The organism is Marinobacterium zhoushanense, from assembly GCF_014641945.1.
Lineage (GTDB): Bacteria > Pseudomonadota > Gammaproteobacteria > Pseudomonadales > Balneatricaceae > Marinobacterium_D > Marinobacterium_D zhoushanense.
The window spans coordinates 597928-655598 of sequence record NZ_BMIJ01000001.1; the positions used below are offsets into that span (position 1 = coordinate 597928).

Consider the following 57671-nt stretch of genomic DNA (forward strand, 5'->3'; position numbering starts at 1 on the left):
TAGGAGTTGATGTTGGGACAGAGGATGGCGAAGTACTGATCCAGCGTCTCCAGCAACCCGCCCAGGGCCCAGCGCAGCATATCGTTGGCATTTTCGTCGTCATCGACGGCAAAGATGTTGCGCCCCTCTCGATCCACCAGACTGATATGCAGGTGCATCCCGTTACCGGCCTGATCGGCATAGGGCTTGGCCATGAAGGTGGTGTCCAACTCGTGGTCATAGGCCACGTTCTTGATCACCCGGCGCAGCAGCGTGGCGTTGTCGCAGGAGCGGACCGGATCGTCCACATGCATCAGGTTGATCTCGAACTGGCCCGGCGCCGACTCGGCGACGATGGTGTCCGCCGGCAGCCCCTGGGAGCGGGCGGTGGAGATAATATCCATCAGCAGATCGGTGTACTCATCCAGCTCGTCGATGGAGTAAACCTGAACACTCTCCGGACGCTTGCCGGAGATGGGGGAGCGTGGCGGCTGGGGACGACCGGACAGGTTCTCCTGGTCGATCAGATAGAACTCCAGTTCGAAGGCGGTGACCGGCGTCAGCCCCAGCTCCTTAAACCGGCGCACGATACTTTTCAGAATCATGCGCGGGTCGGCAAAAAACGGCGTATCCCGATCCTCGTACATCGACATCAGGCATTGGGCGATGGGACGCTTCTGCCAGGGCTCCATCGCCAGGGTGCCCGGTATCGGGTAGCAGATCCTGTCCGCATCCCCTATCTCCAGGCCCAGCCCGGTTTCCTCCACCGTGGTGCCCTGAATGTTAAGACCGTACAACGACGCCGGCAGGGCGATACCCTTGCCATAGGCCTTGGTCAGCGCCGACCTATCGACTCTCTTGCCCCTGACGATGCCGTTCATATCGGCGATCAGGAGGTCTACAAACTGCAGGTCCGGATGTTCTTTCAGGAAAGTTTCAGCCTCATTAAGACTGGGAACATCGACATCTTCTGAGCTTACGTAACTCATGCTACACCCGTTTTTATGTAAAGTATTTCAATCAAATAGCATTGTTTTTTGGCATCAATTCAAATCCAAAATCTTGAGCCACATCAATAAATTACGCACCGTTTTCGCTCACCTGCTCGATTAGGGTGCATACCATCGATGCCATACCATTCTGATTTGAAAGTATTTTCCGGAAAATACCACCCGGGGGGTATTGTTGGGCTTGGCTCGGTAACGCGATGATCTGTCCACAGACTGTCGTGAAATAAATCGAACACCCAGTTGAACGACAGCAGCGGCTCCGCCAGCAGGCGGAGTCAGTAGCAAGGGTGTCGTAGCCTTAAAAACAACCGAGTATTCAACATGGAAGCGGACCTAGAACGCTGGCTGAAAGAACAGAAGATTACCGAAGTGGAGTGCGTGGTCAGTGACCTGACCGGCATCGCCCGCGGCAAGATCTCCCCGGTGGATAAGTTCATCGCCGAAAAGGGGATGCGATTACCGGAGAGTGTGCTGCTGCAGACCGTCACCGGTGATTACGTAGAGGACGAGATCTACTACTCCCTACTCGACCCGGCCGATATCGACTTCATCTGCAAACCCGATCCCCGCGCCGCCTACCAGCTCCCCTGGACGATCGAAAAAACCGCCCTGGTTATCCACGACACCTATGACCGCAACGCCAACCCCGTCCCGCTTTCGCCGCGTAACGTATTAAAGAAGGTACTCGGCCTGTATGCCGAGAAGGGTTGGAAGCCGGTAGTCGCACCGGAGATGGAGTTCTACCTCACCGAACGCAACCCGGACCACGACCTGCCGCTGAAACCGCCCACCGGCCGCTCCGGCCGACCGGAAACCGGCCGCCAGTCCTTCTCAATAGAAGCCGCCAACGAGTACGACCCGCTGTTCGAGGATATGTACGACTGGTGCGAGATGCAGGGGCTGGAGATCGATACCCTGATCCACGAAGAGGGTACGGCGCAGATGGAGATCAACTTCCTCCATGGCGATCCGCTCGAGCTGGCCGATCAGGTGTTCGTGTTCAAGCGCACGTTGCGCGAAGCGGCACTGAAGCACAACGTGGTCGCCACTTTCATGGCCAAACCGGTGACCAACGAGCCCGGCAGTGCAATGCACCTGCATCAGAGCGTGCTCGATCTCCGCACCGGCAAGAATGTGTTCAGCACCGAAGGGGGCGAGAAGAGCGAGCTGTTCCTGAGCCATATCGCCGGGCTACAGACCTATATCCCCAGCCTGATCCCGATGCTGGCCCCTAACGTCAACTCCTTCCGCCGCTTCCTGCCGGATACCTCGGCACCGGTCAACGTGGAGTGGGGCGAGGAGAACCGTACCTGCGGCTTGCGCGTGCCGGTGTCCTCGGCGCAGAACCGCCGGGTCGAGAACCGCCTGCCGGGCGCCGATGCCAACGTTTACCTGGCGATCGCCGCCAGCCTGCTGTGCGGCTATATCGGCATGGTCGAGGGGTTGTCCCCCAGTGCGCCGGTCGAAGGGCGTGCCTACGAGCGGCGCAACCTGCGCCTGCCGCTGACACTGGAAGCGGCCAACGAGCAGATGGAGCAATGCCCGGTGATCCGTCGCTACCTCGGCGACCTGTTCGTCGAAGGCTACGTCGCCACCCGGCGGGCCGAGATGGAAAATTTCAAACGTGTGATCAGTTCATGGGAGCGCGAGTTCCTGCTGCTGTCCGTGTAAACCAAAAAAAAAATACAGATCAATAACCAGAAACTCAGCGATCCGAACCATAAAAGTAACAAGAAGGATGCAGACATGAGTCAATTAGCCAGTTCCCCTCAACCGCCACCGACCGGCGGACAGTACAACCTCCGGCACGGCAATTCGTCCTGCCGCAGCCGAATCACTGAAAACCATTGGACCTGTACACTTGAGGAGAGATCATGAAACCCTTTATCCACAAGACCCTGCTGGCAATGACTCTTGGCGCCGCCATGTGTGGTACCGCCCAGGCCGAACAGAAAACGCTGCACGTCTACAACTGGTCTGACTATATCGCAGAAGACACCCTGGCCAACTTCGAAGCCGCCACCGGCATCAAGGTGATCTACGACGTGTTCGACAGCAACGAGGTGCTGGAAGCAAAACTGCTCTCCGGTCACTCCGGTTACGATATCGTCGTGCCCTCCAACAGCTTCCTGGCCAAACAGATCCGCGCCGGCATCTTTATGGAACTGGACCGCGGCAAGCTGCCGAACTGGAGCAACCTGGATCCCTCGCTGATGAAAACCTTGGAGCAGGCCGATCCGGGTAACCAGCACTCCTTCCCCTACCTCTGGGGTACCACCGGCATCGGCTACAACGTCGACAAGATCAAGGCCGCACTGGGTGTCGACGAGATCACCTCCTGGGACGTGATCTTCAAGCCGGAAAACATCGCCAAGCTGAAGGATTGCGGTGTTTCTCTGCTCGATGCGCCGAGCGAGATCTTCCCGGCCACGCTGAACTACCTGGGTGAAGACCCCAACCCGACCAGCGCCGACGCTATCGCCAAGGCGGAAAAGACGCTGCTGGAGATCCGCCCCTATGTGCGCTACTTCCACTCCTCCAAGTACATCACCGACCTGGCCAACGGCGATATTTGCCTGGCGGTAGGTTGGTCCGGCGATATCCTCCAGGCCAAGGACCGCGCCATCGAGGCGGACAACGGCGTCAATGTGGCCTACAGTATTCCGCAGGAGGGTGCCGGCACCTTTTTCGACATGGTCGCAATGCCGGCCGATGCCAAGAATGTGGATGAAGCCTACGCCTTCCTCAACTACCTGCTCGAACCGAAGGTGATCGCGGCGGTGTCCGACTACGTCGCCTACCCGAACGGCAACGCTGCCGCAACCCAGTATGTCGATGAGGCGATCCGCAACGATCCGGGCATCTACCCGAGCAAGGAGACCAGCGAGAAGCTGTACACCTTTGCCGATCTGAGTCCGAAGGTGATCCGGGCCATGACCCGCAGCTGGACCCGTATCAAGTCCGGCCAGTAAAGGGTATGCAGCCGGTCGCGCCTTATGAGGGCGACCGGCGTTGCCCAGGCAACTATCCAGTATTCAGGCTTTACCTCCGTACCAAACGCAACGGAGTGCTTTTCCAGTTTTGGAGAGACAGCATGACAGCTTCCTTGGCTATCAACGAAAAGATGAACGCTACTGCACAGGACGAGATCCTGCGTATCGACAGCGTCAGCAAACTGTTTGAAGACGTGCGCGCGGTCGACAACGTCTCACTCACGATCAACCGGGGCGAAATCTTTGCCCTGCTCGGCGGCTCCGGCTCGGGTAAATCGACCCTGCTGCGTATGCTCGCCGGCTTTGAAAAACCCTCCCAAGGACGCATCTTTCTCGATGGACAGGATATTACCGACCTGCCCCCCTACGAGCGTCCGATCAACATGATGTTCCAGTCCTACGCCCTGTTCCCGCACATGACCGTGGCACAGAATATCGCCTTCGGCCTGAAACGGGACAAACTGCCGAAGGCGGAGGTAGAAGCACGCGTACAGGAGATGCTGTCGCTGGTACACATGGAGAAGTACGCCAAGCGCAAGCCGCACCAGCTCTCCGGCGGTCAGCGCCAGCGCGTTGCCCTGGCCCGATCACTGGCCAAACGGCCCAAGCTTCTGCTGCTCGACGAGCCGATGGGCGCGCTGGACAAGAAGCTGCGTACCCGTATGCAGCTGGAGGTGGTCGAGATCCTCGAGCGCGTTGGCGTTACCTGCGTTATGGTGACCCACGATCAGGAGGAGGCGATGACCATGGCCGGTCGCATCGCCATCATGGACGAGGGCTGGATCGCCCAGATCGGCACCCCGACCGATATCTACGAGAGCCCCAACAGCCGCATGATCGCCGAGTTTATCGGCTCGGTGAATCTGTTTGAGGGCGATATCGTCGCCGACGAACACGACCATGCCATCATAGAATCACCCGCCACACCACAGCAGCTCTACGTCAGCCACGGCGTCTCCACCAACGTGCAAAACAAACATGTCTGGCTGGCGGTGCGCCCGGAGAAAACCCTGATCACCCGGGACAAGCCGGACGCCGAGTACAACTGGGCCCAGGGCCGGGTCCATGATATCGCCTACCTTGGCGGATTCTCGGTGTTCTATGTCGAGCTGCCGAGCGGGCAGATCGTGCAATCCGTGCTTGCCAACAAGGAGCGCCGCGCCGACTACCCGCAGTGGAACGAGGCGGTTTATATCAGCTGGGAGGCCACCAGCGGGGTGGTGCTGCGATCATGAAAACTCTCAGCCTGAAACCGACCCTGAAACTGCCCAACGGCCGCATCTGGACCCTCGGTGTCCCCTACTTCTGGCTGTTGCTGTTCTTTGCCCTGCCCTTCCTGATCGTGCTGAAGATCAGCCTGTCGAGCATGGCGATCGCGATTCCCCCTTATGAGTCCCTGTTCAGCTTCACCGACGAGGTGATGGAGATCTCGCTCAACCTGGGCAACTTCCTGCTGTTGCTGGATGACTCCCTCTATGTTTCGGCCTATCTAAACTCGCTCCAGGTGGCATTCTTCTCCACCCTCGGCTGTCTGCTGATCGGTTATCCGATGGCCTATGCCATGGCACGCTCCACGCCACGGCAGCAGACCATCCTGCTGCTGTTGATCATGCTGCCCTCCTGGACCTCGTTCCTTATCCGCGTCTACGCCTGGATGGGTCTGCTCAGCGATACCGGGCTGATCAACAACTTCCTGCTCTGGCTGGGACTGATCGACTCGCCGCTGCGGATGATGAACACCAACTTCGCGGTTTATATCGGCATCATCTATGGCTACCTGCCGTTCATGGTGCTGCCGCTCTACGCCAACCTGGTCAAGCTCGATCCGAGTCTGCTGGAGGCGGCGTCAGACCTGGGTTCGCGCAGCCTGCACACCTTCTGGACCGTGACCCTGCCGCTGTCCAAGGGCGGCATCATCGCCGGCTCCATGCTGGTGTTCATCCCGACCGTGGGCGAGTTCGTGATACCGGAGCTGCTGGGCGGGCCCAACTCGTTGATGATCGGCAAGATCCTCTGGCAGGAGTTCTTCAACAACCGCGACTGGCCGGTGGCCTCGGCGCTGGCTATCGTGATGCTGGTGCTGCTGATCATCCCGATCGCCCTGTTCCACCGTTATCAATCCCGGCAGATGGAGGCCGAGTCATGAAGAAGCTTGCTTCACGGGGGCTGAAGCTCTCATTCTCCAAAGTCATGCTCTGGGCCGGCCTGGCGTTTCTCTACGTGCCGATGCTTATCCTGGTGATCTACTCCTTCAACGCCTCGAAACTGGTCACGGTCTGGGGCGGCTGGTCCACCAAATGGTACGGTACGCTACTGGAAAACGAGCAGATACTGGGTGCGGTATCCACCAGCCTGAAGATCGCGTTTTTCAGCGCCAGCATGTCGCTGATCCTGGGTACCATGGCAGCCTTCGTCATGGCGCGTTTCCGCCACTCCTGGGGCAAGATGACACTGTCCAACATGATCTCGGCGCCGCTGGTCATGCCGGACGTAATTATCGGCCTTTCGCTACTGCTGCTGTTTGTGCACATGGCCGACCTGATCGGCTGGCCGACCGATCGCGGTATGACCACTGTGTGGATTGCCCACTCCACCTTCTGCTCGGCCTATGTCGCCGTGGTCGTCTCCTCCCGCCTGCGCGAGATGGACCGCTCCATCGAAGAGGCCGCGCTGGATCTGGGTGCCACGCCACTGCAGTCGTTCTTCCTGGTCACCGTACCGGTGATCGCACCGTCGCTGATCGCCGGTTGGTTGCTGGCGTTCAGCCTGTCCCTGGACGACCTGGTGATCGCCAGCTTTACCTCCGGCCCCGGCGCCACCACGCTGCCGATGGTAGTGTTCTCCTCCGTCCGCCTGGGGGTCTCGCCACAGATCAACGCCCTGGCAACGCTGATCATTTTTGCCGTATCCACCACCGCCCTGCTCGCCTGGTACCTCGCTCGACGCTCGGAGAAGCGGCAGAAACAGCAGATGCGGCAAGCGGATCTGCAGATGGCGCCGGCATAATCGGCTTGTACTCAAGAAAAAGGCCCTTACCTTGGTAAGGGCCTTTTGGTATCTCGACTACCGCCAGCGTCACTCCAAATAGTGTCAGCTGACGGCACAGAGCAACGGCCAATCCTCCTATCGGAAAGATTCCACTTAGCGCACTCAGCGGACGTTGCAGCGATCGGTCCCGGTCGTCACTTTCGACCCATCCAAACATTTGAACCGATTGATCTAGGTAACATTCGAACAGGTCCCTCAGCTTGTCCATCCGGCCCAGGAACTTCTCTTTGCGTGTTTGGCGGCGCTAGTTACTGAACTCGCTATCGCCGCATGTGAGTTGTTGATCCATCTCTGCGTCCTTGATCATGTGCAGCGCGCATCGTCGCATTTACCGGACTTGATCACATCGCCCCTACCCACTTTGTATATGAACTCCTACGGTGAGATATTAATCCTCCTGACCCTATACCCTTATTACTCAGATAAAGACGTTAAAGCTCTCTTGAGTAGGTACGACATTCGGCAATGCAAGCAAGGATTCGTGGATCACGCTCACGATTTGCCAGACACACCATTGAGATGTTCTGACGTATGTCCCCCATCCCTTTCAATGGCAGCAGGCGAATCTTATTCTCAAATACTGATTCAACACGGCGCGGCAGCAACGCATAGCCCACACCGGCACTGACCATACTGATCAACGAGAAAATATCGCTAACCTCCATGACCACGTTCGGCTCAAATCCCGCACGGTCAAACGCTCGGTAGCTGTCCCTGAAGGTGGCAAAGCCTTTCTTTAGCGTAACGAAGGTCTGCTCGCGGAAGTCCGATAGGTCCAAGGGGCTGGCATCGCTGAGATCGGAGTCGGCAGGCACCGCCAGCAGCACCTCATCATTGAACAGTGGCAGGCAGGTGAAGTCATCGTCACGGAACCCTGGCTCCAAAGAGACCAATATCGCATCCAGCTCCACCGATTTGAGTTTGCGAAACAGCACCTCATTGGAATCAAGTGTCAGCTCGATATTTAGATCACCTTTGCGCAGTTTCATCCCGGCAATCAATCTCGGTACCGTATTCAGTGTCAGTGAATAGAGCGCACCAAGCTTGAATTTATTGGAGTAGATACCGGCCGTTTCGCGCGTCACTTTGACCGCATCATCCAGCGAAGCGACGATGCTCAGCACTCTTTCTTCAAGCACCAATGCGCTCGGCAGCGGTACTAATAGCCGCCCCTCCTGGCGAAAAAGAGCACACTTAAGTCCCTCCTCCAACGAGTGGATTGCACGGTGAACACTGACCGTGCTCATGCCCAGATTCTCCGCCGTATCGGCCAGTGTTCCGGCCTTCATAAAAGCCAGAAATATCTCAAGCTTCTTTAACGTAAACGTGTCGTCGAGCACATTTTTATCCTTCTTGGTGTCTGGGCTGATCTGCTCATAACAATCATTACTCTCAGGGTAATGATCCGTCAATGAACTTAATTGAAGGAACTCTCAAGCCCTTTTAAGGTGGGTAACAACAATAACAATGCAAGCTGAGGATATCCCATGAACGCTCCCGCGGAACCCTCGATCAACTGGCAGAGACGCCGCCAGGAAAAGCAGAGCCGCATGGCCAGCCTCGAAGGAATAGCCGACGGTCCGGTCATCCCCACCGATTCCATTCAGGCTGCGCTTGAGCGCCTGTTGAGATCCGGTGACAAGGTGGTTCTCGAAGGCAACAACCAGAAACAGGCAGACTTTCTCTCCCGTTCTCTGGGTGCCCTGAATCCGGACGTGATCAACAACCTACATATGGTAATGCCAAGCGTGGGCCGCCCCGAACACCTGGATCTGTTCGAGAACGGCATCGCTCGAAAACTGGATTTCTCCTTCTCCGGTCCACAGAGCCTGCGAATCGGTCAGCTTATGGAAGATGGTCTGCTTGAGGTGGGCGCGATTCACACCTATATCGAGCTCTACGCCCGTCTGTTCGTTGACCTCAATCCCAAGGTTGCTCTGCTAGCAGGTTTTAAAGCGGACCGTGAAGGCAACATCTATACCGGGCCGAGCACAGAAGACACCCCGGTGCTGGCCGAAGCCGCCGCCTTCCGCGACGGTATCGTTGTATTCCAAGTCAATGAAATTGTCGATGATGTATCCGACCTGCCCCGCGTCGATATTCCCGCCTCCTGGGTCGATTACATCGTCGAGGCTGACCGGCCGTTCTTTATCGAGCCGCTGTTCACCCGCGACCCGCGCCTGATCACCGATGTGCATGTGTTGATGGGGATGATGGCAATCCGCGGTATCTATGAGCGCCACCAGGTGCAGTCGCTTAACCACGGTATAGGCTTCAACACCGCGGCCATCGAACTGCTGCTGCCGACCTACGGTGAATCGCTCGGCCTCAAGGGCAAGATCTGCCGCCACTGGGCATTGAACCCGCATCCGACACTGATCCCGGCCATCGAAAGCGGCTGGGTGGAAAGCGTGCACTGCTTCGGTACCGAACTGGGTATGGAGAACTACGTGGCTGCACGCCCGGATGTGTTCTTCACTGGCAAGGATGGTTCGCTGCGCTCCAACCGAGCTTTCTGCCAGCTTGCAGGCCAGTACGCAGTAGACATGTTTATCGGCTCCACCCTGCAGGTGGATGGCGATGGCAACTCCTCTACCGTCACCCGCGGTCGACTCGCCGGCTTCGGTGGTGCTCCCAACATGGGTCACGACTGCGGCGGTCGTCGCCACTCGTCGCCAGCCTGGCTCGACATGAAACCGGACGACTCTTTGCTCAGCAAGGGTCGCAAGCTGGTGGTGCAGATGGTCGAAACCTTCCAGGACAGTGCCAAACCGACACTGGTCGAAGAGCTGGATGCCCTGGCCATGGCTCGCGATTACCAGATGCCGCTGGCCCCGGTGATGATCTACGCCAGCGATGTAACCCATGTCCTGACCGAAGAAGGGATCGCCTACCTCTATAAGGCCCAGTCGCTGGAACAGCGTCGCGCCATGATCGCCGCCGTAGCCGGTGTGACTCCAATCGGCCTGAACCGCGATCCGGCCGTTACCGCCCAGCTGCGCGCCGAAGGGCTGGTGGCCTATCCAGAAGACCTGGGGATCCGCCGCAGCGACGCCAGCCGAGACCTACTGGCCGCTCGCAGTATCGGTGACCTGGAACGCTGGTCCGGTGGACTCTATGAGCCGCCCGCCAAATTCAGGAGCTGGTAAGCCATGAGCCTCATAGAGAAGCGCTATAACTACGCTCCTACAGCCTGGTCACCCCATGCGGCCTATCTTGGTGAGCTGGCGACCTGGGCACTGGAGCAGGAAGCCAGACTCAGTCCGAAACCGGCGCTGGTCGACAGCCGCGGTGACGGGGCGCACAGCGATATGAACCTGGCACTGATGCTCAGCTCCGCCCGCTGTCTGGAGCCCTGGTTCGCCCGTATGGCGGAAGCCGCGCTGACGATAAGCTCCGATGCAGAACTACGTGAGTGCATCGGACGCCTGGGGCGGGAAGCCGAAGCCGAAATGCTGTCCGTCACCGACGGCATTAACACTCACCGCGGCGCCATCTGGGCACTGGGCCTGATCGTTACCGCCGCCGCCACAGTCGGTGACAGCGAATCGGATCTCTTCAATCGCACCGCACAGCTGGCCCGTCTGCCCGACCCATCGGCTCCAGCGGCAAAGACGGTAAGCAACGGCGAAAAGGTAGCCCGCGAGTTTCGCTTGCCCGGCGCCCGCGAACAGGCGCAACAGGGCTTTCCACACCTGCACCAGATGAGCCTGCCAACCCTGCGCAAAAGCCGTGCAAACGGCGACGTGGAGTCGGTAGCCCAGCTCAACGCACTACTCTCGATCATGACCGCCCTGACTGATACCTGCGTACTTTCCAGGGCAGGCCTTGCCGGGCTGTCTGCGATGCAACAAGGCGCTGCTGCGGTGCTGAAAGCAGGTGGTTGCGGCAGCTTCGCCGGTCGTCGCGCGCTGGCACAGCTGGAATCTCAGCTGTTGAGCCTCAACGCCTCCGCGGGCGGAGCCGCCGATCTGCTGGCCGCCACCTTGCTGGTGGACCGCCTCTTTCCCGACGCCATCCGATAACAAGGAGAACAATGATGGAAACCCTGCACTTTACACGCCCAGCCCGCGCAGCCGAGATCCAGCCAGCGCTAGTCGGCTATGTGGGCTCTGGCGATCTCGAAGTGATGATCGAGCCTCTCCAAGGCTCTCAGACCGAGATCCATATCCAGACCTCATCACCGGGCAGCGAGATCCGCTGGCGCCAGGTGATCGAACAGATTGAGGCACGCATCTCCCTGCCCGCTATGCGCATGGACATTCACGATTTTGCCGCTACGCCCGGCGTCATTCGGCTGCGTATCGAACAGGCGATCGAACTGGCATCGGCGGTGGAGGCTTCGGCATGACTGAACTAACGAATACCGCACTGAATCGGACCGAGCAGCTTGGGTTTATTGACCTGAGCGCCCGCAAACGTATCGAGTCGCTGCTGGATAGCGGCAGCATGCGTGAGCTGCTCACACCCTTTGACCGTCTCACCTCACCCTGGCTCGAAAAGCAGGGCATCGTGCCGCAGTTTGACGACGGCGTGGTTATCGCCCGCGGCAAGCTGGACGATAAACCGGTCGTCGCTGCCGCGATCGAAGGTGGCTTTCAGGGCGGTAGCTTGGGCGAAGTGGGCGGCGCCAAAATCGCCGGGATACTGGAGCTGGCGATTGAAGAAAACCGCAAGGGCAACCCCACTGCCGCGGTGCTGATGCTGGAAACCGGTGGTGTGCGCCTGCAGGAAGCCAATCTGGGCCTGGCCGCCATCGCCGAGATCCAGTCCGCCATCGTCGAACTGCGTCAATACCAGCCAGTCATCGCCGTGGTCACAGGTCCCGTGGGCTGCTTCGGCGGCATGTCGATCACCGCCGGGTTGTGCAGCTATCTGATCATCACCCGCGAAGGCCGCCTGGGCCTGAACGGCCCTCAGGTCATTGAGCAAGAAGCCGGCGTCGAGGAGTATGACTCCCGTGACCGCGGCCTGATCTGGGGCCTGACCGGCGGCATCCAGCGTTTTGCAACCGGCTTGGTCGATGCCTTTGTCGATGACGATGTCAGTGCACTCGCCACCAGCGTTCGTGATTGTCTGGCCGCAGGCGTACCGACCCTCCACCGAAGCGACGATATAGCCTCTCCATTGAAGCGCCTGCAGCAGTTTGATACCCGCGAACAGATCGACGCTCAACGCGCCCGCTTCACACTGACACAGGGGAAAACAGCATGACAGCACAGAGCAAACCAATCAGTAAGCGTGGCGGCCATTGGTTCGACGGGCTGACCGCTGGCATGGTTACCCAACAGGCCGCCGTGCCCTCCCTGCGGATTGCCGATGGTGAGGTGGCTGGACACGCCTGTCGCGTGCTGCTGGTTCAGCCGGACCCCGACAGCCACTTCCCCCGCGCATCCCGCGGTGAAGTCGGACTGCTTGAAGGTTACGGGCTGGCTGCTGCTATTGATGACGCCATCAAAACCGATGCGGACAACCCGCAAAAACGTGCCCTTATCGCTATCGTGGATGTCCCCAGCCAGGCCTATGGTCGTCGTGAAGAGGCATTGGGTCTCCATCAAGCACTAGCCGCCGCGGTCAGCGCCTATGCCCGGGCAAGACTGGCGGGCCATCCAGTGATTTCCCTGTTGGTTGGCAAAGCGATGTCCGGAGCTTTCCTCGCGCACGGCTACCAGGCCAACCGTATCTTTGCATTAGCCGACAGCGGCGTGCAGGTCCATGCCATGGGCAAAGCTGCAGCCGCGCGCGTGACTCTGCGTACCGAAGAAGAGCTAGACAAATTGGCCGCCGATATCCCACCCATGGCCTATGACCTGGAAAGCTATGCGTCTCTCGGGCTGCTGGAACCTCTGGTCGAGGTAGAATCTGCCGAGTCGCCTAGCACCAACGATCTCGGCAAGGTCCGTTCAGTGCTGGTAGATGCGCTCAACGATATTCAGCCCGGCGATACCGGTCTGGAGCGTCGTCTCAACGGCGTTAACCGCGGGGCATCCCGCCTGGTGCGCGAACAGCTGCGTACTCAGTGGGAGGCATGATGAATTGCCGTGCGCACGACCTCATCTGGATAGACCGCGGGCAACTGCGCGCGCCTGTTCCCGATACCGAACTACCCGACTGGGTGGTAAACGGTAGCGGACCAGTGGTCGTGCGCAGGGCTCCCGTCGATTCTGGATGGATACCGGTCGGCGTGCGCGGTGAAAGCAAGGCTCAGCGTCAACCCGCTTTCGCCCCACTGAAGGCTATCAGCAAGCATCTCGATCCCTACACGCTCACCGCTACCAAGCCCTGGCTGGCACACTGTGAACGCAACAGGCATCCGGTGTTGATTGCGCTCTGCAAGCTGGCTCCGTTGCTGAACACCCTGCCGCTGCGCTGGGGCGTTACCGGCAGCCTTGGCTACGAGTTTGCCACCGGCGAACGTCAGCTTCGGCCCGAAAGCGATCTTGATCTGGTTATCGATGCTACGGCCCCTATCTGCCGAGAGCAGGCCGCAGAACTCATAGGCTTGTTCGGAACTGCGAGCTGTCGTGTCGATATCCAGCTGGACACACCTATGGGTGCCATAGCCTTGGCGGAATGGGCCGGTTCTTCAGAGCAGGTTCTGCAAAAGACCGATACTGGACCGCGTCTGACAAAAACGCCCTGGGCCGGTGAAAAGGATGAAGGAGTTAAGCCATGCTGACCGCTTTCACCTTCCCCGGCCAGGGAGCGCAGCGTGCTGGAATGTTAGCGCAGCTTCCACACACTGAAGTCGCTGAAGCGAGGGTCCACGAAGCAGAAAAGGTGCTGGGACAGGCCGTTCGCACACTCGACACCGCTGAGGCGTTGACAGATACCCGCAACGTGCAACTGTCGCTGCTGATCAGCGGCGTAATCTGGGGCGAACATTTTCAACAGCAGTCCGGTAAACCGGACTTTGTACTCGGCCTGTCGATCGGCGCATATCCCGCAGCGGTCGTCGCCGGAATACTGGAATTCAGTGATGCACTGCAACTGGTGGCGCTTCGTGGACAGTTGATGCAGCAGGCTTACCCCAGTGGCTATGGCATGCTGGCCCTGATCGGCGCTTCCCGCTACGCGATCGAAACCGTTGTAAATGCACAAAGGGCACAGGGCCGGGACGTGTTTCTCGCCAACCTCAATGCGGAACAGCAGTTTGTCCTGGCCGGCGAGCGCAGCGCCCTACGGGAATCGGTAGAGCTACTGAAGGCCAGCGTCCCCTGTGCCGGACAGATGCTGGATGTGCCCGTTCCCTCCCATTGCGAACTGTTGAGTGAACAGGCCGAAATTCTCGCGGGGGCGTTTGCAGAGGTTGAGATACGCAGTTCCAACTGCCGCTATGTCAGCGCTACCCGCGCACGCGTATTGCACAAACAGGAGGATATACGGCGAGACCTGGCGCAAAACATGTCTTTGCAGATGCACTGGCATGACAGCTGCCAGATGCTGGTAGAACGCGGCTTAGAACGGGTTATCGAAATGCCGCCGGGAAACTCCCTGACCGGACTGTTCCGGCGGGTATTACCGAGTGGGATCTGCAAGGCACTGCAGTCAGATATACAAACCTGACCTTATTCATTTAACTCGAATGACAACATACTAGAGCGAAGGAGCAATAATAATCCACTGAAATTAATGCCTTTGTACCCTTTGAAATCAAAAGATCGTACACGCGCTACAACCAGGAAAAATACGAATAAATAATCTGGAGAACCCATTATGATCATCTACGGAGTCACACTTCTGGCAGTGTGCACGCTGACCGGCATCACCGCTGGCAAAATCCTCGGCACTCTGATCGGCGTACCCGCCAACGTCGGAGGGGTCGGCATCGCTATGATCCTGCTGATCCTCGCAGGCAGCTACCTCAACAAGCGCGGTCTGATCGACGTAAAGACCGAACAAGGCGTCGAATTCTGGAGCGCAATCTATATTCCCGTTGTAGTCGCCATGGCGGCCAAACAGAACGTAATGGGCGCACTGACCGGCGGACCGATGGCGATCACCGCGGGTATAACTGCTGTCATATGCGGCTTTGCACTGGTTCCGATGTTAGCTCGCATCGGTCAGAACAAAGCGGAAGAAACCGAAAAAACCGCCTCTCGGGCAACCAGCGCTTAAGGTGACAGCATGTACGATTCACTACTCCACGTTACTGACAAATATAATCTGGTCACTGCTTTCGCCTTTATTGGCGTCACCATGTGGTTCTCCTACTGGCTCTCCGGGCGTTTTACCAAGGGCCGCATTCATGGCTCAGCGATAGCAATTCTCCTGGGTCTGATCATGGCCTACTTTAGCGGCGTCTTTACCGGGGGCCAGAAAGGTCTGGTCGATATTCCGCTGCTGTCGGGGATTGGACTGCTGGGCGGCTCAATGCTGCGTGACTTCGCCATCGTCGCCACCGGCTTCGGGGTAAATATCGAAGAGCTGAAACGGGCCGGTATAAGCGGGATCATAGCTCTGGCGATGGGGATATTCTCCTCCTTTTTTGCCGGCGTCACCGTCGCCATGGCGTTTGGTTATACCGATGCAGTAAGCCTGACCACCATCGGTGCAGGCGCCGTGACCTACATCGTCGGCCCGGTCACCGGTGCCGCGCTGGGCGCTAGCTCAGAGGTAATGGCTCTTTCCATCGCTGCAGGCCTGGTAAAGTCGATCCTGGTTATGATCGCCACACCGTTTGTCGCACCGATGATTGGCCTGAATTCCCCACGAACCGCTGTTATCTTCGGCGGGCTGATGGGCACCTCAAGCGGTGTCGCTGCAGGCTTGGCCGCCACCGATCCAAAACTGGTCCCCTACGGCTGTCTGACTGCCGCGTTCTATACTGCACTGGGCTGCCTGCTTGGCCCGTCACTCCTATTTATAATAATGCGCGCTATCGCAGGCTAAACACTGAAAACACAGATTTCTTTTGGCACTTTCCTCACCCGTTAGCGGGTGGGGATTTTTTGCGTCGCCCAAAGCTCCAATTACTTACGGAAACACCCCTCGATATGCTATAACGCCACCAGCTCACCTACACGTCGAGACACGCGCTAAGCATATTCACACAATGGATAACGCCGTTCCTCAAAGCGGAAAATGGCCTGCTCAGGTGGAAGTTTATCCAGCAAATCAGACAGCGACACCGTATCCTCCAGCGTTACTGCCCTCCCGCCCCCTTAAAGGGAGTCCATGCATGGGCCGCATCTCCGATTAGCAGTACACGTCCTCGATGCCCGGCTAACGGCAAACGTATTTCCTCTACGCCTGTAAATAACACCTCTGACTCAGACTCTGGCTATCAGTAAATGGGCCGGGCGGGCCTTAAAATTCTGCGAAGCGCTCTTGTATCACCTCTGGCCACTTTTCGGTCGGATAGTACGCGCCTTCAGACTCTGCCAATGTGCCAAGGAGATAGAAAACCGCACATTGGTACGGCACACTTAATGTCCGCAGAGGGCCATTTCCTGCGAATCTGCTTGGCGCACAGAGCGGGCGTAGCGGGGGGCGGAGTTTGCCGGTAGCTATGACCCGAAACGGCTTCGGTATGCCTCTCGACGCAACTGGCTATCAAGCCTAGGAAGGTTTCCTTCTGCGTGTGACATTGAGGTGGGTGCAGATCTCTTTACGCTTATCATCCAGATCAACGTCAGTGACATACCTGGGGGATGAAAGCCCGAGAAACCGTTCTAAGAGTACGGTGCTGCTCTATTCACATATTCAAAGGCAACTGATTAATGAGCCAATAATGCAGTAAAAAGGGGTAGAGAAATAGGGGTGGAGATGCAGGTCAACCCGCCACACGAGTTGAAGGGCGCTGGATACAAAGGACCAACAGCTGATCAGGATGTCAGCTGTCTCACGTCAGGCCATATTCCCAGGCAATAAAAAACGGACCACAAGGGCCCGTTTTTAATCGGTTACTGAACCCGAGGTTCAGATCGCGGAGATGTTTTCAGCCTGAGGACCTTTCTGGCCCTGAGTAACAGAGAACTGAACTTCTTGGCCTTCAGTAAGTGTTTTGAAGCCTGAACCCGAAATCGCACTGAAATGGGCGAAAACGTCCGGACCACCGTTCTTCTGTTCGATAAATCCGAAGCCTTTAGTTTCGTTGAACCATTTAACGGTGCCAGTAGTAGTAGACATAATAGTATTCTCGTTCAAAATAATGTTTTAACACTGCAGCTAAGATGCTGAAGATGTTCGGATAATGCTTTAGATAATACAAGGACTTATGAAAACAGAACGAGGTACATACGATTAGGCAGGACATCGAAAAGGTGCATAAATGCAGGCTTACTCTCAAGCCAGTTCATAGTACGCTTATTATTAGCTTGGTGATAGCTTTATTTAATTTATTTTAATAAAAGGCTGTAGCCATATATAAACCACAGCCTTTTCAACTGATTAGGGATCCTACGAACAAGTCTCTCAGCATGAGACACTTCGCGCTTTGCTGTGCTTGGGCCCCATGGGTTACCAACTCTCCTTCGGTGGCGACTGTACCACCTAAATCGGTGTCCGGGATCATTGAACCACTACACTGGGCGGCAAGTGAATTAGCATCGACGACCTCAATTAAGCCGAACTTCGGGCCAGTGCGCCGGAAATTGCTCCATGGTAAGGCCGGACGGGCTTGGGCGTAGAAGTCGAGCAAGAGGTTACGAGGTACATTCGTCGTAAACTCGGCCAGTCCTATCAAGACCCAGGTTCGCTCAAGCTGTTTGAGCAATGGTAATCAAGAATCGCTGATAATCCTGACTTCACTCTCTTCAACAGTTCTTCCTTGCTGTCTCCAGCCCTGGCCCGTATTGCAATGTGTTGAAGAAGGCCTTGGGTCAACGTTGCCAAGGCCTGGACGTCAGACTCGGCCCGAATCAGGTTGGCATGCTGGGCGTTCTGGAAATATTCACTCAAGGCTGCGTCCAATTTCTCGATGACAGCGTGTAGCGCATTCTGGAATTCTGGATGGTTGCCGGTTTCCGCGACCGTGGTGCAGAAAACGAAACAGCCAACGGCGGAGTCTTCGTCAAAGTAGATATCCATGATGGCGTGAAAAAAGTTCACCAGCGCCACATCAGGGGATTCTGATACGTCCAGTGCCGCACTGGTGGCAGTGGCCATACGCTGAACGAATCCGGCAAATGCCTGCTGATACATGTCTGCCTTGCTTCCAAAGGCCTGGTAGAGGCTCGGGCGACTCATCGATGTGGCGGCGGATATGTCATCCAGTGAGGTCGCACTGAAGCCGTGTCGCCAGAACAATGAGGTGATGGCCTTGAGTGCAGCAGCCCTGTTGTAGGCTCGAGGACGGCCGCGCGCCCTTTTTGTACTGTCTTGCATATAAATTGATTTTGAATTAACCTTCGAATCAGTACATAAATATAGTTCCAGTGTATAACGCTTGTTCGGAATGCACAAAGCGGAGTATCTCGATGAATCAGCCATCTGCAATTGCCCTCACCACATCCAAGCCTGATCCGGGCTTGTGTTTTCTGATTCGGCAGTTCGCTGCCGGCGATATACGGGAGCTCGTCCGGAAGACCTCGGCCCGATTGTCCGGCCGTCGACCACCCTATGTCGCGCCGGCCGATTACCATGTGCCGGATTCCGCAGCCTGCAAAAAAGCCATATCGCTGGTGCGAGAAGCCAGCCCGGATTTTCTGTTCGGTCACTGCATGCGCACCCATGCCTTTGCCGTTGCTATGGGGCATAAGGTCAGCAAGCCGGTTGACCGTGAAGTTCTGTTTCTCGGCTGCATCATGCATGACCTCGGTCTGACAGCAGCCCACGATCACGGCGGCACGTTTGAACTGGATGGCGCCAAGGCAGCACATCATGTCTGCGTGAGTAAGGGGCTGAGTCCTGACAGAGCCGACCTGGTCCACGAAATGGTCGCCTTGCACAACTCTGTTGGCGTGGCTGAATACCGCCAGCCAGAAGTCGCACTTGTGCATTACGGGGCTGGCGCTGATGTCATCGGCATGTGGGTTCATGACATCGACCCGAAAACACTGCACGAAATTCTTGAGCAGCAGCCGCGCGATGGGTTCGGCGAGGGGATGGCGCGGCTGATCGAAGATCAGGTCACGCGCAAACCGGACAGCTACATGGCCTCGATGGTTCGTATGGGTTTTTTGAAGAAACTGCGGTCTGCAAACCTGGGCTGATGACGATGACACAGATAAAAGCCGTTTCGCCGAGCGTTCTGGCCAGCCCTTTCTGAGTTTGGTGGTTTCCGATAACAGCGCTGAGCATCTTTGCTTTGGCTAGGTCCAAAGGCAAAAGATATTTACGACCTGTACTGCGAGTGTTCATTCTCGGTGCTTCATACGTACCATACAGACTTGTATGGGATATATATACCAATTATGGAGTTGGCCGAGGCCGGTATGTGATGATCACTAACAAAACGTTGAATATCGTTCGCTTTGCATACCGAGGCCTAAAAAGCTCTGCTTTTTCGGCCCTTTAACGCGGCGCTAGGCGAGCGCAGCCACCAAAAATCGTGGAGATAAAACATGAGCAATGAACTTTATTGGCTTACGTGGACAATCGCACTGACAGCGTTTTTTTGGGTTCCATACATTGGCAATCGTATAAAAGAGCTTGGTCCTCCTCCAATGCATTGGTTTCCACTACCTGATCCGCCGCCGAAAGCGAAGTGGGCAGAGAGAGCGATGAGAGCCCATGCAAATGCTGTAGAGAACCTTGTTTTGTTTGCACCTTTGGTACTTCTGGTACATATGGCGGGTGCGTATAGCCGCGCAACTGAACTTGCATGCATGGTTTATTTTTTTGCGCGTGTTGGCCACTATGCGATAAGCATCTTCGGTTTTCCCGTTCCTTTAAGAACATTAGCTTTTTTGACCGGCGTTGGTTGTCAGGTGGTTTTATTGGCTTCGCTGCTGTCTTGATCCAGGTTATGCGCATAACCAGACGTTGCAACGGATGCCCTACACTCCGCTCCTTCTTACCCAATTCGCTACGTTCATTATATTAAGCATGATGGGGCTCGGTTCCGGCCACCACTGAACTTAGCGTCATATGTAAAAAGTGAAGGTCAAGGAAAGTGATGAAATGTCCTAATTGTGGAGCTCGGGTTCCCTTATTCTCAAAGGCAGAGATAGTCTGTCCAGAGTGTAGTGCGAATCGTAATAACAATGGTGCGGATTGTTTTTTTCACTTGGAATACTTGCTTATCTTCCCATCAAGATGTTATTAGGGCATTACGCATCCGTGACATTTCGGCATATCTGCTCGCACTTGCAATTGTTTTTATTCTCTACTTTTTGACTTGGCTGTTACTTGTTAACTGCAAGGAAGTTAAAAATGACCAGAGCATATAACAAGTGACTGTGGTGTCCAGTCATAATATTCAGGCCGTTTTTTCACACCAGCGCTCCTCGTTTTTCAGGAGCGTATTGAGCACGATAATGAGCTGCGCATGCAGGCGATGATGGCTACTTTGGGTAGCTTCCCCTGGGCCTTCAGGTGCTCGTAGACGCGTTTAAAAACGGGGTTACATTGGATGGACGAGAGCATCGCCATGAACATCACGGTGCGGATGCGATGGCGGCCTCCACGGATGCGTCGTTTGCCATTGTAGGATCCACTTTCCCGGTTCATAGCAGTGAAATCACGCTCCAGGTGATTCCGAATGCCTGCTGGGCGTAAGGAAGGTCTGCGCATGCCCCGTCGTTTCTTCCTCGGCCAACCCTGGAGGCCATTCGCTGACATCAACCGGGCAACCCGATTCAGGCTGACAGATTGCCCTTCAGCGACCAGGTCCTCTTGCATCCGTGGTGCGCCAATTACGCCGCCACTATCCGCGTGGATCTCGCGATGCGAGCTAATAGGCGCTGATTCGCTTTATCCCTGTCTGAAGTAGGGTTCGACGCCCAAGCGTAATAACCACTGGCTGACACCTTCAGGCATCGACACATTAATCGTATTGGGAAGTCATTGCGACAGTGCCGGATTGCCTGATACTTCAGGACGACTCTTTGGCGAAGAACACTGCCGCTTCGCGCAAAAAATCGCGCTCCTTTTTAACCCGCGCCAGTTCCCGTTTCAGGCGAGCTAGTTCCTCATCCCTAGGGGAATCTGATCCCTTAAAAGCCTTGTCGGTTGACTCATCAGCTTCACGCCGCCAGCGAGACAACACGTTAGGGTTCACCCCGATCTCTATGGCTACCTGGCGACAGCTCACACCGGGCTGACGGGTCAAGGCAATCGCCTCACGCTTCAACTCGGCGCTGTATTTTCTGCGTTTGGTCATGAACACTCCTTTGGCACATTGTGCCTCTTTTCAGAAGTGTCCGCAGTAACGGGGTAGAACCCCATTGATATTGATAATCCATAGAGCACAGAGTCAGCTCAGGGCCAAAACCAGTCTATGCGGTAGCTCTTTCCACCACGTCAGCTCCGGGTCGCTAGCTGACTTTTGCGTGATAAACCCACTTTAACTCAGCGCCGAACACACCCTATTCCGCCCCTGCTGCTTGGCTCTATATAGGCACTTGTCCGCCAGAGCGGTAAGCGAAGCCGGAGCATCATCACTTGTGGGTATCTCCACGGCCAAGCCGATGCTGATGGTGACATGTGGCGATGCGCTTGAGTGCTCATGGGGGATATCGAGGGCGGCGATCGCCAGTCGGATCGATTCGGCCTTGGCGTTAGCGGCATCCAGATCGCATTTTGGCACCAGGCAGACGAACTCCTCGCCACCATACCGTGCGACAAGATCACCGCCGCGGCTTAACTCCTGGCTAATGGTGTTGGCGATCAATTTAAGGCTGTCATCGCCCCGCAGATGGCCGTAGTGATCGTTAAAATCCTTAAAGTGATCGATGTCTATCATCATCAGTGCCAGCGGCGCCTGCTCACGTTCACAGCGCCGCCACTCCTTGTCGATCACGTCATCAAAATGCCTGCGGTTCGCGATACCGGTTAACCCGTCCATCAGCGCGAGAGAGCGCAGGCTCTCATTGAGTGTTTCAAGCTCGCTGTTTTTCTTGTTTATCGCCGACGTCGCCGCGGCCGCATTGCGCTCCTTCTCACGTTGAATGCGCTGGAGCCTCATCAATGAGACGACGGATACGAATAACAGCATCGCAAATAGCGTGATGTGCAGGGTCGTCTCCCAGCGCCACTCTTGGAAAATCTTGTTACTGTCGCGCCCAACGGCAATGACCAGCGGCTTATCCATTTTGAGTTCAGCCGGTTGAATGGTGCGCAGGGCCATGGTGCGGTGTTCACCAGTCGAATACACCTTGCCGCTTAATACGTTCTCGGTATTGTGACTCTCCACGTGGCGGGTGAAAAAGGAGCCAGGCTGAGCCAGATTCATTCCGGCCTGACCGGCTCGATCCGGCTCCATGATGAACTGCAGACCATCACCATGGGCGATGGCTGACCACATATCATCCGCATAATTGACCGCGTTCATCGAGGCGCGAAACCGGTCCTGATCGAGCGACGCTATCACTAGACCGGTGAACTCGCCTTCGTCGGAGAGCACCGTCATCGACAACAGAATCACCCAGTTGCCTGTCACGGCCGTAAATGGAGGGCTGATATGCAGAATACCGGGATTGCGTTCCGCACTGGCCAATTGAAAATATTCTCGATCCTGAACCTCGTGATTGATCAGTGACGGGAGATTAGAGGCAATTATGAAGCCAGTGGCATCGACAATGGACAGGCTCCTGACGCCGGTAAGCGCACTGGTAAACGCCGAAAGGCGCTCGTTGGCCAAGCTCATGCCTCGCTGTTGATTCTGCCAGATTGGGAACCGCTCGCGCACTTCGGTCAACACGTGGCGGATAGCGCTGAGCTGCTGGGAGATGTGAATGTCGATCACGCGTGCCTGGACCGATAGTCGATCCTGTTCGCGCTGCTCAACCTCATATTTCTGATCTACTGTCGACCACAGGATATACACACCCAGCATAACCAGGCTGACAAGCAGGGTTATCCATTCCAATCCAGTTCGATTCTGCGACATCTGGACACCTATGGTCGGGCGGACAGCTCAATATCATACAATTCTAATGTATTTTAAGTGTTTCCTGACACAAACACTTATCCGAGAGACCTCCTCACCCTGGTTTTGGTAGATCGGAGCTGGGGTAATCCGCCTTACGCCTGGGCCGAACTCGTAGTAACTGTTCACTCATGCGTATTCTGTTGCAGCTGCCACATGCGGGCATAGCGGCCGTTCTGGGCCAGTAGCTGCTGGTGCGTCCCCCGCTCCATTATCTCGCCCTGCTCCATCACCAGGATCTGGTCGGCATCGATCACCGTCGACAGGCGGTGGGCGATCACCAGGCTGGTGTGGTTTTTCGCCAGTTTGTTCAGCGCCGCCAGGATGGCGCGTTCGGTGGCGCTGTCCAGCGCCGAGGTAGCTTCGTCGAACAGCAAGATCGGCGGTTTTTTCAGGATTACGCGGGCGATGGCGATACGCTGCTTTTCACCGCCGGAGACCTTGAGCCCACGCTCGCCGACCCGTGTCTTATCCCCCTCGGGCAGGGCCCGAATAAAGTGGTCCAGGTTGGCCAGGTGGATCGCTTCGTGTACCTCTTCGGCCGCCGCTTCGGGGCGGCCATAGGCCACGTTGCTGAAGATGGTGTCGTTGAACAGCACGGTATCCTGGGGCACGACGCCGATCGCCCTGCGCAGGCTGAGCTGGGTGACGTCGCGGATCGGCTGGCCGTCGATCAGGATCTCGCCGCCATCCAGATCGTAGAAGCGGAACAGCAGCCGCGCCAGGGTGGACTTGCCGGAGCCGCTGGGTCCGACAATGGCGACCTTCTGGCCGGGCTCCACGCGGAAGCTGAGGTTGCGGATAATCGGGCGCTCGACGTGGTAGGCGAAGCTCACATTGCGAAACTCCACACTACCCTCACTGACCTCCAGCGGTTTGGCATCGGGCGCATCCTTGACGCTGGGCGTTTTTTTCAGCAGCGCGAACATGTTTTCGATATCGGTCAGCGCCCGGCGCACCTCGCGGTAGACCATGCCGAGGAAGTTCAACGGCAGGAACAGCTGTAGAATGTAGGCATTGATCATCACCAGCGAGCCCAGGGTCATCTCGCCGTTGACCACATCGCCTGCCGCCAGCCAGAGCAGCGCGACCATGCCGGAGGCGATGATCAGCGCCTGGCCGCTGTTCAACAGCATCAGCGTCATCCGGGTCTTGAGCCTGGCCGACTCCCAGCGCGCCAGGTTACGGTCATACTGCTCTGACTCATACTCCTCGTTGTTGAAGTATTTGACCGTCTCGTAGTTGAGCAGGCTGTCGATGGCGCGGGTGTTGGTCTCTGAATCGAGCTGGTTCATCTCGCGCACGAAGCGGTTGCGCCACTCGGTGGTAACCACGGTGAAGTAGATGTAGATACCGACGCAGATCAGGATGATCAGCGCATACCAGGCGCTGAAGTTGATCAGCAGGATACCGGCCACCAGTGCCAGCTCGATCAGCGTCGGCACGATATTGAACACCAGCATCCGCATCAGGAAACCGAAGCCGTTGCCGCCCCGGTCGATATCTCGGGAGATACCACCGGTCTGGCGCGACAGGTGAAACTCCAGTTCCAGCGCATGCAGGTGGCGGAACACGCGCAGCACCATGCGCCGCATGGCACGCTCGGTAATGCGGCTGAATACCGCATCACGCGCCTCGGCGAAAAACACCGAACCGAAGCGCAACAGACCGTAGAACGCCAGCATCAACAGAGGTACAACAAGCACTTGGTGCTGAGACCTGTCCAGGCCATCGACGATGTTTTTCAGTGCCCAGGGCATGGTCACGGTCGCCACCTTCGCCGCCACCAGCAGCACAAAGGCGGCGCCCATGCGAGTGCGGAACTCCCATAGGTAGGGCCAGATCGTCTTGAACACCTCCCAGGTGGCGGCCGCGCTCACCGGCTCTCGGCTGGGGGACACGTGGTGGTGACTGCGGCTTGAACCTCGAACCATGAGCTATACACCGGTCATGAATACGTTAAGCAACCTGTGAACAACACCCTGTCAGGCCGCATCGAACAATACTGCATACTGTAGCACCGGTGTGATAAACCCGAGGCGTTCTTACCTTGCTATGCCGACCGGCAGGCCGCCTGATGCTACCCCGGCTGATACTCCAGCGGCGGTTCACTGACCCGGTTGCGTCCGCCACCTTTCGACGCCAGCAGTGCATGATCGGCGCGCAGGATCAGTTCATCCGGAGCATCCTGCTCACTGAGTTCAGCGATGCCTAGACTTAATGTTACCCCGACCAGGTCATTGCTCACTCGCAGCCGATGCTGCTCGACGGCATCACGCAGCTTTTCGGCCAGTTGACCGGCTTGTTGCCGGTCGCAGTTGGGCAGCAGGAACAGGAACTCATCGCCGCCCCAACGGCAGACCAGGTCGGCCCCTCGCGTCATCGATGTGAACAGCTCGGCGATTGAGTTGATCATCTGGTCACCGACCGGATGGCCGTAGGTGTCATTAACCTGCTTGAAGCCATCCAGATCGCCGATCATGCAGCTCAGCGGTTCACCCCGCCGACGCGCTTGGGCTATCTGCTGCGGTAGTACCCGGTCCAATACCTGGCGGTTGGCCAGTCCGGTCAGCTTGTCAGTCTGGGCCAGTGCTTCCAGGCGGCGCTGGAACTTGTTGATCGTGAGCCAGGCCAGCAACAGCACAATCAGGGTGACGATAACCGAGCCGATCAGGTTCAGGATCAGGGTGTGATAGATCCTCTCGGAGGCCGGACTGTTGGCCTGCTGCACGATCAGGTACCAGTTGAACTCCGGTACCAGACGGCTGTTGACGTAGATGGTTTGTCCTGCGGACTGATAGCTGAATGCGCTGCTGGGCGAGGTCAGAATCCGAGTCGCGTAGACACTGAGTTCGGGACTGTTGCGGATCTGATCGGCACCGGTATAGCTATCGCTATGTATCATCACCTTACCGAAACGGTTGATGAAGAATATCTCCCGATTGAATCGCTGTTGATAGTCCTCGATCAGCTGTTTGACCACCGAGGTGGACAGGCCAACACCGGCAGCGCCGATGAAATTGCCGTTGTAATCGTAGACCTTGTAGTTGATGAAAACCGTTATGCGGCTGGGGTCGGCCGTGTCCCGGTCGATATTGATTTCGTAGGGCGCAAGGTCGCTTTTGAAGCGGAAATACCAGGCATCCTGCGGATCGGTCTTGCTCACCTGCTTGATCGCGCCTTTGGGGTGATAGTACCAACGGGTCTTGTCCGACACGAAGAAGCTGGTCTCGGTTTCATAACGCGCCTGAATCTCTTTCAGATAGCGGGTAATCGCTTCAGTGTCCTGTTCGCCGGCAATCACCCAGTCGCGGACAAAGGTATCGTGCGACATCAGCGAGGAGATAAAGATCGGGCGCAGCAGATCGCGCTGGATTTCGGAGTAGATGTTGTCGCCGGTCAGCGGCAGGGTGCTCTCCTCGATCTCCCGTTCCAGGCTGTCGCGTGCGGTGAAATAACTGATCAGGCTGGTGCTGATAAACCCGGTGAACAAGAGGAGGCTGAGAATAATCAGAATCTGGTATTTCTTGGTCAAGAGTAAACGCTCCATGGTCCCGGAGATCGCGAAATCAGCGCTGAGGCCTACTGTCCTCAAACATCGACACAAAATACCATAATTGCGTTTGCTAAGGATTTGAAGTTGGAGGGATGAACAGGAATATTCCAGGATCTGCTGATCTGGGCAGCATGCCTGGTCAGGTGGGCGGTTACCGCTATTTTTTAGGGTTTTCTGTTGCGTGAGTGACCCGGTGTGAACACACCGGGTATCGCAGGGAATCGCCCGACCCCGAGTCCGGCGTTAGTCGGGCTGAGCCTCTAGTGAGTCCATTCGTTATCAGCCCCGTGCCAGAAAGCGCGCCATCCACTTGGCTACCCTTGCCGAGTCCACTTGCGCTTCAGCGGTCAGCGTCGCCAACCCCTTATCGGCCACTTCGTCGGGCACCACTACGCCCTTGCGCGCCAGCACCAGATCGCGTTCGTAATCCTTGTTGAACTCCGGGTGCGCCTGCAGGGTCAGGATGCGGTTGCCGTACACCAGACCGGCATAACGGCAGAACTCGGAGGTGGCGAACAGCTGTGCATGCTGCGGCAGCTCCAGCACCTGGTCCTGGTGCATGGCGCTGATGGTGAAGCTGCGCTCGCCGCCATCGAGGAAGCTGTGCTCACCCTCGATGGCATAAGTGTGCAGGCCGACACCCCAGCCGCCCTCATACTTGGCGACCCTGGCGCCGAACGCGGAAGCGATAATCTGGTGGCCGAAGCAGATGCCGACCATCGGGATATCGGCTTCATAAATGTCAATGATCAGCTGTTTCAGGGTACGCATCCACGGCAGATCGTCATAGACGCCGCACTTGGAGCCGGTGATGATCCAGCCCTCGCACTGATCGTGCGACTGGGGAAAATCTCCGTCACGCACATCGAACACCGAGTAGTCGTGCGCCTGCGGTCCCATCAGATCGATAAACATATCCGCGTAGGAGCCGTACTGGCCCAGCAGTGAATCCGGCGTGATACCGGTGGCAAGAATTCCGATCCTCATCATCTATCCTCTGAAGATGGCTTAAACAGTATGGCTTTAGGTTATAGAGCCTGCCTTGGACTCAAAATATCCCCGGGTAGGTATATTCGCAAAAAGGCGTGAGCCGGTACTGTGAATCTATCCCTCGTGGGTACGGCCCTGCGCCCCAGACGACACCCCAACGGTCGCGGGCTGCCGGGCCTTCCCCTCAGAAGATAGCTCAACGCATACTGGAGATTATGAATGAACGCGATCAATAAGGAACCGGTCCGCAGCGATGATATCCGCGCTCTGGATGCGGAACACCACCTGCACCCCTTCACCGATACCCAGGCCCTGAACAACAAGGGCGCCCGGATTATCGAGCGCGCGGAAGGCGTATACCTCTGGGATAGCGAGGGCAACCGCATCATCGACGGTATGGCGGGCCTGTGGTGCGTGAATATCGGTTACGGCCGCAAAGAGCTGGCCGATGTGGCCAAGGAGCAGATGAACCAGCTGCCCTACTACAATACCTTTTTCCAGACCACCACCAATCCGGCCACTCAGTTGGCCAAGGAGCTGGCCGCGGTCACACCGGGCGATCTGAACCACATCTTCTTCGCCAACTCCGGCTCGGAAGCGATCGACACCATCATCCGCATGGTGCGCCGCTACTGGGAGGTCGAGGGCAAGCCCTGGCGCAAGGTGATGATCTCGCGCAACAACGCCTACCACGGCAGCACCATCGGCGGCACCAGCCTCGGCGGCATGTCCGCCATGCACAAACAGGGCGGCCCGATGGTGCCGGGCATGGAGCATATCCGCCAGCCTTACTGGTACGGCGAAGCCGACGGTCAGAGCCCGGAGGAGTTTGCCCAGACCTGCGCCCAGGCACTGGAGGAGAAGATCCTGCAGGTGGGGCCGGATAACGTGGCCGCCTTCGTCGGCGAGCCAATCCAGGGCGCCGGCGGTGTCATCACCCCGCCGCCGGGCTACTGGGCGGCGATCCAGAAGATCTGCCGCAAGTACGACATTCTGCTGGTGGCCGATGAGGTGATCTGCGGTTTCGGTCGCACCGGTAACTGGTTCGGCAGCCAGACCTTCGATATCAAACCGGACCTGATCTCGATGGCCAAGGGGCTATCCTCCGGCTACCAGCCGATCTCCGCCGTCGCCGTCGGCGATCGCGTGGCCAACGCCCTGATCGCCAAGGGCGGCGAGTTCTTCCACGGCTTCACCTACTCCGGCCACCCGGTCGCCGCCGCGGTGGCGCTGGAGAACCTGCGCATTCTGCGCGAGGAGAGGGTCATCGAGCAGGTCCGCGATGAAACCGGCCCCTACCTGCAGCAGCAGCTGCGCGAGCGACTCGGCGGCCACCCGCTGGTCGGCCATATCGAAGGTGTCGGCCTGATCGCCGGCATGGCACTGGCCCAGGACAAGAGCACGCACAAGCTGTTCGATTCCAACCTGGATGTGGGCACGATCTGCCGTAACCACTGCTTCGCCAACGGCCTGATCATGCGCGCCTGCGGCAACCGCATGGTGCTGTCGCCGCCGCTGGTGATCAGCAAGGCGGAGATCGACGAGCTGATCGACAAGGCGCTGACCTGCCTCGACCTGACGGTCAAATCGCTGGCCGATATGGGTATCAAGGTAGCCCAGTAATCCACTGATATTTTTTGCTATTGCCGCTGCGGCATATCGCAACTTGCTGCTATGGCAGAGATAGCTGGAGTTGTGATATGCCGTTTTTTTGTGTAGAAGAAAAAAGGACTGAACAGTTTTCCAACCGGCGCGCTCAACACCGCGCACATTATCGCAGTACCCGAATGAGCGACACTTACCAGACGATCAACCTCCAGGACAGCTGGCAGAAAAACCTGGCCGTCTTGATCGACCATATCCGCCTGCGCAGCTTTCCCCGCGTACTGGTCGAGGTGCTGGCCAGCTACTGTCACTTCGACACCTCGCTGATCGTGACCTACAAAAAGTCGTTCAAGCCGATCGTCATCCACCCGATCGATCCTTCGGAGCAGAGCAGTACGCTGCGCTCCTTCCTCAATAACGGCTACTACCTGCTCGATCCGCTGTTTGATGCGATCCAGAACGAAACGGTATCGGGGGTGACCCGCCTGGCCGAGTACGCGCCGGACTCGTTCGAGGAGACCGACTTCTACCAGGAGTGCTACCAGTACTTCGGCATCGTCGATGAGATCGTGATGATCATCAAGCTGGACTCCGAAGTCACCTGCGCCATCTCACTGGGCCGCTGCAAGGGATTGGGCACCATCACCCGCTCGGAGCTGCGCGCACTGCAGGAGATCTACCCGGTGATCAGTGCCCTGTTCCGGCAGTTCTGGCTGGCGCAGGCCGGCGAGTACGTGCAGTACGAAGAGTCCGATGACTCGGTGAAGCAGGCGCTGAAGAGTTTCGGCAGCGGCGTGCTGACCCAGCGCGAGCGCGAGATCACTCACCTGATTCTGAAAGGCAACTCATCCAAGGCGATCGCCGACAAGCTCAATATCAGTGTCGGCACGGTGAAGGTGCATCGCAAGAATATCCATGCCAAGCTGGACACCTCGACCCAGTCCGAGATCTTTACCCTGTTCCTGGGCCATCTGAAGGCGCTGTCGGTGGAGCCCCACCTGACCTAGCCTATACAGTCGATCCAGCGGGCCGACACATGGACTAGTGTTTGATCATGCCATACAGCACCAGCGCGGTGGTCTCGCGGACATCCCGCCGGTGCGCTTCGATGTCGTAATCGTCACGGCTGGTCAGTCGCATCAGCTGCAGATAGGAGTATTCGTTCAAAAGCCTGGCCGCTACGTGCACGTCCAGATCCTCTCTGAGAACCCCCTTCGCCTTCATCCCCTCCAGCACCGAGGCTATCCCCTGCTTGAGCAGATCGTTGGAGTTGCGATAGCTCTCGGGCAGGCCACTGCCGGCCTCGACAATCAGCATCGGCAACAACTCGCGCCAAAATGAAGTAGGGAAGGATTTCAGGGTCAGGTCGACAATCACCTGCTCCAGACGGCACAAGGCATCCAGCGGATCCGTGTACTTGTCTATATCGCGGCAGGCCGCCTCGAGAGCCGCCTTGTCGATGTCCTGGACGATCTCCAGCAGTATCGCCTGCTTCGAGCCGAAGTAGTTGAACACGGTCGGCGCGGTGACCCCGGCCTGCCGTGCGATCTGCTCGATGGTCGTATCCCTGTACCCCTGCTTCTCGAACAGTTCGATCGCCGCCTGGCGAATCGCCCGACGCCGCATCTCCTTCTGTCGTTCCCTTAATCCACTCACAAGACTGACTCCCTGCCGGGTTGACTGTGTGCCGTATCTTACCACCCACGTTTACCCTGTAAAAATTTTAATTCGATATAATTTTTTATTGACTAAAATATTTTATAGGGTTAAAAATTATCACATCACACCTCGTTACTGCAGACTTAGGACAACACGATGTACAGCCATGATGCTTTAACGGAACAGCAACAGATCGATGCCCTGTACGAAGCGGCACAGCGGGCGTTGGCAACGCCAAGCGATGCACCGTCGCTTATGCAGGGCTTTCCGCCGGCACCGGAGCTAAGGGTCACCTGGGACAACTGGATGCGGTTGCCGTACAGCCGATGGGGGTTTCGTCACCTGAACCGCCTGCGTCCCAACGTCGAAGTCCCGGCCGGACGGACTCCGGTAAGAGCGTTGCCGGAGGCGCCGATCGAACTCGGTGATCTGAGCTTTTCCAGCAACTGCGGACGGGAGGTGACGGTAGCGGAGGCGCTCTGCGCGACCAACACCGATGCCTTCGTCGTGCTCAAGGGGGGCAAGCTTGTCTACGAGCGCTACTTTGCCGGACAGCAGGCCGATGATCGTCACATCATGTTTTCGGTGACCAAATCACTGATCGGCACCCTGGCCGAGCAGTTGATAGGCGATGGCGTACTCGATCCGCAGGCACCTGCCGACCGCTACGTACCGGAGTTCGCCGGCAGCGCCTTCGCCGATGCCAAGGTACGCGAACTGATGGATATGGCTGTCGGCATCGAATACAGCGAACAGTACGACGATCCGGCATCCGAGAGTTCTCAATACGGTTACGCCTGCGGCTTCCAGCCGGCACCGTCGGCTTACTCCCACTATCGCTCCCTGTACGAGTATCTGCCGACCCTGCGAAAACAGGGTGAGCACGGCGGGCTGTTCCACTATGTGACCGCCTGCACCGAAGCCCTGGCCTGGGTCATGGAGCGAGCATCGGGCCGCTCCTGCGCCGATATGCTGACCGAGATCTGGTCACGCATGGGCGCCGAGCACAGCGGCTATTTTCTCGCCGATCCCTGGGGTCGCAGCGTGTGCGGAGCAGGCTTCAACGCCACCGCGCGTGATATGGCAAGATTCGGCCTGCTGCTCGCAGAAGGCGGCCGCTTCAACGGCGAGCAGTTGATCGGTGTCGACACCATCTTCCGTATCGCGGGCGGTTCGGACCCGGCCATCTACGCCCAGGACGAGGATTTCCACAGCTGGGTACCGGGCGCTTCCTACAAGAGCCAATGGTATGTCTCCAACCACGACAGCCAGTCAATCATGGCCGGCGGCATCCACGGTCAATACCTGTTCATCGACTTTCCGGCCCAGGTCGTGATCGTCAAACAGTCGTCTCTACCCGAGGCGGTCGGGCTGCTCGACACCGATAGCGTCCGCCTGCTGAAAGCGATCGCGGCGCACCTAAAACAATAACGGCAACACCTGTCTGCTCACCGGCAGACCTTTTCGGCGGCCCCTCCATAACCAATAACGAAAACCAAGGAGTATCAGTGATGAAAACCCATCTCGAACGTCTGGTACCGGGCGCGGCACTGCTGCTTGCATGCAGCGCTGCACACGCCGGCTATACCGTTGAGAAAGGTGATCTGAAAGCCGAACTGGGTGTGTCGCTTGGCAGCGCAGCCCTATTTACCCGCAATACCAACTTCGGCGCCGGACGCTTCGATGTTCGCAGCCTGGAGGTGACAGACGAGGACGCCAACTGGCAAGAGTACTTTGTCACCCCCAGCGCCAAGCTGAACTATAGCCTTAGCCCCGACTTCAATCTGGTCGGTGCCGCATCCGCAATCGCGGCCGCCACCCGCGGCGACGGCGATGCCGCCGGACTCACCAACGGTTCCGATGACAGTATCAAAGTCGAAGAGCTGTATGCCGGCTTCGAGTCGCAGGGCTGGCGCTTCACCCTCGGCCACCAGGACTTCATGGTCGGCAACGGCTTTATCGTCATGGACGGTAACCTGGATATGTTCGACGACGCCGCACTCTGGCTCGCCCCGCGCCACGCCTTCCATGATTCAGCCGTGTTGCGCTACGACAGCGATGCCTACTCGGTGCAGGGGTTTTCGCTGGAAACCGATAGCCATCTGGGCGGGTACCGCATGAACGGCGCCAACGTCGACTACTATCTGGGCGAGCGCAGCATGCTGGGTGCCATGGCGTTGGGCGTGCAGTCGGACAGTAACTCGGCAGCTCGCGACGGCATGCGCGTATACAGCGTTCGTGGCCTGGGGCTGAACATCCCTTCGCTGCCCGATCTGACCCTCTCCGGCGAGTATGCGATTCAAACCGGCAGCGGCGACGGAGTCGACTACGATGCCAGCGCCTGGTTCGCGGAAGCGGAATACGCCTTCTCGGCATTCGAGTCACGCCCGCGCATCGGCTACCGTCACTCCTACTTCTCGGGTGACGACAACCTGGGCGACAACACGCAGAAAACCTGGGACTCCCTGGCCAAGGGTTACATCGACTGGGGCACCTGGATCGTCGGCGAGATCACCGGCAACTACCTGCTCAACAACAGCAATGAGGTGGTCGACCAGGTATGGGTCAAGGCCGATCTGGGTCCGACCATGGGTATCGGCGCGATCTACTACGACTTCAAGCTGGATGAAGCCAATCTGTTTGGCGCTCCGGTAGCCAGCAAGGATTTCGGCAACGAGACCACGCTGTTCCTCGACTGGTATCCCAACGAGAGTATCCTGGCGTCAATCGCGTACAGCCGCGTCAGCCCGGGCAAGGCGGCGGAATCCGTCTTCGGCGATAAGGATTTCTCCACTCTGGAACTCTACTTCACTTACCGCTACTGATCGATCGCCAACCAAGACGTAACGGAGAAAAACAATGAAAATCAACGCAGTTAAAGCAACTCTGCTGCTGACCGTTTCGATGCTGACCGCTGGCGTCCAGGCCGAGGAGCAGCAGCGCGTGGTCCGTATCTACAACTGGCTCGAATATCTTCCACCACAGATTCTCGAGGATTTCGAAAAAGAGACCGGCATCCACCCGATCTACGACGTATTCGACAATCCGCAGATGCTGGAATCCAAGCTGCTGACCGGCAACTCCGGTTACGACGTCGTGTTCCCCAGCAGTACGACCATGAAGCGCTATATAAACGCCAAGGCGATCCAGCCACTGGATAAATCAAAGCTGCCCAATCTGCCGCATCTGGACGAAAAAGTGATGCACTCTCTGGAGATCAACGATCCCGGCAACCAGTACGCCATCCCCTATATGTGGGGCACCACGCTGATTGGTTACAATGCCAAGGCGATCGAAGAAGCACTGGGTAGCGACGTGGATATGGATACCTGGGATATCCTGTTCAAGGAGGAGAACATCAGCAAGTTGAAAGATTGCGGTGTCGGTCTACTCGACTCGGCCGACGAGATCATGCCGATCGCACTGAATTACCTGGGCCTGCCCTCCCATTCGACCCAAAAGGCGGATTACGAGCAGGCGCGTGACCTGATGCTGAAGATCCGTCCCTACGTGAAATACTTCAACTCATCTCGCTACGGCATGGATCTGGCCAACGGCAACATCTGCCTGGGCGTGGGCTGGTCCGGCGGCATGGCATTGGCCAACAAGATCGCGCGCGCGTCCAATAACGGCGTCGAGGTGCGCATGTCGCTGCCCCGCGAAGGCGTCCCCTTCTGGTCCGACGTCATGGTAATCCCCAGCAACGCACCGGATTTCGACGAGGCACATGCGTTCATCAACTATATGCTGCGCCCGGACGTGATCGCCCGCGCCAGCAACGAGATCGGCTACCCGAACGCCAACAAGGATGCGACCGAACTGGTCATAGAGCCGATTCGTAACGATCCGCACATGTATATCCCCGAGGAGAAGCAGGAGTTGTTGTTCCCGCTGGAGGATGTAGCAATGAAAACCGGTCGTATGCGCACCCGAGCCTGGAACTCTGTTCTAGCCGGGGACGGTAACTAACCTTCGCACTTTTTCAGCACCTCTTCGCTACCGCATACTTGCTAGCAGGCCGCCCGACACATTGTCGGCGGCCTCTTTTTTTGTTTCCGCCTGCCAGCCGGTTCATGTCCGGCATGTTGACTCAATAACGCCCCACGCTATCGCCTCGGCAAATGCCAACACGGCTACGCCAGGCGCGTGATCCCGCCAAGCGTTGTTTGTATCAGCAGAGGTGATAGTGCCAAGAGTACTGCGGAAAGGGGGCGCGCCTGCCCAGAAAAACGGCAGGCGCGAACAGGAGGGTGGAAACTTAAAGGCTGATCCAGACCGATTTCAGTTCGGAATACTTCTCCAGCGCATGCAGCGACTTGTCGCGGCCGTTGCCGGAGCCCTTGACGCCGCCGAACGGCATGGTGGTATCGCCCTCGCCCCAACCGTTGACCCAGACCATACCGCTCTCGATCGCCGCGGCGACACGGTGGGCACGGGAGAGGTTGTCGGTCCAGATCGAGGCGCCCAGGCCGTAGATGCTGTCATTGGCCAGCGCGATCACCTCCTCTTCGCTGTCGAAACCGGCCACCGACAGCACCGGGCCGAAGATCTCTTCGCGCACGCAGGTCATATCGGGACGGGTATCGGTGACGATGGTCGGCCGCGGGTAGAAGCCCTGGCCATCGGTGTCGGCCAGGCCACCATGTGCAATCGTGCCGCCCTCGTCGATGGCGCTCTGGATATAGCGATTGACTGTGTCCAGCTGTGCCCTGTCCACCATCGGCCCCATCTTCACTTTAGGATCAAGCGGATTGCCGGGCTGGTATTTACCGGCAAAGCGCTTCAGCGCCTCGATGAATGGCTCACGGATACTGTTCTGCACATAAAGGCGGGAACCGGCGATACACACCTCGCCCTGATTGGAGAAGATCGCCCCCGCCGCACCACGTGCCGCCGCCTCGATATCGGCGCAATCGTCGAACACGATCAGCGGCGACTTGCCGCCCGCTTCGATCCACACTCGTTTCAGGTTGGACTGACCGGCGTACTGCATCAGCATACCGGCGACACGGGTGGAACCGGTAAAGGCCAGGCTGTCCACATCCATATGCAACGCCAGCGCCTTGCCCGCGGTATGGCCAAAGCCCGGCACCACGTTCAGTACGCCATCGGGCAGACCGGCCTTGCGCGCCAGTTCGGCCAGACGCAGGCAGCTCAGCGACGCCTTCTCTGAGGGTTTGAGCACCACGCTGTTGCCGGCGGCCAACGCCGGCGCCAGCTTCCACATTGCCATCAGCAGCGGGTAGTTCCAGGGCGTGATCGCCCCGACCACACCGATCGGGTGGCGGGTGATCAGGCCCAGGGTGCTCGGCTTGGTCGGCGCGATCTCGCCGTATACCTTGTCGATACACTCCGCGGTCCAACGCAGGCAGTCGATGGCGTCGGGTACGTCGATATAGACCATCTCGTTGATGGTCTTGCCCATATCCAGGGTATCGAGCAGCGCGAACTCATCGCTGTGCTGTTCCATCAGATCAGCCAGTTTCAGCAGCACCCGCTTGCGCTCGGCCGGGGCGCTGCGCGACCATTCTCCGGACTTGAATACCCGGCGTGCGGCAACCACGGCCGCATCGATGTCCGCGCTATCGCAACTGGCCACCTCGGCCAGCAGCTCTTCGGTGGCCGGATTGATCGCCGGGAAGGTATCACCACTGATGGCGGCACGAAATCCGCCATCGATCCAGGCCAGGTTGCGAAATTCGAGTGTCTGCGCCAGCGCAGTCCATTCAGCCAGGGTATGCATCGAGAGCTCCTCATCCGATTATTCCGATAGTGACCAGACTAGGGAGTTCGAGGATCGAAACCAATACACCCCGAGGGGTAGATAAGCGCTACACCACAGCGCTCAACCACTCATCGAACACGCTATGCCCCAAGCGTTCAAAGTAGATCAACGCGACACCGATCAACAGCCCCCCCATGGTCCGCTCCAGCCAGTGTCCCAGGCAGAGAAACCGGCTTCTGACGCCGTTGCGGGAAAACATGTAACTGACCAATATGAACCAGGTCGCATTCACCACACACATCCAGCTGCCATACAGGATCTGCACCGGCAGTGGCGTCGTACCGCTGACCAGGGTGGTGAAGATCGCCAGAAAGAACAGCGTCGCCTTGGGGTTGGTCGCATTGGTCATGAAACCGACCATAAAGGCACGGTGCAGCGGCGGGCTCTGCTGAGCCCCCGCTTCCGCAGCCAGCGCGTCTGCCCTGGCAGGTCGGCTTCTGATCAACCCTACCCCCAGGTAGATCAGGTAGACACCGCCAACCAGGCTGGCCATATCCATCAGCCAGGGCGTGGTGTGCATCAGCGCGCTGATCCCCAGCAGGGTGTAGATCACGTGCACCGATATGCCGGCGCCGATCCCCAGCGCCGTTACCGTGCCGGCCAGATGTCCGAAGCGCACGCTCTGGCGTACCGTGATCGCGAAATCCGGCCCGGGGATCACCACGGCGAGAAAGTGCACCAGTGCCAGTGCGGTAAATTCATGCAGGTAAGCGATATCCATATCAGCTCCAGAACGATAGTGGGCTGGCCTCGCCGCGATAGCCGATAAAACAGGACAGACTCAGACGCAGGTCGTCACTGCCCGGAGTCACGGCGTGCATACGCCGGGAGTTGAACAGCACCAGGTCGCCGGGCTCCGGACGTATCTCCAGGTCCGGTTCGCCCAATATCTCCGGGTCGATGCCGTAACTGTCGCCGCGCATACCATCGAACTGCTCCGGTGTCAGCTCCCGGTCCCAGATCTGCACTGCACCGCCTTCACTGGGCATGGTCAGGTAGACATTCGCCGCGATCTGGGTCTGCAGGCTGCGGGCCTTGAAGCTATCGGGCGCATCCTTGGCAAAGATGTCATGGTGGGCAAGAAAGCGGACGCCGGGCTTGATCACCCGCGACAGGCCGACATACATCTTGCGGCCATACAGGGTTTCGAGCTGGGCACCGGGCAACCAGGTCTCATCCAGCTTGCAGCGCAGCAGATCGATCGGCGAAAAGTAGGGAAAGCACCTTTTCCTGAGTTCATCGATATTCTCGTAGGCGCTTTCGAAATAGTCCGCTATCCGTGGCGGCTGGTTCTCCGCCTCATAAAATGCCATCCCGATCCGACCGATACTCGGTGCGTTGGAGTATTTTTCGAACCCCTGAAAGAGTATTTTATCGCCTAGTTTCAACGCGATATCGCTAGCGATGAACTTCCTGACCCTGAGCGCCAGCACCTCCTGCCTTGCCAGTTTTCCCATTGCATTTAAATCAAGTTCATTCGACTCCAGTAACATGATTACCCTCCTCTGCCGCAACAATCTATGGACTATTCAGAATGACGGGATAACGTCGTATTGAATCGAGAGTTGGTTCTTTTTGGTTTTGGAGGAGAGGATAAGAACGCCGTGAACCTCCCCCAGGGAGCGCACATGAGTACCGCCGCATGGATAGGCCTGGATATCACCGAAGCCGACCTCACGGTAGCCGTCGTCGCGGATACTGACCCGCCGTGGCAGGTCCCGCGCGATGAGCTGAATGCAGCGCAGCTCGATCTCGGCCAGGTCGACAGGGCGGGCACTCTCCGTGGCGCAGAACACCACCTGAGATTCGCCCGGCCAATGGTGAGCCTTGATCGGCCGCCAGCCGAGTTGCTCGACCACATGCCCAATCAGATGACCTGCTGAGTGCAGTCGGCTATGCAGCCGGCGCATCGACTCATCGACCTGCACCGCATTCGGACCGAGCGGGACGGGCTCCATCAGATAGTGAACGACCTCCCCCTGCTCCTGACGCACATCGATCACCGGCACACCGCCGATCCAGCCGATATCACTGGGCTGTCCGCCCCCTTGCGGATGCAGCACTGTGCTCTTCATCCTCACCGCATACTGGTCGTTGTCTACGGCGGCACACTCGACCACCTCAGCGTTCAGGCACAACGTATCACTGTTCAGATAAATACATTCGGTCATGATTACAGCCCATCCAGTTGAGTTATCAGCATTGTATTGGGCGAAAAATGGCTTGATAATCCGATGAAAAACCAAATGACTTTTGCTTCATGGACAAAAATAAAGCGATCGCACTGATGCCTGAGATGGCGGTTTTCGTGCGCGTGGTGGAGGCTAAAAGTTTCTCCGAAGCGGCCCGTCAGCTGGGTACAACACCCTCCGCCACCAGCCGCGCCGTCACTCGCCTGGAGCGGGCCTTAGGCACCCGGCTACTGCAACGCACCACGCGCAAATTGCGCCTGAGTGAAAGCGGTCAGGAGGTGTATGCCCACTGCCTGGATATGATCAATGCGGCGGAAGCGGTGATGGAATCCTCGGGCCAGTTCAACCTTGAGCCGCAAGGACTGATCCGGGTCAGTGTGCCGAAGGCGGTGGGCCGTTTTGTCGTGCATCCACATATGCCGGCATTCCTGAACCGCTATCCAAAGATCGATCTGCAGATGCAGCTCGACGACCGCTATGTGGACCTGATCGACGACCGCATCGATCTGGCGATCCGGATCACCGATCAACCGCCACCGGGACTGATGGGACGCCCGTTGCTGCGTATCGATCACATGCTCTGCGCCACGCCGCGCTACCTGGAGCAGCACGGCACTCCCCGACACCCACGGGATCTGAAAGCCCATAGCTGTATCTATCTGGCCGAGGAACCCGGCGACTCACGCTGGAAGTTTCAGCACGGCAACAAGAGTGTCAGTGTCGATGTCAGGGGCCGCTATGCCGCCAATCATACCGGTGCACGGCTGGATGCGGTGCTGCACCATATCGGCATCGGCAGCCTGCCCTACTTCACTGCACGCAATGCGCTGCAACAGGGGCTGATTGTACAGGTGTTACCGGAGTGGAAGTTCAATACCAACTATTGCGGCGATGCCTGGGTACTCTACCCGCCCACACGTCACCTGCCGACCAAGTTGCGGGTGTTCATCGATTTTCTCGCCGCGCGGTTGAGCCATGAGCCCACCTTGACCACGCCCTACGAGTCGCCGGAAATATGAGGAATGAGGTGTATTGAGCGCCTGTTCGGCAGTGCCTGAGCAGAAAGATTGAGTCGGACAGCAGTGACTTCTTCACAGCTCAGCTTTGAACTTCGTCCAAGCGCCCCGGGTTTCGGCAAACTCCATATCAAGCCACTGCGCCAACTGACTGACTTTCGGGCGCTTGAAGTAACGTTCCGGCGCCACCAGGTAGTAGTCAAACGGCGACTTGAGGCAGACCGGCAGCGGACAGATCAGCAGGCCTCTGGCGAGCAGTTCATAGGCCAGGCTGAAGCGCATCAGCGTGAGCCCCTGTCCGGCAAGGGCCGCTTCAATCAGCAGGGTTGCGTCGTTGACCTGAAGCCGCGCGGAACTGTTATCGAACTGAATCTCCGAGCGTTGCTGGAACGTCTCCCAGATGGACTGCATGTCCGGGGAATCATCAGAGAGCAGGGGCAGCCTGGCGAGCTGGCGTTTCACCGGTTTACCCTGCACCACCAGGCTGGGGTGACACAACGGAATCAGGTAATCGTCAAACAGTTTGATCGCGGTCAGCCCGGGATAATGACCTCGCCCGAACCGTATCGCCACATCCAGATCACTGGCCTCAAACGAGCTGAGCTCCAGGCTTGGCGACAGACTGACGACTAGATCAGGCGCCTGCTCCCGAAAACGTCCCAAGCGAGGCACCAACCAGCGACTGGCAAAGGAGGGCAAGGTCGCGATGTTGAGTCGATTAGGGGCGGGATCGTCGTTCAACACTGCGATCCCCTGCTCAAGAGTTGCAAACGCCTTGGATACAAACGGCAGTAACTGGCTGCCCTCCGACGACAGCACCACTTCGCGAGTCAGCCGCTTGAACAGCTTGATCCCCAACTGCTCCTCGAGTGTTCTTATCTGCTGACTGATAGCGGCCTGAGTGACATGAAGCCGGTCGGCAGCCGCCTTAAAGCTCTGTAGCTCGCCAGCATAGCGGAACGCCTGCAGGGCTTTGAGGTTTGGTAAGCGCTTCAAGCCAGCCACTCCATACATAACCAAAACTTAAGTATGAAGCAGATTTTGTCGTTTGTCCCTTTCCCCTTCGAAGCCGATCATAGCTTTACAGGAGCCAATCTCAAGCAAGACCTACTGCAACCAAACTGGCCAAGCGCGTTAGCAACACTAATCAGCGCAATAAGGTATGGCCGAGGTTGCAGACAAAGAATTGGATCCCCTCGTTCGGCGCCTACCCCCTAACGGGATAACCTGAAGGAGATAAACGATGAAGATTGAAGTACCGATCGTAAATGCTTTTACCGATGGGCCTCTCGGTGGCAACCCCGCGGGCGTGGTGCTGGACGCCGAGCGTTTTACGCGCGACCAGAAACAGCGTATCGCTGCCACGGTGGGGGTGTCCGAAACGGCGTTCGTTTCGCCGTCCGGCAACGCCGACTTTATGCTGGAATTCTTTACACCCACACGCCAGATTGCCCATTGCGGCCACGCCACCGTAGCGACCTTCAATTACCTCAACCAGATCGGCAAGCTAACCAAACCCCATGCATCCAAAGAGACCATCGACGGCTGCCGCGAGATCCGGCTAGAAAATAACCAGGCCTATATGGAGCAGCTGGCCCCCCGCTACCAGACATTGTCGGAGAAACACCAGGCGCAACTGCTCCAGGGTCTTGGTCTGCGCGGCGATGAGCTGCTGTCCGGGGCCGCGCCGCTAGTGGTCAATACCGGAAACTCCTTTGTTGTACTAGGCGTAACGGATGCGGCAACGCTGGCCAAGTTGAGTGCCGACCGGGCGATCATTACCGAACTGAGTGATGCGCTCGACCTGATCGGCGTTTACGTCTTCACCCTCGACACGCGAGAGGCGGGGCGGCATGCGAGCACGCGTATGTTTGCGCCACGCTACGGTATCGACGAAGAGGCGGCGACCGGCATGGCCGCAGGGCCGATGGCTTGTTACCTTCACGATCAGCTAGTCATCCGGGAAGACAGCTACCTGATTGAGCAGGGGCAGTTCATGCACTTTCCCTCCCCCAGTGTGATCGAGGTAAGGCTGAAAACCGGCAGCGATGCTGCGATTCTGGGCTTGATGGTGGGTGGTAGCGCGGCTGTCAGCGAAACGAGGTTGATCGAGATTGCAGACTGAACAGCTGCACTTCCTCACTCCGCCGCCAGCAGCGCGCGGGTATACAGAATATGCTCACGTGCAATCCGCCGAGCATGTTCGGCATCACGAGCCTGAATCGCCCGATGGATCTCCGCATGCTGCCCGCGTATCCCCTCGGGGTAACGGCCGAACCGTTTTAACGTGCGTGAAAGAACGCCATAGATCGCATTGAAGTAGCGCTCGTAGAACAGCTGGCTGAACGAGATCAGCAGCAGGTTATGACTGGATTCGGCGATCAACATATGGAAGCGCAGGTCTGCCCGCGCCTTGGCCAGGGTGGTCTCGCTCTTTCCACGCTCATACATCAGCGCATACTCCTCGGCCAGCACCGCAAGCTCGGCATCGCTGGCGCGCTGCGCGGCATACCAGGCACACTCGCCCTCCAGCAGCGCGCGTATCTCCATCACCTGCAGCTGGAACTCAAGATCATCGCCAAGCCCCTCCAGCGGCAGTTGCAGATGGGGCGCCATCAGATTGCAGAGTCGACTCGCCCGCCCCTGAGCGGACTGGATATAGCCACCCGCCGCAAGCCGGGACAGTGCGCCTCTTACCATCTCCCGCGACATGCCAAGCTCCTTCGCAAGCGTACGCTCAGATGGAAGCTTGGTGCCGGGCAGAAGATCACCCTCGGCGATCTGCGCGATCAGCCGTTCATACAGCCGCTGGCTGCGCCCCTGCTCGGGACACTCATCGTTCTGTTCGCGGGCGGGCACCGGACTTACCTCTTAAACACTTGGTCAGACCAGTTTGCAGGATAACATTTCCAACTTGGTTTGCCTCACCTATCTTTCACAACAAGCTTTCACAGCACGCCTTTCAATGCACAATAACCAGATAAGAGATAAGCACCCTATGGCTAATCCGCGTCCCAGAGTCGGGCTGTTCGTCACCTGCCTGGCCGACATGTTCCGCCCCGAGGTCGCCTTCGCCAGCGTCAAGCTGCTGGAGCTGGCCGGTTTCGAGGTCGAGGTTCCCGAGCGGCAAACCTGCTGCGGCCAGCCGGCGTTCAACTCCGGTGACCGCAAGGACAGCGCGGCTATCGCCCAGCAGACCATCGAGGCGTTCGACGGCTTCGAGTACGTGGTCGGCCCCTCCGGCTCCTGCATCGGCATGCTGCACCACTACCCGGAGCTGTTCGCCGAGAGCGACCCCTGGCACCAACGTGCGCTCGAGCTGAAGTCACGCGCCTTCGAGATCACCAGCTTTCTCGCCCTGCATCTGGATATGGATAAGCTGTCCAGCTCTTTTAGCGGGAAAGTGACCTACCACGACTCCTGCTCCGGCCTGCGTGAGCTGGGGATCAAGAAGCAGCCCCGTGTGCTGCTGTCGAAACTGCCCGGGGTGCAGATCTGCGAGATGGAAGAGGCGGAAACCTGCTGCGGTTTCGGCGGTACCTTCTGCGTCAAATACCCGGAGATCTCCAACCGCATGGTCGGCAACAAGAGCGACAACATCCGCGCCACCGGCGCCGATACCCTGCTCGCCGGCGACCTGGGTTGCCTGCTCAATATGGTGGGCAAGCTCAAGCGTGAGGGGATCGAGGTACAGGCGCGGCACGTGGTCGAAGTGCTGGCCGATATGGTCGATACGCCCGCCATCGGCGAAGCTAAAGGGGTCTGAATATGGAAGTGACAAGCCAGGATTTTAAAAAGAACGCCCACATCGCGCTGCACGATGCCAAGCTGCAGCGGGCGCTGGGCAATCTCAAGGCCGGATTCCCCGGCAAACGTGCTGCCGCCATCGCCCGCCTGCCGGAGTTCGACGCCCTGCGCGATCAGGCCCGTGACCTGAAAAACCATATCCTCGCCCACCTGGACCTCTACCTGGAGGAGTTCGAGAACAACGTCACCGCCCAGGGCGGCACGGTCCACTGGTGCCGCACCGCCGAGGATGCGCGCAAAACGATTCTCGAGATATGCCGCCAGCAAGACGCGAAAACCGTGACCAAGGGCAAGTCGATGGTGACCGAGGAGATCGCGCTGAACGAATACCTGGAGGCGAACGGCGTCACCCCGGTGGAGACCGATCTGGGTGAATATATCCTGCAGCTGCGTAACGACCACCCCAGCCACATCGTCGCACCGGCGATCCACCTGACCCTGGAGGATGTGGCAGAGGCGTTCCATGAGCATCACCAGCGACCGAAAAGTGACGACCCGGCAGTACTGATGCAGGAGGCGCGGGAGATGCTGCGCAAGCAGTTCGTCGCCGCCGATGTGGGCATCACCGGCGCCAACTTCCTGATCGCCGAGACCGGCTCTACCATCATCTGCACCAACGAGGGTAACGGCGACCTGACCCAGACCCTGCCGAAGACCCATATCGTGGTGTCGTCGATTGAGAAGGTGGTGCCGACGCTGGAGGATATGACGCTGTTCCTGCGCCTGCTGGCACGCTCCGCCACCGGCCAGGAGTTCACCGTCTACAACACCCTATCCACCGGCCCCCGCCGCACGACCGATCAGGATGGACCGGAGAATTTCCACGTGGTGCTGGTGGATAACGGTCGCAGCGACATGGTTGGCACCGAGCTTCAGGAGATGCTGCGCTGCATCCGCTGCTCGGCGTGCATGAACCACTGTCCGGTCTATGGCGCCGTTGGCGGTCAGACCTACGGCTGGGTCTACCCCGGCCCCATGGGCTCAGTGCTGACGCCGCAGATGATCGGCATCGAAAATGCCGGGTTGCTGCCCAACGCCTCCACCTTCTGCGGCAAGTGCGAGGAGGTGTGCCCGGTACGCATCCCGCTGCCGAAGCTGATGCGCCACTGGCGCGACAAGGAGTGGGAGAAGCACCTGACACCGGGCGCGGCGCGCAGCGGAATCGGCATCTGGGCGTTTTTCGCCAAGCGTCCGGCGCTGTACCGCTGGTTGGCCCAGAGCAGCAACCTGTTCCTGCGTCTGGTTGGCGGCAAGCGTGGACGCGTGCGTAAATTGCCGCTGGCGGGCGGTTGGACAGATTACAGGGATATGCCCGCCCCCAGTGGCAAAACCTTCATGCAGCAGTGGCAGGAGCGCAAATAATGAGTCGAGCCGAGATTTTCAACCGTATCCGCACCGGATTGCATATCGGCGCCGATGACCAGCAGCGTCGCGAAGCGGTGCAGCAGCGTCTGCAGGCACGTGCGGCCAATCTGATTCCACAGCGCGCCCAGCTACCCCATGACGCCTGTATCAAGCTGTTTATCCAGATGGCCGAAGAGAGTGCGGCGGAACTGATCGAGCTCCAGCACCGCAGCGAGCTGGCTGCGGCCGTCGAGCATTGGCTCAGCGAAAACGGCCTTACCCAGCTGGTGATGGCCAGCGATGAGAACTTGCAGGATCTGCAGTGGTCCGGCAACGGCGCCTTGGTGCGAGAGGAGCGCGTGGCCGAGGCTGGCGACGAGGCCAGCCTGACCAACGCTTTCTGCGGTATCGCCGAAACCGGCACACTGATGCTGTATTCGGGTCCGGACAGCCCCACTACGCTGAACTTCCTGCCCGACAACCATCTGGTCGCCCTATCGGCCAGCAGCATCGTCGGCCCCTACGAGGAGGCATGGCAGAAGCTGCGCAGCACAGTCGGCACCGAGTTGCCGCGCACGGTCAACATGATCACCGGTCCCTCGCGCAGCGCCGACATCGAGCAGAAGCTGCAGATGGGCGCTCATGGCCCGCGACGACTGGCGATCTTCCTGATCCGGGAGGAGTGACCTCGTCCACTACTCAACCGCGGCGCACCGGGCAGACACTTCGCAAGTAAAGTGATCCCAGTCCGTCGCCGCGGCCTGTAACACCTTAGCGATATAGTCGAGGCTCGGCTTGTGCTCGTCGGGAAAATTGGACAGGGCGCAGGAGGTACGGTGCTTGGTTACAGCGTACTCAAGCAGCTCATCGATCGCACCCTCGAAAGCGTGCAGTACTGCCGCCCGATCCGATTCAGAACGCAGCCCGGTCAAACCAGGTTTGACCAACACCAGATCGTAGCCCTGTTTTAAAATGCCGGTCAGGTTACGCAGCATCAGCTCACCGCTGTTCTGCTTCGACAGATCCCGATTGACGCTGCGGTCGTAATCCCGTTTCATGCGCTGCCGCCAGGCGGCGATCTCGTTTTGTAGCTCGGTCAGCGGCATACTCGCCTCCTTCACACCAACTTTGTCATCGGCTGTCGTCCAAGCTGCAGCACTGCTGCCACCCGTTCTGCCGCCTCCAGTGCCCCTTCCATATAGCCGCCGAATTCCGCTGCGGTTTCGGTGCCGCAGAAATGGAGTTTGTCATTCCAGTGATCGAGTTCGAACCAAGGGTGACCGTAGCGGGGATGCTCCATTGGCGGCAGATCATCGGCTGCAGTCGCCGTCAGCGGTTCATCGCTCCACTCCTTGACCATCACCTCTTCCGGTGACGCGGCCTGCGGCCCGAACAGGTCGATCAGTTGATCGAGGACCAACGCATACAGGTCATTACGGTATTGCCTGCGCATCGGAGCCGGGATGGCAAAGAAACCGGACAGTGCCGCCTGGGTGCCATCTTCCGACCCGGCATCGAACACCTCGCCCAGCACCGCTCCGGCGTAGCCCGCCAGAACCGATCCGCTGAGACCGCCCTCCCGCCAGAACGGTTCAGAGTAGCGAATCAATGCCTTGGCGTGGCCCGCCATCCAGGTCGGGGTGTTTTGCATCAGCGCCATCAGACGAGGATCGAGCGCAGGTGTGAAGCTCAGGTTGGCACCTACCACCCTGGGGGGCAGGCAGAGTACCACTTGGTGCGCCGTTACCTGCACCTCGCTGCCACCGGTGTTCAGACTCAGCTCGACCCGGTCGCCACGGTCCCTGAGACCCAGCAGATGGTAGTTCAGCTGCAGATTATGCGGCGGCAGTCGCCGAAGCAGCTCGTCGGTCAGCCGTTCGCTGCCCCCTGCGACCCGCCGCGCCGATGCGTAGGTGGCATGATCGAAGTAGCGACGTGGCGGTGTTTCGCGCCCGGTCTGATACAGGGAGTCGCCCTCCAGCCACTGGGGGAAGAGTGTCAGGCCGAACTGCTCGACGAGTGCAGCGATACGCGGTTGGGAGTCGGGCCAGATCCAGCCCGCGCCCAGATCGTAGCGGAAACTTGGATCCGGCAGGGTTGCGGCGCCAATCTCGATACGCGACGCCGGTAGACTCAGCACCCGCCCACCAAAACGGCTGCGAGACTCAAACAGTCTGAAGCGGCATCCCGCCTGCTGCAACTGATACGCCAGGAAGAGTCCGGATAACCCACCTCCGATAATTGCCACATCCAGCATCGTACACCCCGTTCGCTGCGGCTTCGCGCTCGGCACACACAGCTCTTGATCCATTCAGTCACCGGCCCACCGCAACGGCTCGGCCCCTATACCGACTTTCAGGATCCGGTCCAACTTGGCCCACAACTAGAGCCTTGCAAAATCAACGAGTTGAAAATTCGGTACAGGCTGCTCCCGGTCGTAATGCCACACTGTCTGTCACGAACCCCACAACCTGGAACATCCATCGGGCGTCTGCGGAGGCCGTGCAAGCCACGCGATGACCCACGCTTCCTTAAGCTTCGTAACACTTTGTTACGTATGGTTCTCCCCTTCGGACACTTATACTGACGCCGCGAGAGGCTGACCGACGACTGTCTTCAGTCGCCTCGGCTCCGAGCACGATATAACGATAAAGAGATACTCAGAGGTACACATGGCGAAGATAACCGACAGTGCCGGTATGGCGCGAGTGGAGCACGACAGCACCGCTCGGCAGAGCTCGTACAGCTTCGCCCTGTCCGCACTGACCTCCCTGTTCTTCATCTGGGGGTTTATCACCTGCCTGAACGATATCCTGATACCTCATCTGAAGAACGTGTTCTCGCTGAACTACACCCAGGCGGTGCTGATCCAGTTCTGCTTTTTCGGTGCCTACTTCATTGTCTCGCTACCGGCCGGCAGCCTGGTAAAGCGGATCGGTTACAAGGGCGGTATCATCGTTGGCCTGCTCCTGTGCGCCGCTGGCTGTCTGCTGTTCCTGCCTGCGGCGACGCTCAGGCTCTATCCCCTGTTCCTGCTCGCCCTGTTTGTGCTGGCATCGGGCGTCACCCTGCTGCAGGTTTCCGCCAACCCCTATGTCACGGTGCTGGGCAACCCCACCACCGCATCCAGTCGCCTGACGCTGACTCAGGCGTTCAACGCCCTGGGTACCACGATCGCGCCGCTGTTCGGCGCGCTGCTGATCCTGTCCGCGGCCAGCGCCAGCCTCGACACGCTGAGCGCCGCCGAGCTGGACGCTTTTCGTCAGCACGAGTCGGAGGCGGTGCGGCTCCCCTACCTGCTGCTCGCCTGCGTCTTCCTGCTGCTGGCGGCGATCTTCGCCGCACTCAAGCTGCCGACGATCACCCACCATGAACCGGATGCGACAACCGATGAGGAGTCTTGCTCCGCCTGGCAGCATTCCCACCTCGTGCTCGGTGCCATCGGCATCTTCGCCTACGTCGGCGCCGAAGTATCGATCGGCAGTTTCCTGATCAGCTTCCTCGGGGAGGAGCAGGTCGCAGGTCTGGCGGAGTCAAATGCTGCGCACTACGTCACCTACTACTGGGGTGGTGCTATGGTTGGCCGTTTTGTCGGCGCCGTGCTGATGCGCCGCTACCGTCCCGGCCACTTGCTCGCCTTTAACGCCTGCGCGGCGATCCTGTTGTTGCTAAGCGCGGTGTTCAGCCAAGGCGCATTGGCGATGTGGTCCGTGCTGGCCGTTGGGCTGTGCAATTCGATCATGTTCCCGACCATCTTCGGCCTGGCACTTCACCGCTTGGGTACGCACACCAGTCAGGGCGCCGGTATCCTCTGCCTGGCTATCGTCGGTGGCGCGGTTTTACCTCTGCTGCAGGGCATTCTGGCCGATACCGTCGGTGTGCAGCTGTCCTATCTACTGCCACCGCTGTATTACGCCTACATCGCCTTTTACGGCATCAAAGGCTCGATCCCCAAGACGGAGATGCGCGTGTATCAACCGACTAATCGATGACCAATCTGAGGCAGTTGCCGCGAGAATGAACAGCCAGGTCATGCGCAAAATCGAATATCGACGAGCGTGAGACCCCACTATTCACCTTCCAAGCCCCCTAGAGATGCCAATATGGGAGCAAATCGGATCGTTTGATTGAATTTCGTTCATTTTGTAAACTTTTCATTACACTTCCAGCACCTTTTACCATTATGTACAGCGCCGTTAACTGACCTATACCTAAGGTATTTCCCGTCGCTTTATCGAGCGTTATACAACTCCCGAAACGGCGGAACACAACTCCACGACAAATCGAACAGGAGGGCGTTCCATGTACCGTATACGCATAGGTGTTCTCGCACTGCTGTTCATGCTGTTTGGCCTCAGCCTGAGCAGTTATGCCGCCATGCCCGATATCTCCAAACTCGATATTCCACGCTATGCGCCGGACCGTGTGTTGGTGAAATTTAAACCGGGCACCGCTGCTGCCGATATCGCCCGTGAGCACATGGCCGCAAATGCCCAGCTGCTGCGCACCATCCCCCAGATCGATGTGCAGGTACTGCAGGTCCCCTCCGGGACGGTGGAGACGAGCGTGGCGGCCTATAGCCGAAATCCGAACGTGCTCTATGCCGAGCCGGACTACTATCGACTGCTGGTCGTACCAAATGAAGAGCCTGGCCCAGTACTGATCACCGGCGCGGCCAACTACTTCAGCGAGCAGTGGTACTTGGAAAACCTCGGCCAGGCACATATCCAGAAAAACCAGGATATCCTTGGCAATGTCAGCCTGAATACGGTCTACGGTACCCCTGGCGCCGATATCAACGCACCCGCTGGCTGGGATATCGAAACCGGTGTTGTGGGAGACCTCACCTCCTATGACAAGCCCAAGATCGCGGTACTCGATAGCGGTGCCGACTGCGAAATACCCGATCTGGCCAACAAATGTCTTGAGAAGGTCAGTCTGGTTGGCGCAACCCCCGGTTTTGGCTATGACATCTGCCCAGCCGACGACCCAGCCTGCGACAACCTGGGCCACGGAACCTTTACCGCCAGTGAAGCGGGCGCTGATACCAATAACGGCGAGGGCATCGCCGGTGTCGGGTTCGACAGCGGCGTCGGCATCTTCAAGGTCTGCTACCAGGAGCTGGTTTACGACGGCATATTTATCTACCTGGTCGGCCTCTGCCCCGTCTCCGGCTCCGCGGCAGCGATCGTGCTGGCCTCCGATGACCAGTTCGATGGCGGCACGCTGGTGCGCAGCCAGTACCAGGTGATCACCATGAGCTACGGCAGCGATCTGATCGACCCGGACACTGGCGAGATCTACGCCACCGACCCGTCGACCGCCGAATGCGACGCAATCCAGCACGCACGCGATCAGGGCGTATTGGTGGTCGCCGCGGCAGGCAACAATGGCAACACCACGAAGGTGTACCCCGCCGCCTGCACCGATACCAGCGACAACTCCACCGTACTCTCTGTCGCCGCATCCGATCACGAGGATGACCGCGCCAGCTTCTCGACCTACAGCCGCAACCAGGATGACTGGGTGTCGATTGCAGCCCCCGGACAGGACATCATCGGTCTCTTACCCGGATCAGCCTGCGGCATAGCCTCATCCAGCGACAGCTGTGTCGACTGGTGGAGCGGCACGTCAATGTCGGCGCCACTGGCAGCAGGCGCAGCGGCGCTGGTCTGGAGCGATCTTTACAACCGGCTGGATGCCAGCGCCTCCCGAGCACCGGCTAGCTGCACCTACGCCGGCATGCCCTGTAACCAGGCGGTGCGTCAGCGGCTGGAAAATAACGCCGCCCAGGTTGGCGCCAATGGCCAGAATCTGTTGAGCTGGACCGCGCACGGCCGCCTTGATCTCGCCGCGGCACTGAGTAACGATGTGATCCCCTCTGGTGGCGGCGGCGACCCCGGCGGCGGTGATCCCGGAGCCGGACCGGTAGCCGCGTTCAGCTACAACTGCATCGGTCTGGTCTGCACCTTCAGCAACGCCTCTCAAGGCGAGGGAACGCTGAGTTATAGCTGGAACTTTGGCGACGGCACAGGCAGTAGCGACGAGAGTCCAGGGCACAGTTACGGCGCCTCCGGTAACTATCAAGTGACGCTGACCACTACCGACAACAGCGGCAGTGCTGAGGTCAGTACCACCCTGTCATTGAAGAGCGGCAAGAGGTCTTCGAGCGGAAGCGTGACCAGCGCCAGCTCAGGAGGCGGAAGCGGTGGCTCCTGTTCGCATCCGAGAAACAAGTGCTGAACGCAGCGTGAGACTACCGCCTAGACAACGCCCGTGTCCGACTGCAGCTCACGCCAACGGTACGGGCTTAGCTGCTCGATGAGCATGCCGCGCTTGAGGTGGAATTGAACGTTTCGCGCAAAACCGGGTATAGGCAAGGGTCCCTCCTCGGCCCAGAGCACTGAAGCCTCACCGTTCAAGTAGAGGTGATTACCGGTGGCGAAATCGACGAACAGCAGCGCGGTTTCGGAACAGGTCTCGACATTGCCCAGTGTGTTAAAGAAGTCGTTACCCTTAAAATCGGCAAACACTAGCGAGTGTGGATCCAGCACCTGCACGAACCCCGGCGGACCGCCGCGATGGGAGATATCCAAACCCGCTTGAGGCTCGGTCAGGTTGCGGAGCTGCCCGGCGGCTCTGCTGGCGATAAAAAAGGTATCCGACCTTGCGATCAGTTCGGCCGATTTGTCGCTAAGACTAGCCACCACACTGGCCTGTCCTCCCCGATCAGAGACCCTGCCGTGGATTTCACGTGGCACGATATACTTGGGGCAGTTACCGAAGCTTTGCTCTACGCCCAATACCAGTGTTTCCGGGGACACCGCTTTAATCCTGCCGTTGACCCTGTTTCGACGGCGGGTGGTAAACTGCAGTCCGAGCAGTCCATAGGGCTGCCCGGCACACAGCTGATCATACAATGGGTCAGCCTCATTCCAGGATGGCCGGACCGTCAATGAGTATTCATCGGGCGAACGGATAAAGCCGGGCTCGCCGTACAGTGCCGTCGCCCATAACACGCCGTTCAGATCGCTCGCCGCCAGCAGCAGCATCGGCAGCTGCGAATAAAACTCACGATGCTGATCCAGCAGCCACGGACGCAGAACTTTCTCACCGACACTGACAATCCTGTCAGCAACACCAGCGCGGCTTTGGACCTTACGCTCCCCGGCATGAAAAGCCTGCGTCCTCATCTCACCGCCCCCCTGCCGCGATGATTTCCATACGGATACCGCCCGGAATCGTGCACATCATGTGTTGCAGTGGAGTGCCGTTCAGCGACTCCGGTGCGAACTCAATCTCGGCACCATCATATGCCGCAACACGCTCATACACCTGCTGCAACGCATCGGCATCATCGACGGCCAATGCAAAGTGATGTAAACCGATATTGCACTTGCGGTCGAATGCCTCTGGCCGGTCGCTTTGAACCTGCCACAGCGTCAGCATGACGCTGCCATCATGCAGGAACACCGCCGGGTAGTCGGGCTTTTCCCCCACCCTTTCAAACCCCAGTACCTCGCTAAAGAATGTCACCGTCTCACCCAAATCGGGCACCGTAAGCCCAAGATGGTGAACGCCTCTAGTCAATCCGCTCATGACACTTGTCCTCCTGTTAAATAACAGTGAACAGATCTGTTCACCTATCACAAACTCTAGTAGACAGATCTGTTCACGTCAACAGATTTCGCGTAAGCTCGATAGCAACGTATAGCTTGAGTGCAACGAGACAGTCGATGACGCAGAAAGCCCCTCGCAAACAGCACCTGATCGATACCGCCTTCCGGCTGTTCAACGAACGGGGCTACCACGCCACCGGGATCGACCTGATCCTGGCCGAAGCGGGCGTGTCGAAAGCGACGCTGTATAAGCACTTTGCCAGCAAGGAGGCGTTGATTCTGGCGGTGCTGGAGCAACGGCACCGGCAGTTGCTCGAAGCGCTGCAGCAGCAGCTGGATAGCGATCCCCGCCCGCAAGGCGTTCTCGCAGTCTTCGATATGCTGGACAGCTGGTTCCAGACGGTGGAGTTTTTCGGCTGCAACTTTATCCGTGCCAGCGGTGAATATTCGGCGCCCGAGGACACCATCCATCGATTTGCAGGCGCCCACAAAACGAAGATGGGTAGACTGCTGGAGATGCACCTCAGACCACACTGCCCTGAGCAGAGCTCGCAGATCGCCAACGACCTGATGCTGCTTGTCGACGGTGCGATCGTTACGGCACAGATGCGGCAGGCGAAGGACGCCGCGAAGCGAGCCAGGATGATCGCGCAAGCCTTGTTGCTCGAGGCACGATGCACGGATTGAAGCCATAACCGCAACAGCCCGCCCCCGTTGATCCCTCTCGCCGCTGCCAAAGGCCGAGGTAAATCAAAAGATACTTCCAATATGCATCTTTAAAATACATAATGGATACATCTTTAGACAGCTATCGGGAGAGGTCAGGATGGTTCAGTGGTCAAACACCGAAATCGCCGTATTCGTGGTGGTTCTGTTCGCGATCGGGTTCAAGCTCTGGTCGGTCTGGCATGTACAGATCTGCGCCAGGGCGAGCCGGGAAGGCAAAATGATATTTCTCGGACTGGTATCGGGCTTGACGCTGTTTGCCGTCGCCGCCAAATTCTTCATCAGTTATCAGATGTCGATCTGATCCGGTCTGGATAGATCCGGTCTCGCATGACCCGGTCTGGCGTGACCCGATATCAACTATTGCGGCACTCTGAGCGTCAACCGACCTTCACGCTGGGTCAGCTCAAGATGCTGCATGAAGCTCATCCCCAGCAGCACGATATCATCGCTCATCCCGGGATTGATGCTGGCACTGACATCCTGCATGCGGATACCGCCCAGCTCCACGCTAGCCAAGGTGGTTCGATACACGGTCACCACACCGTTCGCGGTCATCGACTGCATCGGCACGCCGGCTCTAAGCCCCAACTTCTGCGCCAGATGTTCCGGTACACTGACACTGGTGGCTCCGGTATCAACCAGGAAATCGACCCGCTGACCGTTGATCCTGCCCGGTGCCAAATAATGCCCGGCGCGGTTGCGCTCCAACACCACTTCCGCCCCCAGGCTATCGGTCAGTGCCAGCGCCGCATTGGGGTTTTCCCGCGACTCGATGTAGTTGTTGAAATAGAGCGTCAGCATCGCCAGCACCGCGACCCAGGTCAGATGGGTCATCAGCCGTGCCATGCGTCGGCGGTTACGGTCGGAATCCTGCATGCTCACCTCGTATCAGCCTCATCCTGAATAGACCCACCGGGTTGGGTTTAAATTCCCTTTCATCGTCCGACCATCAGAACAGATCGATCTGTGGCGCCGCCAGCGCTTCGAACCCTTCACCGAGAAACGGCAGGATAGAATCGGCCACCGGCAGCAGCTGCTTGTCGACATAGTGCTGGTAATCGATCGGTGAACGCAACAGCTCCAAAGGCTCCGGGCCGTTTACCGTGATCAGGTACTGCACCGAATCGCCGACCGTGTAGGCGGGAGGCAAGCGTTGCTGTCTGCGTTCGGCCTCCAGCAGTCGGGCAGCCTTAACGTGAGGCGGTTGATTGTGGGTGTAGGCCTCCAGCGGCTGACGCAGTCGACGGTGGTAGACCAACAGCTCATCACTCCGGCCGCCGCGCAGACACTCGATCGTTTCAGCGATCAACGGGTGGTAGGGGCGATCGTGAAAGATGCGCGCATACAATTCACGCTGAAAGCTGCGTGCCAACGCGGTCCAGTCGGTTCGTACCGACTCAAGGCCACGGAACACCAGCTCCTCACCGCCCTTTCCGGTTCGCTTCAGTCCGGCATAACGTTTCTTGCTGCCCTTCTCGCTATGGCGCATGCGCGGCATCAAAAAGCGGCTGTAATGCGCCTCGAACTGCAGCTCCAGCGCGCTGTCCAGATCGAACCGCTCACGCAGTTGCTCACACCACCATCGGTTCAGCTCGACCGCCAGCTGCTCGCCGTAAAGTGACGTATTTCGGTCCGGCCAGTCATCGCCAAGCCAGACGAAAACCGAGTCGGTATCACCGTAGATCACCCGGTGTCCATGGTGCTGTTCGATCCGCTCGGCGGTCTGATTCAGTATCTGGTGGCCACGCAGGGTAATCGATCCGGAGAGGCGCTGATCGAAGAAGCGACACACCCTCGACCCCAGAACCCCATAGCAGGCGTTCATCTGGATCTTGATCGCTTGCGAAAGCGCGGCGTTGCCCTCCGCCTTGGCTCGATCGCGAGCATGCCAAAGCGTTTCGATGATCTCGGGCAGCAGCGTCTGTGAGCGTGAAAAGATCGCGCCATGGAAACCGGGGACCAGGTCGTCGGAAACCGCCCCCTCGGCACAGCCCTTGCTGAGCCCCAGAGGATCGATCTTGAACGTGCGGATGATGCTCGGATACAGGCTCTTGAAATCGAGCACCAGGATATGGCGGTAGAGACCCGGCCGTGACTCCATGACAAAACCACCGGGTATCGACAGATCCGAGCGCCCGGACGCATACTGCGGCGCCACATGCCCCCTGCGGTGCAGGGCCGGCAGGTAGAGATTATCGAACGCCTGCTGCGAGCCGCCCACCTTGTCCAGCGGCAGGCCGGTCAACCGTGCCCGTTCGATCAGGTACTCGATCAGGCCGGCCTTGGCGAAGATCTCGCTAACCAGGCGACAATCCTCCAGGTTGTAGCGCGCCAGCGCCAGGCGGTCTTCGGCATAGAGGCGCTGGATCTCGGCGCCGCGGTCGTCTACTTTGTCGATCGCCTTGCCGCGCCCGAGCAGCTCGTGGGCGACGAAGTCCAGGCCGTAGCGTTCGAAGCGCCAGGTTGCGCCTTTCAACGTATCGATGCCATCGAGTACCACCCGTCCCGGTATACGTGCGAACCAGCGCCCGTTCTGCGCCCGGTCCACCAGTATCGGCTGAGGTTCGCGGCCGATACTGAGCCGGAGCCCCTGTGCCTTGGCCCGTGCCTCCAGCACGCGCAGGTCGAAACCGATCACATTCCAGCCGATCAGGATATCCGGATCATAGGCGTTGATCGCGGCGATCATCCGTTCGAGCAGCTCACGCTCGCCCCTGCAGCTGCGGATCCAGGCTTCGTTCGGCGCCTCTCCATTGACCAGCACCAGCTCCAGCCCTGGCCCCTGCAGTGCCACCGACAGGATGCGGTCGGCGCGCATGGTGGTCTCGATATCAAGCGACAGGATACGAAATGCGGGGCTGTAATCGGCGGCTTTGAGCTGCTGCTTGCCATCCCGGTCGACGGTCAGCGCACTGGCGTGGATAAAGCGCTCCATGAGGTAGCGGTCAACCGGACGGATATCCTCCTCCATCAGCGCCAGCCCCGCCTGCCCCAACCGGGCAATCACGTCGCGGTAGAGTGACAGCGTTCTGCAATATAGCGCCGACACCGGTCGCTGCTGCAGATTACACAGGCTAAGCTCACGCAGTCGCCAACCCTGAAGGTCAGACAAGCGTTGTTGAATCGCCTCACGCTCGGCGGTGAGCACGAAACACACCGCCTCTTCGCTGTGGATATCGATCCGATTGGGACCCTCGGCGGTGGATAACCAGTACGACAGTTCGATGCTATCGTCGAGATCGCGCTGTTGACGCGTTAGAACGAACCCGGTGGCCACGTGGGATCAAACGCCGAAAGGCTGTACGATCTCCAGCCCCGGAAACTGCGCTTCGAGGGCTGGGCGCGAGGCAGCCTCGAACAGCAGCTTGAGGTTGGGGCCCGCATCCATGGTGAAGTAGACAGCCAGCCCTTCGGCACGCAGGCGCCACACCTTCTGCATCGCGGCGACACTGCCAGGTTGCCAATACAGCAGCGGCGGCCAGGATGCGATCATCGTCGCGTGCATCGACAGGGCGTTCTGCTCGGCCACGCTGCCAAGCAGAGCGAAATCCCGGGTTTCGATCGCCTGCTGCAGACGGCTCAGATCGGCGGCGGCCTGCAACGGCCAGCTTTGATACAGGTGGGCAGTCTCCTTGGTGCGCTGCATGCCGGCGCGGGAGTCCACGCTTTTTTCGCTCTCGTCCACCTTGAGCAGTCCGATACAGAGTCCGGGCCAGGTCTGCTCCAGCCGGACTCCGTGGCTGTCCAGACCGTCCTCGCGCACGCCCATCTGCCATTCGACAAAACCGTCAAACAGCGAACGGCAGGCGCTGCCACTACCCAGACGGGCGGCCACCGATTGCTGCGTCGGCGACAGCCCCAGCCCGAAAGCGTCGTCGAGCGCCTTGGTCAGTGCAGCGAAGCCCGACGCGGACGAGGCCAGGCCCGCCGCCGTCGGTATGTTGTTGACGCTATGGACACGAAACGCAAGCTCCGGATGGCGGCTGCGGAACAGATCGATAAAAGCACTGACCCGAGAGGCAAAACGGCTGTCCGCTGGCTGGCGCATACCGTTCAGCCACACCTCATCGCTCACCGACTCTATCGGTTCGACACGGGTTCGACTGCCGAGCTGATCCAGGGAGACCGATAGCGACGCGTTGACCGGCAGGTTCAGTTCAGTGTCACGCTTGCCCCAGTATTTACACAGGGCGATATTGCTCGGCGCGAAGTGTTCGGCACTCACCTTCGGCGTGGCAGTTTCCGGCAACCATCCCGCCATAATCTCGGCTCTATTCATCAGCTCCCCTACTTCGGTCTGTTGTTG

The 57671-nt window shown here is 58.4% G+C and carries 53 protein-coding genes and 1 pseudogene (1 of these 54 running past the window's edge); 30 read left to right on the top strand and 24 right to left on the bottom strand.

The window, feature by feature from the left end:
* Positions 1-968, bottom strand: partial view of a glutamine synthetase family protein gene (locus IEX40_RS02770; protein ID WP_188745559.1) — the 5' portion only. The gene continues 424 nt to the left of window position 1, outside the view; only the first 968 of its 1392 coding nucleotides appear in the window; it begins with the start codon at positions 966-968; its stop codon lies off the left edge, out of view.
* 342 nt (positions 969-1310) lie between these two features.
* Here IEX40_RS02770 and IEX40_RS02775 point away from each other — a divergent pair, with 342 nt between their 5' ends.
* The 5 genes from IEX40_RS02775 to IEX40_RS02795 all read left to right on the top strand — a co-directional run bounded on the left by IEX40_RS02775 (position 1311) and on the right by IEX40_RS02795 (position 6988).
* Positions 1311-2660, top strand: a complete 1350-nt coding sequence (locus tag IEX40_RS02775) for a glutamine synthetase family protein (RefSeq protein WP_188745560.1) — start codon at positions 1311-1313, stop codon at positions 2658-2660.
* A 203-nt stretch (positions 2661-2863) separates the two neighbouring features.
* Positions 2864-3961 carry an extracellular solute-binding protein gene (locus IEX40_RS02780; protein WP_188745561.1) on the top strand — a complete coding sequence of 366 codons (1098 nt, stop codon included), beginning with the start codon at positions 2864-2866 and terminating at the stop codon, positions 3959-3961.
* Between the two features lie 122 nt (positions 3962-4083).
* Positions 4084-5217 (top strand): polyamine ABC transporter ATP-binding protein, encoded by a 1134-nt coding sequence (gene potA / locus IEX40_RS02785; protein ID WP_188745562.1) that lies wholly within the window; start codon positions 4084-4086, stop codon positions 5215-5217.
* On the top strand, positions 5214-6128 hold the full coding sequence (locus IEX40_RS02790; protein ID WP_188745563.1) for an ABC transporter permease subunit: 915 nt from the start codon (positions 5214-5216) through the stop codon (positions 6126-6128). The genes potA and IEX40_RS02790 overlap by 4 nt, the downstream gene beginning before the upstream one ends.
* Entirely contained in the window at positions 6125-6988 is an 864-nt protein-coding gene (locus IEX40_RS02795; protein WP_188745564.1) for an ABC transporter permease subunit, read from the top strand. Before IEX40_RS02790 ends, IEX40_RS02795 begins: the two co-directional genes overlap by 4 nt.
* 473 nt (positions 6989-7461) lie before the next feature.
* Here IEX40_RS02795 and IEX40_RS02800 read toward each other — a convergent pair whose 3' ends face one another.
* Entirely contained in the window at positions 7462-8370 is a 909-nt protein-coding gene (locus tag IEX40_RS02800) for a LysR family transcriptional regulator (RefSeq protein WP_229680511.1), read from the bottom strand.
* A gap of 147 nt (positions 8371-8517) precedes the next feature.
* Between IEX40_RS02800 and mdcA the strand changes: the two genes are divergently transcribed.
* The 9 genes from mdcA (at position 8518) to madM (ending at position 15922) form a co-directional block, all read left to right on the top strand.
* The gene (gene mdcA, locus IEX40_RS02805; protein ID WP_188745565.1) at positions 8518-10179 is read left to right on the top strand and encodes a malonate decarboxylase subunit alpha; all 1662 of its coding nucleotides are present in this window, start codon (positions 8518-8520) and stop codon (positions 10177-10179) included.
* Between the two features lie 3 nt (positions 10180-10182).
* Positions 10183-11055 (top strand): triphosphoribosyl-dephospho-CoA synthase, encoded by an 873-nt coding sequence (locus tag IEX40_RS02810; protein WP_188745566.1) that lies wholly within the window; start codon positions 10183-10185, stop codon positions 11053-11055.
* A gap of 11 nt (positions 11056-11066) precedes the next feature.
* A complete protein-coding gene (gene mdcC, locus IEX40_RS02815) occupies positions 11067-11381 on the top strand; it encodes a malonate decarboxylase acyl carrier protein (protein ID WP_229680514.1) in 315 nt (104 codons plus the stop codon).
* Positions 11378-12244, top strand: coding sequence for a biotin-independent malonate decarboxylase subunit beta (locus IEX40_RS02820; protein WP_188745567.1), 867 nt, complete (start codon positions 11378-11380; stop codon positions 12242-12244). Before mdcC ends, IEX40_RS02820 begins: the two co-directional genes overlap by 4 nt.
* A complete protein-coding gene (mdcE, locus tag IEX40_RS02825; protein ID WP_188745568.1) occupies positions 12241-13062 on the top strand; it encodes a biotin-independent malonate decarboxylase subunit gamma in 822 nt (273 codons plus the stop codon). The genes IEX40_RS02820 and mdcE overlap by 4 nt, the downstream gene beginning before the upstream one ends.
* Positions 13059-13709: a malonate decarboxylase holo-ACP synthase gene (locus IEX40_RS02830; protein ID WP_229680516.1), complete on the top strand. Its 651-nt coding sequence runs from the start codon at positions 13059-13061 to the stop codon at positions 13707-13709. Before mdcE ends, IEX40_RS02830 begins: the two co-directional genes overlap by 4 nt.
* Positions 13703-14596 carry a malonate decarboxylase subunit epsilon gene (gene mdcH / locus IEX40_RS02835; RefSeq protein WP_188745570.1) on the top strand — a complete coding sequence of 298 codons (894 nt, stop codon included), beginning with the start codon at positions 13703-13705 and terminating at the stop codon, positions 14594-14596. The genes IEX40_RS02830 and mdcH overlap by 7 nt, the downstream gene beginning before the upstream one ends.
* A gap of 150 nt (positions 14597-14746) precedes the next feature.
* Positions 14747-15148, top strand: a complete 402-nt coding sequence (gene madL, locus IEX40_RS02840; RefSeq protein WP_188745571.1) for a malonate transporter subunit MadL — start codon at positions 14747-14749, stop codon at positions 15146-15148.
* A gap of 9 nt (positions 15149-15157) precedes the next feature.
* Positions 15158-15922: a malonate transporter subunit MadM gene (gene madM / locus IEX40_RS02845; protein ID WP_188745572.1), complete on the top strand. Its 765-nt coding sequence runs from the start codon at positions 15158-15160 to the stop codon at positions 15920-15922.
* Positions 15923-16175: 253 nt separating this feature from the next.
* On the opposite strand, the gene IEX40_RS22245 is transcribed toward madM, so the two are convergent.
* The 3 genes from IEX40_RS22245 to IEX40_RS02855 all read right to left on the bottom strand — a co-directional run bounded on the left by IEX40_RS22245 (position 16176) and on the right by IEX40_RS02855 (position 18463).
* Entirely contained in the window at positions 16176-16295 is a 120-nt protein-coding gene (locus IEX40_RS22245; protein WP_373286470.1) for an FAD-dependent monooxygenase, read from the bottom strand.
* Positions 16296-16951: 656 nt separating this feature from the next.
* Positions 16952-17161, bottom strand: coding sequence for a transcription antiterminator/RNA stability regulator CspE (gene cspE / locus IEX40_RS02850; RefSeq protein ID WP_188745573.1), 210 nt, complete (start codon positions 17159-17161; stop codon positions 16952-16954).
* A gap of 552 nt (positions 17162-17713) precedes the next feature.
* Positions 17714-18463: a TetR/AcrR family transcriptional regulator gene (locus IEX40_RS02855; RefSeq protein WP_188745574.1), complete on the bottom strand. Its 750-nt coding sequence runs from the start codon at positions 18461-18463 to the stop codon at positions 17714-17716.
* On the opposite strand from IEX40_RS02855, the gene IEX40_RS02860 reads away from it, so the two are divergent.
* The gene (locus IEX40_RS02860) at positions 18451-19185 is read left to right on the top strand and encodes an HD domain-containing protein (RefSeq protein ID WP_229680518.1); all 735 of its coding nucleotides are present in this window, start codon (positions 18451-18453) and stop codon (positions 19183-19185) included. The genes IEX40_RS02855 and IEX40_RS02860 overlap by 13 nt on opposite strands.
* 351 nt (positions 19186-19536) lie before the next feature.
* Positions 19537-19932, top strand: coding sequence for an MAPEG family protein (locus IEX40_RS02865; RefSeq protein ID WP_188745575.1), 396 nt, complete (start codon positions 19537-19539; stop codon positions 19930-19932).
* 461 nt (positions 19933-20393) lie between these two features.
* Here the strand turns inward: IEX40_RS02865 and IEX40_RS02875 are convergent.
* The 5 genes and pseudogenes from IEX40_RS02875 to IEX40_RS02895 all read right to left on the bottom strand — a co-directional run bounded on the left by IEX40_RS02875 (position 20394) and on the right by IEX40_RS02895 (position 27609).
* Positions 20394-21296 (bottom strand): annotated as a pseudogene (locus IEX40_RS02875) (transposase).
* 183 nt (positions 21297-21479) lie between these two features.
* Entirely contained in the window at positions 21480-23024 is a 1545-nt protein-coding gene (locus IEX40_RS02880; RefSeq protein ID WP_188745576.1) for a sensor domain-containing diguanylate cyclase, read from the bottom strand.
* 164 nt (positions 23025-23188) lie between these two features.
* On the bottom strand, positions 23189-24997 hold the full coding sequence (locus IEX40_RS02885; RefSeq protein WP_188745577.1) for an ABCB family ABC transporter ATP-binding protein/permease: 1809 nt from the start codon (positions 24995-24997) through the stop codon (positions 23189-23191).
* Positions 24998-25143: 146 nt separating this feature from the next.
* Positions 25144-26598, bottom strand: coding sequence for a sensor domain-containing diguanylate cyclase (locus IEX40_RS02890; protein WP_229680520.1), 1455 nt, complete (start codon positions 26596-26598; stop codon positions 25144-25146).
* Positions 26599-26898: 300 nt separating this feature from the next.
* The gene (locus IEX40_RS02895) at positions 26899-27609 is read right to left on the bottom strand and encodes a glutamine amidotransferase-related protein (RefSeq protein WP_308421588.1); all 711 of its coding nucleotides are present in this window, start codon (positions 27607-27609) and stop codon (positions 26899-26901) included.
* A gap of 219 nt (positions 27610-27828) precedes the next feature.
* Between IEX40_RS02895 and IEX40_RS02900 the strand changes: the two genes are divergently transcribed.
* Together IEX40_RS02900 and IEX40_RS02905 are read left to right on the top strand one after the other, a co-directional pair.
* Positions 27829-29232 carry an aspartate aminotransferase family protein gene (locus tag IEX40_RS02900; protein ID WP_188745579.1) on the top strand — a complete coding sequence of 468 codons (1404 nt, stop codon included), beginning with the start codon at positions 27829-27831 and terminating at the stop codon, positions 29230-29232.
* Positions 29233-29396: 164 nt separating this feature from the next.
* The gene (locus IEX40_RS02905; RefSeq protein WP_188745580.1) at positions 29397-30221 is read left to right on the top strand and encodes a response regulator transcription factor; all 825 of its coding nucleotides are present in this window, start codon (positions 29397-29399) and stop codon (positions 30219-30221) included.
* A gap of 34 nt (positions 30222-30255) precedes the next feature.
* Here IEX40_RS02905 and IEX40_RS02910 read toward each other — a convergent pair whose 3' ends face one another.
* The gene (locus IEX40_RS02910) at positions 30256-30870 is read right to left on the bottom strand and encodes a TetR/AcrR family transcriptional regulator (protein WP_188745581.1); all 615 of its coding nucleotides are present in this window, start codon (positions 30868-30870) and stop codon (positions 30256-30258) included.
* Between the two features lie 159 nt (positions 30871-31029).
* Between IEX40_RS02910 and IEX40_RS02915 the strand changes: the two genes are divergently transcribed.
* The 3 genes from IEX40_RS02915 to IEX40_RS02925 all read left to right on the top strand — a co-directional run bounded on the left by IEX40_RS02915 (position 31030) and on the right by IEX40_RS02925 (position 34842).
* A complete protein-coding gene (locus IEX40_RS02915; protein ID WP_188745582.1) occupies positions 31030-32304 on the top strand; it encodes a serine hydrolase domain-containing protein in 1275 nt (424 codons plus the stop codon).
* Positions 32305-32384: 80 nt separating this feature from the next.
* Entirely contained in the window at positions 32385-33698 is a 1314-nt protein-coding gene (locus IEX40_RS02920) for an alginate export family protein (protein ID WP_188745583.1), read from the top strand.
* Positions 33699-33732: 34 nt separating this feature from the next.
* Positions 33733-34842 (top strand): polyamine ABC transporter substrate-binding protein, encoded by a 1110-nt coding sequence (locus tag IEX40_RS02925; RefSeq protein ID WP_188745584.1) that lies wholly within the window; start codon positions 33733-33735, stop codon positions 34840-34842.
* Positions 34843-35131: 289 nt separating this feature from the next.
* Here the strand turns inward: IEX40_RS02925 and IEX40_RS02930 are convergent, their stop codons facing one another.
* The 4 genes from IEX40_RS02930 to IEX40_RS02945 all read right to left on the bottom strand — a co-directional run bounded on the left by IEX40_RS02930 (position 35132) and on the right by IEX40_RS02945 (position 38829).
* Positions 35132-36616 (bottom strand): aldehyde dehydrogenase, encoded by a 1485-nt coding sequence (locus tag IEX40_RS02930; protein ID WP_188745585.1) that lies wholly within the window; start codon positions 36614-36616, stop codon positions 35132-35134.
* An 88-nt stretch (positions 36617-36704) separates the two neighbouring features.
* Positions 36705-37379, bottom strand: a complete 675-nt coding sequence (locus IEX40_RS02935; RefSeq protein WP_188745586.1) for a LysE family translocator — start codon at positions 37377-37379, stop codon at positions 36705-36707.
* 1 nt (position 37380) lies between these two features.
* Positions 37381-38151, bottom strand: coding sequence for a 2OG-Fe(II) oxygenase (locus tag IEX40_RS02940; protein WP_188745587.1), 771 nt, complete (start codon positions 38149-38151; stop codon positions 37381-37383).
* 36 nt (positions 38152-38187) lie between these two features.
* Positions 38188-38829: an alanyl-tRNA editing protein gene (locus IEX40_RS02945; RefSeq protein ID WP_188745588.1), complete on the bottom strand. Its 642-nt coding sequence runs from the start codon at positions 38827-38829 to the stop codon at positions 38188-38190.
* An 89-nt stretch (positions 38830-38918) separates the two neighbouring features.
* Here IEX40_RS02945 and IEX40_RS02950 point away from each other — a divergent pair, with 89 nt between their 5' ends.
* Positions 38919-39869: a LysR family transcriptional regulator gene (locus IEX40_RS02950; RefSeq protein WP_188745589.1), complete on the top strand. Its 951-nt coding sequence runs from the start codon at positions 38919-38921 to the stop codon at positions 39867-39869.
* A gap of 72 nt (positions 39870-39941) precedes the next feature.
* On the opposite strand, the gene IEX40_RS02955 is transcribed toward IEX40_RS02950, so the two are convergent.
* Positions 39942-40871, bottom strand: coding sequence for a LysR substrate-binding domain-containing protein (locus IEX40_RS02955; RefSeq protein ID WP_229680561.1), 930 nt, complete (start codon positions 40869-40871; stop codon positions 39942-39944).
* A gap of 238 nt (positions 40872-41109) precedes the next feature.
* On the opposite strand from IEX40_RS02955, the gene IEX40_RS02960 reads away from it, so the two are divergent.
* Positions 41110-41991, top strand: a complete 882-nt coding sequence (locus tag IEX40_RS02960) for a PhzF family phenazine biosynthesis protein (RefSeq protein ID WP_188745591.1) — start codon at positions 41110-41112, stop codon at positions 41989-41991.
* A gap of 14 nt (positions 41992-42005) precedes the next feature.
* Here IEX40_RS02960 and IEX40_RS02965 read toward each other — a convergent pair whose 3' ends face one another.
* On the bottom strand, positions 42006-42725 hold the full coding sequence (locus IEX40_RS02965; protein WP_229680522.1) for a FadR/GntR family transcriptional regulator: 720 nt from the start codon (positions 42723-42725) through the stop codon (positions 42006-42008).
* Between the two features lie 139 nt (positions 42726-42864).
* Here IEX40_RS02965 and IEX40_RS02970 point away from each other — a divergent pair, with 139 nt between their 5' ends.
* Genes IEX40_RS02970 through IEX40_RS02980 form a run of 3 tightly spaced genes read left to right on the top strand, consistent with a single transcriptional unit; the run spans position 42865 to position 45703 of the window.
* The gene (locus IEX40_RS02970) at positions 42865-43632 is read left to right on the top strand and encodes a (Fe-S)-binding protein (RefSeq protein ID WP_188745592.1); all 768 of its coding nucleotides are present in this window, start codon (positions 42865-42867) and stop codon (positions 43630-43632) included.
* A 2-nt stretch (positions 43633-43634) separates the two neighbouring features.
* Entirely contained in the window at positions 43635-45035 is a 1401-nt protein-coding gene (locus tag IEX40_RS02975) for a LutB/LldF family L-lactate oxidation iron-sulfur protein (RefSeq protein ID WP_188745593.1), read from the top strand.
* The gene (locus tag IEX40_RS02980; protein ID WP_188745594.1) at positions 45035-45703 is read left to right on the top strand and encodes a LutC/YkgG family protein; all 669 of its coding nucleotides are present in this window, start codon (positions 45035-45037) and stop codon (positions 45701-45703) included. Before IEX40_RS02975 ends, IEX40_RS02980 begins: the two co-directional genes overlap by 1 nt.
* Before the next feature lie 9 nt (positions 45704-45712).
* Here IEX40_RS02980 and IEX40_RS02985 read toward each other — a convergent pair whose 3' ends face one another.
* Both IEX40_RS02985 and IEX40_RS02990 read right to left on the bottom strand, forming a co-directional pair.
* Positions 45713-46123, bottom strand: a complete 411-nt coding sequence (locus tag IEX40_RS02985; protein WP_188745595.1) for an amine oxidase — start codon at positions 46121-46123, stop codon at positions 45713-45715.
* An 11-nt stretch (positions 46124-46134) separates the two neighbouring features.
* Positions 46135-47328, bottom strand: coding sequence for a flavin monoamine oxidase family protein (locus tag IEX40_RS02990; protein WP_229680524.1), 1194 nt, complete (start codon positions 47326-47328; stop codon positions 46135-46137).
* Between the two features lie 361 nt (positions 47329-47689).
* Here IEX40_RS02990 and fucP point away from each other — a divergent pair, with 361 nt between their 5' ends.
* Together fucP and IEX40_RS03000 are read left to right on the top strand one after the other, a co-directional pair.
* A complete protein-coding gene (gene fucP, locus IEX40_RS02995; protein ID WP_188745596.1) occupies positions 47690-49009 on the top strand; it encodes an L-fucose:H+ symporter permease in 1320 nt (439 codons plus the stop codon).
* A gap of 310 nt (positions 49010-49319) precedes the next feature.
* Positions 49320-51260, top strand: a complete 1941-nt coding sequence (locus tag IEX40_RS03000) for a S8 family peptidase (RefSeq protein ID WP_188745597.1) — start codon at positions 49320-49322, stop codon at positions 51258-51260.
* A 20-nt stretch (positions 51261-51280) separates the two neighbouring features.
* Here IEX40_RS03000 and IEX40_RS03005 read toward each other — a convergent pair whose 3' ends face one another.
* Entirely contained in the window at positions 51281-52210 is a 930-nt protein-coding gene (locus tag IEX40_RS03005) for a pyridoxamine 5'-phosphate oxidase family protein (protein WP_188745598.1), read from the bottom strand.
* Between the two features lies 1 nt (position 52211).
* Positions 52212-52616 carry a VOC family protein gene (locus IEX40_RS03010; RefSeq protein ID WP_188745599.1) on the bottom strand — a complete coding sequence of 135 codons (405 nt, stop codon included), beginning with the start codon at positions 52614-52616 and terminating at the stop codon, positions 52212-52214.
* A 137-nt stretch (positions 52617-52753) separates the two neighbouring features.
* Between IEX40_RS03010 and IEX40_RS03015 the strand changes: the two genes are divergently transcribed.
* Together IEX40_RS03015 and IEX40_RS03020 are read left to right on the top strand one after the other, a co-directional pair.
* Positions 52754-53323, top strand: coding sequence for a TetR/AcrR family transcriptional regulator (locus IEX40_RS03015; protein ID WP_188745600.1), 570 nt, complete (start codon positions 52754-52756; stop codon positions 53321-53323).
* Positions 53324-53462: 139 nt separating this feature from the next.
* Positions 53463-53666: a hypothetical protein gene (locus IEX40_RS03020; RefSeq protein ID WP_188745601.1), complete on the top strand. Its 204-nt coding sequence runs from the start codon at positions 53463-53465 to the stop codon at positions 53664-53666.
* Between the two features lie 56 nt (positions 53667-53722).
* Here IEX40_RS03020 and IEX40_RS03025 read toward each other — a convergent pair whose 3' ends face one another.
* From IEX40_RS03025 to mvaD, 3 genes are all read right to left on the bottom strand, one after another.
* Positions 53723-54241 (bottom strand): retropepsin-like aspartic protease family protein, encoded by a 519-nt coding sequence (locus tag IEX40_RS03025; RefSeq protein WP_188745602.1) that lies wholly within the window; start codon positions 54239-54241, stop codon positions 53723-53725.
* Between the two features lie 73 nt (positions 54242-54314).
* Positions 54315-56642 carry a DNA polymerase II gene (locus IEX40_RS03030; protein WP_188745603.1) on the bottom strand — a complete coding sequence of 776 codons (2328 nt, stop codon included), beginning with the start codon at positions 56640-56642 and terminating at the stop codon, positions 54315-54317.
* 6 nt (positions 56643-56648) lie between these two features.
* The gene (mvaD, locus tag IEX40_RS03035; RefSeq protein WP_188745604.1) at positions 56649-57644 is read right to left on the bottom strand and encodes a diphosphomevalonate decarboxylase; all 996 of its coding nucleotides are present in this window, start codon (positions 57642-57644) and stop codon (positions 56649-56651) included.
* Positions 57645-57671: the final 27 nt, after the last annotated feature.

Coding starts and splice junctions, on each gene's coding strand:
- IEX40_RS03015 (WP_188745600.1), top strand. CDS start 52,754: ATGACGCAGAAAGCCCCTCGCAAACAGCACCTGATCGATACCGCCTTC.
- IEX40_RS03010 (WP_188745599.1), bottom strand. CDS start 52,616: ATGAGCGGATTGACTAGAGGCGTTCACCATCTTGGGCTTACGGTGCCC.
- mdcC (WP_229680514.1), top strand. CDS start 11,067: ATGATGGAAACCCTGCACTTTACACGCCCAGCCCGCGCAGCCGAGATC.
- IEX40_RS02775 (WP_188745560.1), top strand. CDS start 1,311: ATGGAAGCGGACCTAGAACGCTGGCTGAAAGAACAGAAGATTACCGAA.
- IEX40_RS02980 (WP_188745594.1), top strand. CDS start 45,035: ATGAGTCGAGCCGAGATTTTCAACCGTATCCGCACCGGATTGCATATC.
- fucP (WP_188745596.1), top strand. CDS start 47,690: ATGGCGAAGATAACCGACAGTGCCGGTATGGCGCGAGTGGAGCACGAC.
- IEX40_RS02790 (WP_188745563.1), top strand. CDS start 5,214: ATGAAAACTCTCAGCCTGAAACCGACCCTGAAACTGCCCAACGGCCGC.
- IEX40_RS02830 (WP_229680516.1), top strand. CDS start 13,059: ATGATGAATTGCCGTGCGCACGACCTCATCTGGATAGACCGCGGGCAA.
- IEX40_RS02810 (WP_188745566.1), top strand. CDS start 10,183: ATGAGCCTCATAGAGAAGCGCTATAACTACGCTCCTACAGCCTGGTCA.
- mvaD (WP_188745604.1), bottom strand. CDS start 57,644: ATGAATAGAGCCGAGATTATGGCGGGATGGTTGCCGGAAACTGCCACG.
- IEX40_RS02945 (WP_188745588.1), bottom strand. CDS start 38,829: ATGACCGAATGTATTTATCTGAACAGTGATACGTTGTGCCTGAACGCT.
- IEX40_RS02855 (WP_188745574.1), bottom strand. CDS start 18,463: ATGGCTGATTCATCGAGATACTCCGCTTTGTGCATTCCGAACAAGCGT.
- mdcA (WP_188745565.1), top strand. CDS start 8,518: ATGAACGCTCCCGCGGAACCCTCGATCAACTGGCAGAGACGCCGCCAG.
- IEX40_RS02885 (WP_188745577.1), bottom strand. CDS start 24,997: ATGGTTCGAGGTTCAAGCCGCAGTCACCACCACGTGTCCCCCAGCCGA.
- IEX40_RS02970 (WP_188745592.1), top strand. CDS start 42,865: ATGGCTAATCCGCGTCCCAGAGTCGGGCTGTTCGTCACCTGCCTGGCC.
- IEX40_RS03005 (WP_188745598.1), bottom strand. CDS start 52,210: ATGAGGACGCAGGCTTTTCATGCCGGGGAGCGTAAGGTCCAAAGCCGC.
- IEX40_RS02905 (WP_188745580.1), top strand. CDS start 29,397: ATGAGCGACACTTACCAGACGATCAACCTCCAGGACAGCTGGCAGAAA.
- IEX40_RS02940 (WP_188745587.1), bottom strand. CDS start 38,151: ATGTTACTGGAGTCGAATGAACTTGATTTAAATGCAATGGGAAAACTG.
- IEX40_RS02975 (WP_188745593.1), top strand. CDS start 43,635: ATGGAAGTGACAAGCCAGGATTTTAAAAAGAACGCCCACATCGCGCTG.
- IEX40_RS02900 (WP_188745579.1), top strand. CDS start 27,829: ATGAACGCGATCAATAAGGAACCGGTCCGCAGCGATGATATCCGCGCT.
- IEX40_RS02930 (WP_188745585.1), bottom strand. CDS start 36,616: ATGCATACCCTGGCTGAATGGACTGCGCTGGCGCAGACACTCGAATTT.
- cspE (WP_188745573.1), bottom strand. CDS start 17,161: ATGTCTACTACTACTGGCACCGTTAAATGGTTCAACGAAACTAAAGGC.
- mdcH (WP_188745570.1), top strand. CDS start 13,703: ATGCTGACCGCTTTCACCTTCCCCGGCCAGGGAGCGCAGCGTGCTGGA.
- IEX40_RS02920 (WP_188745583.1), top strand. CDS start 32,385: ATGAAAACCCATCTCGAACGTCTGGTACCGGGCGCGGCACTGCTGCTT.
- IEX40_RS02865 (WP_188745575.1), top strand. CDS start 19,537: ATGAGCAATGAACTTTATTGGCTTACGTGGACAATCGCACTGACAGCG.
- IEX40_RS02880 (WP_188745576.1), bottom strand. CDS start 23,024: ATGTCGCAGAATCGAACTGGATTGGAATGGATAACCCTGCTTGTCAGC.
- IEX40_RS03025 (WP_188745602.1), bottom strand. CDS start 54,241: ATGCAGGATTCCGACCGTAACCGCCGACGCATGGCACGGCTGATGACC.
- IEX40_RS03000 (WP_188745597.1), top strand. CDS start 49,320: ATGTACCGTATACGCATAGGTGTTCTCGCACTGCTGTTCATGCTGTTT.
- IEX40_RS02780 (WP_188745561.1), top strand. CDS start 2,864: ATGAAACCCTTTATCCACAAGACCCTGCTGGCAATGACTCTTGGCGCC.
- IEX40_RS02985 (WP_188745595.1), bottom strand. CDS start 46,123: ATGCCGCTGACCGAGCTACAAAACGAGATCGCCGCCTGGCGGCAGCGC.
- IEX40_RS02935 (WP_188745586.1), bottom strand. CDS start 37,379: ATGGATATCGCTTACCTGCATGAATTTACCGCACTGGCACTGGTGCAC.
- mdcE (WP_188745568.1), top strand. CDS start 12,241: ATGACAGCACAGAGCAAACCAATCAGTAAGCGTGGCGGCCATTGGTTC.
- IEX40_RS02795 (WP_188745564.1), top strand. CDS start 6,125: ATGAAGAAGCTTGCTTCACGGGGGCTGAAGCTCTCATTCTCCAAAGTC.
- IEX40_RS03020 (WP_188745601.1), top strand. CDS start 53,463: ATGGTTCAGTGGTCAAACACCGAAATCGCCGTATTCGTGGTGGTTCTG.
- IEX40_RS02895 (WP_308421588.1), bottom strand. CDS start 27,609: ATGATGAGGATCGGAATTCTTGCCACCGGTATCACGCCGGATTCACTG.
- madL (WP_188745571.1), top strand. CDS start 14,747: ATGATCATCTACGGAGTCACACTTCTGGCAGTGTGCACGCTGACCGGC.
- IEX40_RS02950 (WP_188745589.1), top strand. CDS start 38,919: ATGGACAAAAATAAAGCGATCGCACTGATGCCTGAGATGGCGGTTTTC.
- IEX40_RS02990 (WP_229680524.1), bottom strand. CDS start 47,328: ATGGATCAAGAGCTGTGTGTGCCGAGCGCGAAGCCGCAGCGAACGGGG.
- IEX40_RS02960 (WP_188745591.1), top strand. CDS start 41,110: ATGAAGATTGAAGTACCGATCGTAAATGCTTTTACCGATGGGCCTCTC.
- IEX40_RS02820 (WP_188745567.1), top strand. CDS start 11,378: ATGACTGAACTAACGAATACCGCACTGAATCGGACCGAGCAGCTTGGG.
- potA (WP_188745562.1), top strand. CDS start 4,084: ATGACAGCTTCCTTGGCTATCAACGAAAAGATGAACGCTACTGCACAG.
- madM (WP_188745572.1), top strand. CDS start 15,158: ATGTACGATTCACTACTCCACGTTACTGACAAATATAATCTGGTCACT.
- IEX40_RS02860 (WP_229680518.1), top strand. CDS start 18,451: ATGAATCAGCCATCTGCAATTGCCCTCACCACATCCAAGCCTGATCCG.
- IEX40_RS02925 (WP_188745584.1), top strand. CDS start 33,733: ATGAAAATCAACGCAGTTAAAGCAACTCTGCTGCTGACCGTTTCGATG.
- IEX40_RS02915 (WP_188745582.1), top strand. CDS start 31,030: ATGTACAGCCATGATGCTTTAACGGAACAGCAACAGATCGATGCCCTG.